Origin of the sequence: Serratia sp. Res13-Sevr-LER1-36-b, assembly GCF_015673035.1 — a bacterium.
Taxonomy (GTDB): domain Bacteria; phylum Pseudomonadota; class Gammaproteobacteria; order Enterobacterales; family Enterobacteriaceae; genus Chania; species Chania fonticola_C.
Genome location: NZ_JADACK010000031.1, coordinates 1 through 57671, shown reverse-complemented (window position 1 = coordinate 57671; position 57671 = coordinate 1). Strand labels below are relative to the sequence as shown.

General features: G+C 53.2%; 49 protein-coding genes (1 of these 49 running past the window's edge). 28 read left to right on the top strand and 21 right to left on the bottom strand.

Annotated elements, in window-relative coordinates; translation table 11 throughout:
* Both IMQ33_RS20075 and IMQ33_RS20070 read right to left on the bottom strand, forming a co-directional pair.
* Positions 1-148: the start of a tagatose bisphosphate family class II aldolase gene (locus IMQ33_RS20075; RefSeq protein WP_098929494.1), read on the bottom strand. It extends 707 nt beyond the left edge of the window; only the first 148 of its 855 coding nucleotides appear in the window; it begins with the start codon at positions 146-148; the stop codon falls past the left edge of the window.
* 193 nt (positions 149-341) lie between these two features.
* Complete coding sequence (locus IMQ33_RS20070; protein ID WP_021181782.1) at positions 342-1184, bottom strand: 23S rRNA (adenine(2030)-N(6))-methyltransferase RlmJ; 843 nt, start codon at positions 1182-1184, stop codon at positions 342-344.
* Positions 1185-1486: 302 nt separating this feature from the next.
* On the opposite strand from IMQ33_RS20070, the gene IMQ33_RS20065 reads away from it, so the two are divergent.
* The 3 genes from IMQ33_RS20065 to IMQ33_RS20055 are packed head-to-tail and all read left to right on the top strand — an operon-like array spanning position 1487 to position 3378.
* On the top strand, positions 1487-2362 hold the full coding sequence (locus IMQ33_RS20065) for a hypothetical protein (RefSeq protein WP_196061852.1): 876 nt from the start codon (positions 1487-1489) through the stop codon (positions 2360-2362).
* The gene (locus tag IMQ33_RS20060; RefSeq protein WP_196061851.1) at positions 2359-2853 is read left to right on the top strand and encodes a DUF1240 domain-containing protein; all 495 of its coding nucleotides are present in this window, start codon (positions 2359-2361) and stop codon (positions 2851-2853) included. The genes IMQ33_RS20065 and IMQ33_RS20060 overlap by 4 nt, the downstream gene beginning before the upstream one ends.
* An 18-nt stretch (positions 2854-2871) precedes the next feature.
* Positions 2872-3378 (top strand): hypothetical protein, encoded by a 507-nt coding sequence (locus IMQ33_RS20055; RefSeq protein WP_196061850.1) that lies wholly within the window; start codon positions 2872-2874, stop codon positions 3376-3378.
* Between the two features lie 31 nt (positions 3379-3409).
* Here the strand turns inward: IMQ33_RS20055 and IMQ33_RS20050 are convergent, their stop codons facing one another.
* Positions 3410-3889, bottom strand: coding sequence for an Hcp family type VI secretion system effector (locus IMQ33_RS20050; protein ID WP_065684042.1), 480 nt, complete (start codon positions 3887-3889; stop codon positions 3410-3412).
* A gap of 422 nt (positions 3890-4311) precedes the next feature.
* On the opposite strand from IMQ33_RS20050, the gene prlC reads away from it, so the two are divergent.
* The 3 genes from prlC to IMQ33_RS20035 all read left to right on the top strand — a co-directional run bounded on the left by prlC (position 4312) and on the right by IMQ33_RS20035 (position 9402).
* Positions 4312-6354, top strand: coding sequence for an oligopeptidase A (prlC, locus tag IMQ33_RS20045; RefSeq protein ID WP_196061849.1), 2043 nt, complete (start codon positions 4312-4314; stop codon positions 6352-6354).
* A gap of 8 nt (positions 6355-6362) precedes the next feature.
* A complete protein-coding gene (gene rsmJ / locus IMQ33_RS20040; protein ID WP_196061848.1) occupies positions 6363-7109 on the top strand; it encodes a 16S rRNA (guanine(1516)-N(2))-methyltransferase RsmJ in 747 nt (248 codons plus the stop codon).
* A 400-nt stretch (positions 7110-7509) separates the two neighbouring features.
* Positions 7510-9402: a bifunctional UDP-sugar hydrolase/5'-nucleotidase gene (locus IMQ33_RS20035; protein WP_196061863.1), complete on the top strand. Its 1893-nt coding sequence runs from the start codon at positions 7510-7512 to the stop codon at positions 9400-9402.
* Positions 9403-9471: 69 nt separating this feature from the next.
* On the opposite strand, the gene gdhA is transcribed toward IMQ33_RS20035, so the two are convergent.
* Positions 9472-10815, bottom strand: a complete 1344-nt coding sequence (gene gdhA / locus IMQ33_RS20030; RefSeq protein WP_021807409.1) for an NADP-specific glutamate dehydrogenase — start codon at positions 10813-10815, stop codon at positions 9472-9474.
* Between the two features lie 182 nt (positions 10816-10997).
* A complete protein-coding gene (gene uspA / locus IMQ33_RS20025) occupies positions 10998-11432 on the bottom strand; it encodes a universal stress protein UspA (RefSeq protein WP_021181773.1) in 435 nt (144 codons plus the stop codon).
* Between the two features lie 553 nt (positions 11433-11985).
* On the opposite strand from uspA, the gene uspB reads away from it, so the two are divergent.
* Positions 11986-12321: a universal stress protein UspB gene (gene uspB / locus IMQ33_RS20020; protein WP_021181771.1), complete on the top strand. Its 336-nt coding sequence runs from the start codon at positions 11986-11988 to the stop codon at positions 12319-12321.
* Positions 12322-12385: 64 nt separating this feature from the next.
* On the opposite strand, the gene pitA is transcribed toward uspB, so the two are convergent.
* A complete protein-coding gene (gene pitA / locus IMQ33_RS20015; protein ID WP_065683978.1) occupies positions 12386-13891 on the bottom strand; it encodes an inorganic phosphate transporter PitA in 1506 nt (501 codons plus the stop codon).
* Between the two features lie 304 nt (positions 13892-14195).
* Between pitA and IMQ33_RS20010 the strand changes: the two genes are divergently transcribed.
* From IMQ33_RS20010 to fetB, 5 genes are all read left to right on the top strand, one after another.
* Entirely contained in the window at positions 14196-15395 is a 1200-nt protein-coding gene (locus IMQ33_RS20010) for an NAD(P)/FAD-dependent oxidoreductase (RefSeq protein ID WP_196061847.1), read from the top strand.
* A 192-nt stretch (positions 15396-15587) separates the two neighbouring features.
* Positions 15588-16328: a hypothetical protein gene (locus IMQ33_RS20005; RefSeq protein ID WP_098929506.1), complete on the top strand. Its 741-nt coding sequence runs from the start codon at positions 15588-15590 to the stop codon at positions 16326-16328.
* A 619-nt stretch (positions 16329-16947) separates the two neighbouring features.
* Positions 16948-17250 carry a hypothetical protein gene (locus tag IMQ33_RS20000; protein WP_021181767.1) on the top strand — a complete coding sequence of 101 codons (303 nt, stop codon included), beginning with the start codon at positions 16948-16950 and terminating at the stop codon, positions 17248-17250.
* Between the two features lie 493 nt (positions 17251-17743).
* Entirely contained in the window at positions 17744-18421 is a 678-nt protein-coding gene (gene fetA, locus IMQ33_RS19995; protein ID WP_196061846.1) for an iron ABC transporter ATP-binding protein FetA, read from the top strand.
* Complete coding sequence (gene fetB / locus IMQ33_RS19990) at positions 18408-19181, top strand: iron export ABC transporter permease subunit FetB (protein WP_098929508.1); 774 nt, start codon at positions 18408-18410, stop codon at positions 19179-19181. Before fetA ends, fetB begins: the two co-directional genes overlap by 14 nt.
* A gap of 65 nt (positions 19182-19246) precedes the next feature.
* Here fetB and IMQ33_RS19985 read toward each other — a convergent pair whose 3' ends face one another.
* The gene (locus tag IMQ33_RS19985; protein ID WP_196061845.1) at positions 19247-20083 is read right to left on the bottom strand and encodes a TIM barrel protein; all 837 of its coding nucleotides are present in this window, start codon (positions 20081-20083) and stop codon (positions 19247-19249) included.
* Positions 20084-20110: 27 nt separating this feature from the next.
* The gene (locus IMQ33_RS19980) at positions 20111-21547 is read right to left on the bottom strand and encodes a sugar porter family MFS transporter (protein WP_161712921.1); all 1437 of its coding nucleotides are present in this window, start codon (positions 21545-21547) and stop codon (positions 20111-20113) included.
* A 560-nt stretch (positions 21548-22107) separates the two neighbouring features.
* On the opposite strand from IMQ33_RS19980, the gene IMQ33_RS19975 reads away from it, so the two are divergent.
* Both IMQ33_RS19975 and iolB read left to right on the top strand, forming a co-directional pair.
* Positions 22108-23613, top strand: a complete 1506-nt coding sequence (locus tag IMQ33_RS19975) for a CoA-acylating methylmalonate-semialdehyde dehydrogenase (protein WP_024482786.1) — start codon at positions 22108-22110, stop codon at positions 23611-23613.
* Positions 23614-23723: 110 nt separating this feature from the next.
* A complete protein-coding gene (iolB, locus tag IMQ33_RS19970) occupies positions 23724-24533 on the top strand; it encodes a 5-deoxy-glucuronate isomerase (RefSeq protein ID WP_196061844.1) in 810 nt (269 codons plus the stop codon).
* A 60-nt stretch (positions 24534-24593) separates the two neighbouring features.
* Here the strand turns inward: iolB and IMQ33_RS19965 are convergent, their stop codons facing one another.
* Both IMQ33_RS19965 and iolC read right to left on the bottom strand, forming a co-directional pair.
* Positions 24594-25430 (bottom strand): MurR/RpiR family transcriptional regulator, encoded by an 837-nt coding sequence (locus tag IMQ33_RS19965; protein ID WP_021181760.1) that lies wholly within the window; start codon positions 25428-25430, stop codon positions 24594-24596.
* 208 nt (positions 25431-25638) lie between these two features.
* Complete coding sequence (iolC, locus tag IMQ33_RS19960) at positions 25639-27579, bottom strand: 5-dehydro-2-deoxygluconokinase (protein ID WP_196061843.1); 1941 nt, start codon at positions 27577-27579, stop codon at positions 25639-25641.
* Between the two features lie 594 nt (positions 27580-28173).
* Between iolC and iolD the strand changes: the two genes are divergently transcribed.
* The 3 genes from iolD to iolE all read left to right on the top strand — a co-directional run bounded on the left by iolD (position 28174) and on the right by iolE (position 32199).
* A complete protein-coding gene (iolD, locus tag IMQ33_RS19955) occupies positions 28174-30114 on the top strand; it encodes a 3D-(3,5/4)-trihydroxycyclohexane-1,2-dione acylhydrolase (decyclizing) (protein ID WP_196061842.1) in 1941 nt (646 codons plus the stop codon).
* 113 nt (positions 30115-30227) lie between these two features.
* Positions 30228-31241 carry a Gfo/Idh/MocA family protein gene (locus IMQ33_RS19950; protein ID WP_065683989.1) on the top strand — a complete coding sequence of 338 codons (1014 nt, stop codon included), beginning with the start codon at positions 30228-30230 and terminating at the stop codon, positions 31239-31241.
* Positions 31242-31302: 61 nt separating this feature from the next.
* Positions 31303-32199 carry a myo-inosose-2 dehydratase gene (gene iolE / locus IMQ33_RS19945; protein WP_196061841.1) on the top strand — a complete coding sequence of 299 codons (897 nt, stop codon included), beginning with the start codon at positions 31303-31305 and terminating at the stop codon, positions 32197-32199.
* Positions 32200-32271: 72 nt separating this feature from the next.
* On the opposite strand, the gene IMQ33_RS19940 is transcribed toward iolE, so the two are convergent.
* Entirely contained in the window at positions 32272-32769 is a 498-nt protein-coding gene (locus tag IMQ33_RS19940; RefSeq protein ID WP_161712915.1) for a GNAT family N-acetyltransferase, read from the bottom strand.
* Between the two features lie 387 nt (positions 32770-33156).
* Here IMQ33_RS19940 and IMQ33_RS19935 point away from each other — a divergent pair, with 387 nt between their 5' ends.
* Together IMQ33_RS19935 and gntR are read left to right on the top strand one after the other, a co-directional pair.
* Positions 33157-33852, top strand: a complete 696-nt coding sequence (locus IMQ33_RS19935; RefSeq protein WP_021807425.1) for a pirin family protein — start codon at positions 33157-33159, stop codon at positions 33850-33852.
* A gap of 134 nt (positions 33853-33986) precedes the next feature.
* A complete protein-coding gene (gene gntR, locus IMQ33_RS19930) occupies positions 33987-34982 on the top strand; it encodes a gluconate operon transcriptional repressor GntR (RefSeq protein ID WP_065684044.1) in 996 nt (331 codons plus the stop codon).
* 36 nt (positions 34983-35018) lie between these two features.
* Here the strand turns inward: gntR and IMQ33_RS19925 are convergent, their stop codons facing one another.
* Positions 35019-35525 (bottom strand): gluconokinase, encoded by a 507-nt coding sequence (locus IMQ33_RS19925; protein WP_196061840.1) that lies wholly within the window; start codon positions 35523-35525, stop codon positions 35019-35021.
* A gap of 307 nt (positions 35526-35832) precedes the next feature.
* Here IMQ33_RS19925 and gntT point away from each other — a divergent pair, with 307 nt between their 5' ends.
* On the top strand, positions 35833-37149 hold the full coding sequence (gene gntT / locus IMQ33_RS19920) for a gluconate transporter (protein WP_024482775.1): 1317 nt from the start codon (positions 35833-35835) through the stop codon (positions 37147-37149).
* A gap of 43 nt (positions 37150-37192) precedes the next feature.
* Here gntT and IMQ33_RS19915 read toward each other — a convergent pair whose 3' ends face one another.
* Complete coding sequence (locus IMQ33_RS19915) at positions 37193-37786, bottom strand: YhgN family NAAT transporter (RefSeq protein ID WP_021181749.1); 594 nt, start codon at positions 37784-37786, stop codon at positions 37193-37195.
* A gap of 328 nt (positions 37787-38114) precedes the next feature.
* On the opposite strand from IMQ33_RS19915, the gene asd reads away from it, so the two are divergent.
* A complete protein-coding gene (gene asd / locus IMQ33_RS19910) occupies positions 38115-39221 on the top strand; it encodes an aspartate-semialdehyde dehydrogenase (protein ID WP_065683993.1) in 1107 nt (368 codons plus the stop codon).
* 226 nt (positions 39222-39447) lie between these two features.
* Here the strand turns inward: asd and IMQ33_RS19905 are convergent, their stop codons facing one another.
* Positions 39448-39933, bottom strand: coding sequence for a heme-binding protein (locus tag IMQ33_RS19905; protein WP_065683994.1), 486 nt, complete (start codon positions 39931-39933; stop codon positions 39448-39450).
* Positions 39934-40534: 601 nt separating this feature from the next.
* On the opposite strand from IMQ33_RS19905, the gene glgB reads away from it, so the two are divergent.
* The 5 genes from glgB to glgP all read left to right on the top strand — a co-directional run bounded on the left by glgB (position 40535) and on the right by glgP (position 49981).
* Positions 40535-42718 carry a 1,4-alpha-glucan branching protein GlgB gene (glgB, locus tag IMQ33_RS19900; RefSeq protein ID WP_161712913.1) on the top strand — a complete coding sequence of 728 codons (2184 nt, stop codon included), beginning with the start codon at positions 40535-40537 and terminating at the stop codon, positions 42716-42718.
* Positions 42718-44703, top strand: coding sequence for a glycogen debranching protein GlgX (glgX, locus tag IMQ33_RS19895; protein ID WP_098929520.1), 1986 nt, complete (start codon positions 42718-42720; stop codon positions 44701-44703). Before glgB ends, glgX begins: the two co-directional genes overlap by 1 nt.
* Positions 44704-44715: 12 nt before the next feature.
* The gene (gene glgC / locus IMQ33_RS19890; RefSeq protein WP_094982402.1) at positions 44716-45993 is read left to right on the top strand and encodes a glucose-1-phosphate adenylyltransferase; all 1278 of its coding nucleotides are present in this window, start codon (positions 44716-44718) and stop codon (positions 45991-45993) included.
* Between the two features lie 82 nt (positions 45994-46075).
* A complete protein-coding gene (glgA, locus tag IMQ33_RS19885) occupies positions 46076-47509 on the top strand; it encodes a glycogen synthase GlgA (protein WP_196061839.1) in 1434 nt (477 codons plus the stop codon).
* 24 nt (positions 47510-47533) lie between these two features.
* Positions 47534-49981 carry a glycogen phosphorylase gene (glgP, locus tag IMQ33_RS19880; protein ID WP_173408558.1) on the top strand — a complete coding sequence of 816 codons (2448 nt, stop codon included), beginning with the start codon at positions 47534-47536 and terminating at the stop codon, positions 49979-49981.
* Between the two features lie 96 nt (positions 49982-50077).
* Here glgP and glpD read toward each other — a convergent pair whose 3' ends face one another.
* Positions 50078-51586 carry a glycerol-3-phosphate dehydrogenase gene (gene glpD, locus IMQ33_RS19875; protein WP_065684000.1) on the bottom strand — a complete coding sequence of 503 codons (1509 nt, stop codon included), beginning with the start codon at positions 51584-51586 and terminating at the stop codon, positions 50078-50080.
* Between the two features lie 291 nt (positions 51587-51877).
* Entirely contained in the window at positions 51878-52774 is an 897-nt protein-coding gene (locus IMQ33_RS19870; protein ID WP_196061862.1) for a LysR substrate-binding domain-containing protein, read from the bottom strand.
* A gap of 88 nt (positions 52775-52862) precedes the next feature.
* On the opposite strand from IMQ33_RS19870, the gene IMQ33_RS19865 reads away from it, so the two are divergent.
* Both IMQ33_RS19865 and IMQ33_RS19860 read left to right on the top strand, forming a co-directional pair.
* Positions 52863-53171 carry a carboxymuconolactone decarboxylase family protein gene (locus IMQ33_RS19865; protein ID WP_021807438.1) on the top strand — a complete coding sequence of 103 codons (309 nt, stop codon included), beginning with the start codon at positions 52863-52865 and terminating at the stop codon, positions 53169-53171.
* Positions 53171-53554 carry a tautomerase family protein gene (locus IMQ33_RS19860; protein ID WP_196061838.1) on the top strand — a complete coding sequence of 128 codons (384 nt, stop codon included), beginning with the start codon at positions 53171-53173 and terminating at the stop codon, positions 53552-53554. Before IMQ33_RS19865 ends, IMQ33_RS19860 begins: the two co-directional genes overlap by 1 nt.
* A 56-nt stretch (positions 53555-53610) precedes the next feature.
* Here IMQ33_RS19860 and IMQ33_RS19855 read toward each other — a convergent pair whose 3' ends face one another.
* The 5 genes from IMQ33_RS19855 to IMQ33_RS19835 form a co-directional block, all read right to left on the bottom strand.
* On the bottom strand, positions 53611-54369 hold the full coding sequence (locus tag IMQ33_RS19855; RefSeq protein WP_021181740.1) for a DeoR/GlpR family transcriptional regulator: 759 nt from the start codon (positions 54367-54369) through the stop codon (positions 53611-53613).
* 33 nt (positions 54370-54402) lie between these two features.
* Positions 54403-55239, bottom strand: coding sequence for a rhomboid family intramembrane serine protease GlpG (glpG, locus tag IMQ33_RS19850; RefSeq protein WP_024527602.1), 837 nt, complete (start codon positions 55237-55239; stop codon positions 54403-54405).
* A gap of 158 nt (positions 55240-55397) precedes the next feature.
* Positions 55398-55724, bottom strand: a complete 327-nt coding sequence (gene glpE / locus IMQ33_RS19845) for a thiosulfate sulfurtransferase GlpE (protein ID WP_196061837.1) — start codon at positions 55722-55724, stop codon at positions 55398-55400.
* 114 nt (positions 55725-55838) lie between these two features.
* On the bottom strand, positions 55839-56828 hold the full coding sequence (locus IMQ33_RS19840) for an autotransporter outer membrane beta-barrel domain-containing protein (protein ID WP_161738640.1): 990 nt from the start codon (positions 56826-56828) through the stop codon (positions 55839-55841).
* 360 nt (positions 56829-57188) lie between these two features.
* Positions 57189-57671: transposase (locus IMQ33_RS19835; RefSeq protein WP_230327533.1), on the bottom strand; the 483-nt coding region annotated here is incomplete at its 5' end.

The window sequence follows — 57671 nt, the reverse complement described above, 5'->3', positions numbered from 1 at the left end:
TACCGGCCAGGATCACCGGTGAGCGCATGTGCGCGGCGGTTTCAGCCACCACCTGCATGGTTTCCAGGTTATGAATGTTGAAGGCTGGTACGGCATAGCCCTGTTGTTGTGCCTTCTGCAGCATATTGTTGGTCGAAATGATGTACACCGCCTGCCTCCTGTTTTCTTTAATTACGTTAACTTTCGATTATCATCATCTAATCGAAAGTTAAAATAAGCAAACAGTTATTTTGCGGTTGTGATGAGGATCGGCAAAAGATCGAGGCAAAATAAGGAGCAAGCAGGGTGGGATAGCGAAGGGAAAAGCGGATGGCCGCTCAGGCAGGCGACCATCATCGATCTTATTCTGGTACGACCCAGTTCACCAGGTGGTGACCGATACCGGACGGCACCAGTACCTTGTGTAGCCACGGCAGCACGTTGTTCATCTGCTGTTCCAGCTTCCAAGGTGGGTTAATCACGATCATGCCTGAAGCCGTCATCCCGCGTTGATCGCTGTCGGGCTTCACCGCCAGCTCGATTTGCAGGATACGGCGGATGCCGGTCGCTTCCAGCTCTTTGAGCATGCGTTTGATCTGCTGGCGCATCACTACGGGATACCACAGGGCATAGGTGCCGGTGGCAAAACGCTTGTAGCCTTCCTGAATGCCTTTCACCACGTCTTGATAATCGGTTTTCATCTCATACGGCGGGTCCATCAGGATCAGGCCACGGCGTGACGGAGGCGGTAACTGGGATTTTAACTGCTGGTAACCATCGGCACGTTGCACTTTGGCGCGCTCGTCTTTCTGGAATTCGTTACGCAGCAGCGGGAAATCGCTTGGGTGCAGCTCTGTCAGATGGATTTTATCCTGCGGGCGCAGTAACTGACGGGCGATCAACGGAGAGCCAGGGTAGTAACGCAGGGTGCCAGAACGGTTGAAGTTGTGCACCACGCTCATGTAGGCCGCCAGCTCTTCTGGCAGATCGTCACGTTGCCACAGTAGGCCGATGCCTTCCAGGTATTCCCCGGTGCGCTCGGCATGCTCACCGCTCAGCTGATAGCGCCCGGCACCGGAGTGGGTATCCAGGTACAGCAGCGGCTTATCTTTTTCTTTCAGCGCCTCAATGATCAGGCTCTGAACGGTGTGCTTGAGCACGTCGGCGTGGTTGCCGGCGTGAAAACTGTGGCGGTAACTTAACATGGCGTTTTGTGTTTCCTGATTTTCGAGTTATTTTCAATAAAATCAACTCATTAAATGTAAAAGAGTTCTGCGTGTTTACTGCAAACTCGTAGATCAACGAATTTAAGCTACCAAGTATAAACCGCCTTGCTGGTAAAAAGCGAAAAGCGTTGCAGCCTGGAGGGATCTACGCCGGTATAGGCAAAAATGGGCGATAGCTATAAGGGAATTATTTTGATTGTTCTTTATACAATGCTGAATTTCAATTATATTAGTGGATGAGTAAATGGAGATACTTTCTTATAAGGCAACCGGAGGCCGCGATGAAAGATAGAATATACCCCAACTATCTCACGGGAAATAATTCCACTCTTTTCCCCACACCACCCGATCATGGTGCCTATGCCCGACGAATTGCGGAAGAAAAATTCCAGGCTTGCATGAATGCCGAACAGCGTCACATCATGCTGCTTACCAAAGAAGAAGCCTATGATGTTCTGGAGTGCTTTGGAGAGTTTGGCCGAGGCGATCGGCAGCTTGATGAGGGCTTTCTCAATATCAACCGTGATGAAGGCCTGGACTATCTGGGATATGCTGCCACCTATAGCGGTAACGCGAAGGATTTTTATTCTGCGGCGGATCTGGTCAGGAAGTTGGGGGGCTTTGGGATAGCCGCTATCATTTATGTCGGAAGAAACGGTGAGAAGCTAATCAAGATCACCGGCTACCCAGGTATTAGACGGATCTTAAATGGAACGCGTTATTCGTTAAATAATATGCAAATTGTGCAGATTGGGGTCGGGACTAAAGGCATAAATCATACTATCATTCAGGGTGTGAAATGGAGCGTATATGTCTCTTTGGCCTACCGTAGTTTGGAGTTTATACTGAGCGATGAACGCTCTTCGGCAAGATTTTTGGGGAGTGTAACTAGTGATATCGCTAAAGCTATAGCTACTGCAGCTATTATGAGAATGGCTACACCAATATTACTTGGGCTCGTTGTTGGAAGTATTGGAGGAGCTTTTTTTGTTGTTGCAATTGCAGGGGCAATACTTGTCGGTGGAATAGAATACATAGACGAAAAGTTTGGTTTGACTGATAAAATAATAATGAAGATAAGAGAGATGGAGGCAAGTACGCCTCGTGTATCAGGTCTGCTAGGAACCAATAATCAATTGATTTATAATAAAATATGAAAAAACCAAAAAGGAAAGATACGATAAATGCCACAATGCAAGAAAGACTAAGTGCATTATTAGTTTTGTTCATCGGTGTTATGGGTGTTCTATTGGTTTTTCCTCTGGTAGATAACTACATGGTTAGCTTTAGTTTTCCCTCAGTCGTGTCGTTCAATAGACTCGGCACTTATATTATCTCTGCGTGGCCAGTCAGTGTCTTGCTTATCATTATAGGAGGATATTCTTTTTTTACTGGTGATAAGAATTTCATTAGGTTTAAAATGATAACGATATGGTCTTGTAGAATCACCATGCTTGGTATGATTGTTGCGACTCTATTTAATTGGCATTTTACTACCGCATTGGATCAACATGGTTATGGTATCTGTTGGAAAAAAAGTATATATGGGGAGACGCTCTATATCAAAGATGGCAGCGAATGTAAAAAAAGAGGGTTGTCTTTAATGAGAAAACCAAGGTCTGCTATAGAATCAATAGAGTCACCTTGAGAAGAACGACAAGAAAACATGGAAAAAAAACCGCAAAGCAGAACTAAAGTAATTTATGCAATGATCGAATATAGGTTAAGTGCTTTGCTGGTTATTCTTCTTGGTGTTGTCGCTTTTTGGTTTGTTCCAGAGATCGTTAGAGAATATGAAGTAAAGTTTACTTTCCCGGACGTGGTGCCATTCCAGAGGTTAGAAGCTTATATTATTGCTGGGGTACCAATGTATTCATTATTCATGATCCTAGGCTTATATATTCTTATTACTGGAAAGACTGAGCTCTACGGACATAAACATTATACCAAGATTAAAACCTGTACAGTGTGGTTTTGCCGTATAACTATGTTTAATTTCTTAATCGCAATTATTTTTAATTGGCACTTCACCACTGTGTTAGATGTACACGGCTACGGTTACTGCTGGAAATCAGGCCCGAATAGTGAAGTCCTATACATTAAAGATGCCAGCGAATGTACGAAAAGAGGAACCCAAGTGCTTAAAAGACCCAGAGCAGTTTATAGACGTTAGGGCCTCTTGGTAAAAGAGACCCAGCTAGTCGTTAATAAACTCTGTCGTCCCATACGCTATAACCTGATGTGCCAGCGATATGGTGCTGGCAAATAATATCTTTATAACGTACAGAGATAATTTCTTCGGGTTGTGCACTAGAATGCGTTAAGCAGTGGGGATAGTTTATGTTGAAATCTACGATGGTCGCCTCTCTGAGTTCGATCGTGTAGTACAACTCTTGAGCACCATTTTGCGATGTGCGGTAAAAATCAAACTTAAGGTTAAGCAACTCGTTATTAGAAATAGCCAGCAAAAACAAAGGGGATGATTTATCCTGAGGCTTAACAAAAATCACTGGGTTATGCATCACATTTTCGCCCCGGCTGATGTTATGCGCGAGCTTAAGAACCAGTATCTGGTTTTCGTGGCCTAACTGGTGCTTGTTGCCGATTGAATCCGCTGTAGAACACCCTGCCGATATCAACCCTTGCTGTTTTCCGTTAATCGCCACGTAAATATTATTTGCCATCATAAACTCCTTGTAATGTAATTGACTGAGATCGGTTAAAAAGAACGCCAAACCATTCTGTATCAAATTAAGCTTAATTAACATGGTTTTTAGCGCATAGACTTGATTTTTTAACTCAGAATATAAGCTTTATCAATAAATAAAAATGATTTATCAAGTGCATTGTATGCATATGCACGTGTCTCGAAATGGGTATTAATGAAAATGAGAGTGTTTTATATGTCCTTAGCGGGGTCGCCTTCCTACTTAATGCAATCGTGGCTTATCTTCTTCACTAAACGATCCGCGTTAGTGAAGAAACGGATGCAATCACACGCTTGACCATTGATTTTCCCGTCAGTTGGCACCATGTTAGATAGAAGTTTATCTTTGTCTGGCCTGATGTGCGCATCGGGTCCACCACCCTAATCAGGACTTCCTCTATGACCAATGCGTTGCTGACACCGTTTGCCTTACCGCCGTTTTCTGCCATTCGCCCTGAAGATATCGTCCCCGCGGTGACATCCGCACTGGCCGACTGCCGTGCTGCGGTTGAGCGCGTCGTGGCACAACCGGGGCCGTTTACCTGGGAAAATCTATGTCAGCCGCTGGCCGAATCTGACGATCGCCTGTCACGCATCTGGTCACCTATTGGTCACCTAAACTCGGTAAAAAACAGCCCGGAACTGCGCGAAGCTTACGAACAGGCGCTGCCGCTGCTTTCCGAATACGGTACTTGGGTGGGTCAGCATGAAGGGCTGTACCAGGCGTATCGTAATCTGAAAGAGGGCGAAGGTTTTGCCAAACTGACTGCGCCACAGCGCAAGTCGGTAGAAAACGCGCTGCGTGATTTTGAGCTGTCGGGCATTGGCCTGCCAAAGGAAAAACAAAAGCGTTACGGCGAGATCGTGGCGCGTCTGTCCGAACTGGGTTCGACCTACAGCAACAATGTGCTCGATGCCACCATGGGTTGGAGCAAATTGATCACCGATGTGAATGAGCTGAGCGGCCTGCCGGAAAGCGCACAGGCCCAAGCCCAGGCGATGGCACAGGCTAAGGAGCAGGAAGGCTGGTTGCTGACGCTGGACATGCCGAGCTATTTGCCGGTGATGACCTATGCCGATAACCAGGCGCTGCGTGAAGAGATGTATCGTGCCTTCACCACCCGCGCCTCCGATCAGGGGCCAAATGCCGGTAAGTGGGATAACAGCGAAGTGATGGCGGAAACGCTAGCTCTGCGCCACGAACTGGCACAGCTGCTGGGTTTTGCCAGCTATGCGGATAAATCACTGGCGACCAAGATGGCAGAAAGCCCGGAGCAGGTGCTCGGTTTCCTGAGCGATCTGGCCAAGCGCGCTCGCCCTCAGGCAGAACAGGAACTGGCACAGCTACGTGCCTTTGCCAAGCAGCACTATGGTGTGGATGAGCTAGAGGCTTGGGATATCAGTTATTACGGAGAAAAACAGAAGCAACATCTGTTCTCCATCAGTGATGAGCAACTGCGCCCATACTTCCCGGAACAGCGCGTGCTGGAAGGGCTGTTCGAAGTGGTTAACCGTATTTACGGCATCACCGCCAAAGAGCGTCAGGGTGTCGATACCTGGCATCCGGAGGTGCGTTTCTTCGATCTGTTCGATGCCAAAGGTGAACTGCGTGGCAGCTTCTATCTGGACTTGTATGCCCGCGAGAACAAGCGCGGTGGTGCATGGATGGATGATTGCGTCGGCAGCCTGCGCAAAGCCAATGGCGAATTGCAAAAGCCGGTGGCTTATCTGACCTGTAACTTTAACCGCCCGCTGGGCGACCAGCCGGCGCTGTTTACTCATAACGAAGTCACCACGCTGTTCCATGAGTTTGGCCACGGTCTGCACCATATGCTGACGCAGATCGATACCGCCGGGGTTTCTGGTATCAACGGTGTGCCTTGGGATGCGGTAGAGCTGCCAAGCCAGTTTATGGAAAACTGGTGCTGGGAGCCGGAGGCGTTGGCATTTATCTCTGGTCACTTCCAGACTGGCGAACCACTGCCGAAAGCCCTGCTGGACAAAATGCTGGAAGCGAAAAACTATCAGGCAGCGCTGTTTATCCTGCGTCAGCTGGAGTTTGGCCTGTTCGATTTCCGTATGCACGCCGAATACAGCCCGGAAAAAGGGGCGCAGATCCTGCCAACCCTGGCCGAAGTGAAGAAAATGGTGGCGGTGGTGCCTTCACCAAGCTGGGGCCGTTTCCCACACGCATTCAGCCATATCTTTGCTGGTGGCTATGCGGCGGGTTACTACAGCTACCTGTGGGCGGAAGTGTTGTCGGCAGATGCCTACTCGCGCTTTGAAGACGAAGGGATTTTCAACGCTGAAACCGGTCAATCCTTCCTCGATAATATCCTGTCACGCGGGGGTTCCGAAGAACCGATGGAATTGTTCAAACGCTTCCGTGGCCGTGAACCGAAGCTGGATGCTATGCTGCGCCATTACGGTATTAAAGGGTAACCCGCCAAGTGAGCGTGTTTTTATTGTGTGAAGCAGGCGCCGATCCCGGCGCCTTGTCTATTTTGGCCGATCGTTGGCAGCTAACCAGCGACGAAGATGCGACGATGGCGCTGGTGCTGACGCCAGAACGGTTGGAGCTGCGCAAGCGCGACGAGCCAAAGCTAGGCGCTATCTACGTCGATTTTATCACTGGCCCGATGGCCCATCGGCGGCGTTTCGGCGGCGGCCGTGGCGAAGCTGTGGCCAAAGCGGTAGGCATTAAAGGCAGCTATGTGCCTAGCGTGGTGGATGCCACTGCCGGGTTAGGGCGTGACGCGTTTGTTTTGGCATCGCTGGGTTGCCAGGTTCGCATGTTGGAGCGTGATCCAGTCGTTGCTGCGTTGCTGGAAGACGGCCTGCAACGGGGCTATCAGGACGCGGAGATCGGCCCTTGGCTACGTGAACGCATGACGTTGCTTCATGCCTCCAGCCTGACGGCGCTGAGCGATCTCGATCCACGCCCGGAAGTGGTGTATCTCGACCCAATGTATCCGCATAAGCAGAAGAGCGCGTTGGTGAAAAAAGAGATGCGGGTATTTCAGTCGCTGGTGGGCAGTGATGATGATGCCGACGGCTTGCTGGAGCCAGCCCGCAGGCTGGCCACCAAAAGGGTCGTGGTGAAACGACCGGATTATGCCCCTCCGCTGGCCGACGTTCCTGCTCATGCAGCCACGAACACCAAGAATCACCGTTTTGATATTTATATGCCTTTGTAAGATAAGCGTTTTTCCCCTCACCCTAACCCTCTCCCAAAAGGAGAGGGGACCGAATGTGCCACAGCTTGGCTTGTTCGTTCGACCTTTGCAACTGTCATTGCTTAACTCATTCCCATCACTGTTGCAGCTCTCTCTCCCTGTTGGGAACCGATAGAGTGTGTCTGAAAATCCGGTGACGCACTTTGGATATTGGGACGATCGAGTTTGATGAGATGACCTCTTTACTTCAAAAAAAGCAGGGGCTAACAGCTCCCTCTCCCTGTGGGAGAGGGTTGGGGTGAGGGGGAATTCATCGACCCTCCTCACATTTCCTATGCTCATTCTGCAATGTCACTGGTAACGCTGAGATGTGCGTCGCATAATCCTGTTTAATTACAATCAACTATAATGAAACGACATGATGAAAAAGACGCTGCTTTCCCTGCTGCTTTGCTTGAGTACCTCTGCCATGGCCGCTGAACCGGTAAATATCACCATTCTGGGCACCTCCGATCTGCATGGCACCTTCGTGCCTTGGGATTACTCTACCGACACCGAGAACCTGGCGGGCAGCCTCAGCCAGATTGCCACCCAGGTGCATAAAGTCCGTGCCCAGCAGCCGAACGTGATCCTGGTAGACGCCGGGGATACCATTCAGGGCAACTTTGTTGAAACCTTCAAGAATGACAAAACCAGCCCAATGATCCTCGGCTTTAACGCGTTGGACTACGACGTATGGGTGATGGGTAACCACGAGTTCGATTTTGGCCTGAAGGCGCTGGCAACCCCACTCAGCCAGTTCAAAGGCACCGCGCTGGCGGGGAATATCTTCTGGGACAGCGGCAAGCCTTACCTGCCTGCCTATAAGATCGTTGAGCGCCAGGGGGTGAAGATTGGCATTATCGGTATGGATACGCCGATGACTGCCGAATTTGCCAAGGGCACCGATCGCATCGACGGCCTGACGTTTACCGATCCGGTGCAGGCGGTGAAAGAGGTGATCCAGCAGATCCACGGCCAGGTGGACGCCATCGTGCTGGTGGCCCATATGGGGATCGATAATGAGAACCAGCGGCCGGGCACCGGCGTGGGCGATATCGCGCGGGCCAACCCAGAGCTGGCGGCGATCGTTGCCGGGCATATGCACGTCAAGGTGGATAAAGAGGTGATCAACGGCGTGATCGTCACCGAGCCGGACAAATACGGCCGTGCGCTGTCGCGTATCGATCTGCAATTTGAGCAGCAAAACGGCAAATACGTGCTGATCAATAAAGACAGCTACACCTACCCGATCAAAGGCGTCAGCTCCGACAAAAAGCTCGAAGAGATCTACCAGCCGTTCCATACCATCCTGCGAGCCAACGCCAACCGGCCGATTGCGCAGCTGACCGGCCAGGATCTGGTGCCGCCGGATGCGGTGAAAGGTATTCCACAGGTACATATTCAGGATACCGGCATCAGCGCCCTGTATCAGGAGGCTGCCCGTCACTATGCGCCTAAGGCCCAGGTGATCGCGTTGCAGATTGATAACGACAGGCCGAAACTGAACGTAGGCACTATCACCGCCAAGGATATCGCCTTCAACTATCAATATGCCGGTGGCGAAATTACCGTCTACAAGTTGACCGGTAAAGAGCTGAAAAAGTACATGGAGTGGTCAGCGGACTACTTCAACCAGCAGCATGATGGCGATGTCACCTACAGCTTTAACCCACAGCGCCGATCGTCCAAATACTCAACCAATGACTTCTTTGACGGCGTGACCTATACCATCGATCTGCGTAAACCCGTTGGGCAGCGCATTACCGAGTTGAAATTGAACGATGGCACCCCGGTGACCGACAGCACGCCGATCCAGTTGGGGATGAACAGCTATCGCATGGGTCACCTGACGCAGAAAGGTGGCGTACTGGAGGGTATGCAGTTTCCGGTGCTGTCAGATACCAAAGCGGAGTTCGGCGAGGAGGCAGGGACTATCCGTAATCTCACTATTCGCTATCTGACCGAGGTGAAGAAGGGCGAATACCAGGGCAAAGCGATGCACCGCTGGAAGCTGGTGGGGCTGGAAGGGTATGAACGTGAGCGCAAGATTGTGGACAAGTTGCTCAATGACGGCAAAATCAGCGTGCCAACCACCGATGATGGGCGCTATACCAACGTGGCCTCCATCAACGTCAAAGAACTGCTATTTAGCGATCCGCAAATGATGAAGCAACAGGTTGCGGCGCTGCAAAAACAGGCGCAAGCGGCGACCGATCCGGTCATCAAACAGCGGCTGAACGATCGGTTGGTGATTATCGAAGCCATTAATTGAGGCTAAGCCACTGCCAACCTGATAAAAAATGCCGGCATATTCGCCGGCATTTCTCATTCAAGGGTAAGGTTAGAGCACGCCTTGAGCCAGCATCGCATCGGCAATCTTGACGAACCCGGCAATGTTGGCGCCGTGAACGTAATGCGTTTGCTTGCCTTCACCGCCGTACTCGACGCAGGACTGATGGATATCCGCCATGATGTGACGTAAACGGATATCGACCTTCTCTGCCCGCCAGTTAAGGCGCGCGGCGTTTTGCGCCATCTCCAGCCCGGAAGTGGCAACACCACCTGCGTTGGCGGCTTTGCCCGGTGCGAACAGCACGCCCGCTTCCAGGAAGGCATCGGTAGCCTGGATGGTGGTTGGCATATTAGCGCCTTCTGCCACGGCTTTGACCCCGTTGCGGATCAGCACCTGTGCGGCCTCCAGATCCAGCTCGTTCTGGGTGGCACAAGGCAGGGCGATATCCACCGGCACGTTCCACGGGCTTTCACCGGCCAGATAGGTCAGGCCACGCTCGCGGGCGTAATCGGCAACCCGGCCATAGCGCTGGTTTTTGATTTCGGCCAGATGTGCCAGTTTTTCAGTGGTGAAGCCAGCTTCATCCACTACGGTACCGCCGGAATCGGAAACGGTGATCACTCGCGCGTCCAGCTCCAACGCTTTCTCAATGGTGTATTGCGCCACGTTACCGGAGCCGGAAACCGCGACACGCATCCCTTCAAAGCCCAGGCCATGACGCTGCAGCATTGAATCGGTGAAGTACACCAGGCCGTAACCGGTAGCTTCCGGGCGGATCAGGCTGCCGCCGAACGACAGGCCTTTGCCGGTGAATACGCAACTGGTGTTGTTGGACAGTTTTTTCATCATGCCGGCCATAAAGCCCACTTCGCGGCCACCTACGCCGATATCCCCGGCTGGCACGTCGGTATCTGGGCCCAGGTGACGATAAAGCTCGGTCATCAGCGATTGGCAGAAGCGCATGATTTCGCCCTGGCTTTTGCCTTTGGGATCAAAGTCTGACCCCCCCTTACCGCCGCCCATAGGCAGCGTGGTCAGGGCATTCTTGAAGGTCTGTTCAAAACCGAGGAACTTCAGAATGGAGGTGTTAACCGAAGGGTGGAAACGCATCCCCCCTTTGTACGGCCCAATGGCGGAGTTGAACTGGATACGGTAGGCGCGGTTTACCCGTACTTTGCCCTGATCGTCGACCCAACTGACGCGAAACTGAATGATACGCTCAGGTTCTACCAGGCGCTCTAACAGGGCGTGGTCACGATAATGGGGGTTACGCTCGATGAATGGCCACAGAGAGGTAAAGACTTCACGCACTGCCTGCAGATATTCCGGTTGATGCGAGTTATGACGTTGTAAGGATTTTAGAAAGGATTCTAGCGATACAGCCTGTTCCATGGATAGCTCCTGTTTAGCATATTGGTTCCCCTGTTTTTATGATGTGTCTCACAGTTGGGGAGGATGTTGTGTCTCCCTCGACTATATCACTGTGGGGTGGCTGATTAACAAGCAATAAATAACAGGAAACCATGAAAAACGCCCGCGCAGGGCGGGCGTTGGCCAAACAGGTTAGCGAATACTTACTTTTCTTCGTCGCGCAGCGGCACAATCAGCATATCAATGTGTACCGTATTGATTAACTGGCGCGCAGAGGACATCAATTTGCTCCAGAAATCCTGGTGGTGTCCACACAATACCAGGTCCATATCGTATTTTTTAATCGCATCAACCAGCACCTGCGCCAGATCGCCGCTGCCGCTCAGGGTTTCGGTGATGGGATAGCCTGCATTTTGCGACAGCTCGGTTAACGCATGGTGGGTTTCTTCGGAAATACGCTTTTGCATATCGCCAAGATTGACGTCGATCAGGCCGGTATACAGATCGGAATAGTTTACATCAACGTGGATCAGAGAGACTTTGGCATTGTACGGCCGCGCCATTGATACCGCTTTCTCGACCAGGATTTTACTTTCCGGTGATAGGTCAACCGCAATCAGTATGTGTTTGTAAGCCATGAGAATACTCCTTCCATATAATGCCGATTAAAGGGGGCAGGCATTCAGTGTTCCAGCTTGGCGCTTTCGCCTTACCTGCATAGTACCATCCAGATAACATAATGATATGTTGGGGCGATCACACTGCACCGCATCAATCACCCTTGTTTATACGTTTACCCCATCCGTTTTACACCGCCGGGGCAAAAAATCCTATGGCTTATACGGCTATCCGCCGTTTGACCGATTGAATTATAAGCATTGTTGCTCAAAGTATAGCTTATGACGGTTATCCGAGCGGAGAGCGGGTAGATGAAGAATTTGGCCCTGACTGTAAATTTTATACGCCACCGGGATCTGTTTGCGTTTCATTATTCTACACTAGTGAATGTGGACCCCACTTATTTCCTCTGATCGCTGTAAGGCCTGTTCATCAAGCGGTCAGAGGTTGTGGGTAGATTCGGGTCCGTAAGGTGCTAGGGGGATGGGAGCCAAGGCTCCGGCAGCATAAGGTATGAAGTAGGGCCGTTGGCCCGGCGGGTGTCCGGGATAACAACGCCTTGAGGGGGCTATCATGATTAGTACCGTCGCGCTGTTTTGGGCATTGTGTGTGGTCTGTGTGATTAACATGGCCCGGTATTTTTCTTCTCTGCGTGCGCTGCTATTTGTTTTACGCGGCTGCGACCCGTTACTTTACCAATACGTCGATGGCGGAGGGTTCTTTACTTCGCACGGCCAGCCGAGCAAGCAGATACGGCTGGTGCGCTATATCTTTACGCAACGCTATATGGAGCACCACGACCCGGAATTCATTCGCCGCTGTCAGCGTGTCCGCAGCCAGTTTGTGCTGACTTCATCGCTGTGTGGGCTAGTGGTGATCAGCCTGGTGGCGTTGGCGATCTGGTATTAGCCCGGCGATAGCAAGGCAAAAAAATGGCGGCCACTTTGGCCGCCATTGTTGTATCGGGCAATCGTCAAATCACCTTCAGCGCCAGCCAATATAGGCCACCGGAAAGCAAAATCGAGACTGGCAGGGTCAGAACCCAGGCCAGCAAGATGTTCTTGATGGTTTTGCTCTGCACGCCACCGCCATCCACGAGCATCGTTCCGGCAACCGCCGAAGACAGTACTTGGGTAGTGGAAACCGGCATACCGGTATAGCTGGCCACGCCAATCGACAGGGCGGCCGTCATCTGTGCCGACACCCCCTGAGCGTAGGTCATGCCTTTCTTACCGATTTTCTCACCGATAGTGGTAGCAACGCGTCGCCAGCCCACCATGGTACCGAGAGACAGCGCCAGGGCTACCGCGACGATAATCCAGGTTGGTGCATATTCAACGGTTTCCAACAGGTCTGAACGCAGATTCTTCAGGAAGCGTTGATCGTCCACTGAGGTTTCCGGCAGCTTGGCCACCTTGTCTGCAGTCTCGGTCACGCACATCAGCAGGCGGCGCAGATGGCTGCGCTGTTCTACCGTCAGCTGATCGTAGCTTTGCAGATTGTTCAGCAGGTCCAGAGAGCGCTCAACGGCGATCAGGGCACGTGAACTGTCGCAGTGGAACTCAACCGGTTGATCAGGCGTTGGAGCCGTATTCTGAGGCGCAGGAACCAGCGGCGTCTGTGTGGCCACATGTGCCAGAGAGTCGCCATGCTGTTGGTAAAACTGCTGCAGGTGGCTCACGGCATCACGGGTACGGGTGATGTCATAACCGGTCGCGCTCATGTTGAGGACGAAGCCTGCAGGGGCAACACCGATCAGTACCAGCATAATCAGGCCGATACCTTTCTGACCGTCATTGGCACCGTGTGAGAAGCTCACACCGATAGCCGACAGGATCAGAGCGATACGAGTCCAGAATGGTGGCTTGCGTTTGCCATCGACCTTTTCACGTTCCGCCGGTGTCATATGAATACGCTGACGTTTTTTGGTATTGCTCCAATAGCGTCGCAGCATAAACACCATCAGCCCGGCAATTATCATCCCGATCAACGGGGAGAAGATTAACGACAGGAAGATGCTGATCATTTTTGGCACGTTCAGCGCGTCGACCACGGAAGTGTTGGTCACCAACGCATTGGTCAAGCCGACACCGATAATGGCGCCAATCAGGGTGTGGGAACTGGAGGCCGGTAGCCCAAGATACCAGGTACCGAGGTTCCAGATAATTGCCGCCAACAACATGGAGAAGACCATGGCTAACCCGTGTGCTGAACTGACGTTCAACAACAGATCGGTTGGTAGCAGGTGCACAATGGCGTAGGCAACACTCAAACCGCCGAGCATCACGCCAAGAAAGTTGAACAGGCCCGCCATAACGACCGCAAGTTGCGAGCGCATAGCACGGGTGTAAATTACAGTAGCGACCGCATTGGCCGTATCATGGAAGCCGTTAATGGCCTCATAAAACAGCACGAACAACAATGCGAGAATTAACATCAGGCCGGTATGGAAATCCAGGCCAGTGAACAAATGCAGCATAAGCGTTACGCCAGGTTTGTGGACATGAACGCCGCGCATTATCGGCGACAACCGGTGTCCGGGAAAAGGAAAATATGACGTTTTTTGAATTTACCTGTTGCCGAGAGAGTTGCGTCACGGCTGAATCGATGCAATTTCAGCATGTTACTGCCGTTTATGCCCGTTACATTTTCTTACGTTGGCGTTGTCCTGCCGATGCCTTTACAATCCCTCACCGCGGATTTAGCGGTATACAGGCAGGTAAAAGGCGTAAAATACGCTCTTGTTGCCGCGATTGTTGTGGTTATTGCAAAGAGAGGTTTGGGTGGAACAGTTTGATGTTGTCGTCATTGGCGCGGGTGCCGCAGGGATGTTTTGTGCTGCGCAGGCAGGGCAACTGGGTTGCCGGGTGCTATTACTCGACAACGGCAAAAAACCGGGCCGCAAGATCCTGATGTCTGGCGGCGGGCGCTGTAACTTCACCAACATGTCCGTTGAACCGGCGGCCTACCTCTCGCATAACCCCCATTTCTGCAAATCGGCATTGGCACGCTATACCCAATGGGATTTTATCGATCTGATTAACCGCTACGGCATCGCCTATCACGAAAAAACCTTGGGGCAGCTGTTTTGTGATGATTCTGCGCAGCAGGTCGTCGATCTGTTGGTGCAAGAGTGCGAACTGGGTCAGGTGGTAACGCGCCTGCGCAGCGAGGTCCTGAGCGTCGAAAAAACCGACCAAGGCTTTGAATTGGCACTTAACGGCGAGTGTGTGAGTGCTCGCTCACTTGTGGTGGCGAGCGGTGGGCTTTCCATGCCGGGCCTGGGGGCCACTCCCTTTGGTTATAAGCTGGCGGAACAGTTTGGCCTGAAAGTGTTACCGACCCGGGCCGGTTTGGTGCCCTTTACGCTGCATAAGCCGCTGTTGGAGCAATCCCAGGCGTTGTCTGGCGTTTCGGTTCCCGCAGTGGTCACGGCGGAAGATGGCACCAGCTTTCGTGAAAGCATCCTGTTTACGCATCGGGGGCTTTCTGGTCCGGCTATCTTGCAGATCTCCAGCTACTGGCAGCCTGGTGAGTTTGTGAGCATTAACTTACTTCCGACGCTAGACCTGGTGGGCTTCCTTAACGAACAGCGCCAGGCACATCCTAACCAGAGCCTGAAAAACACCCTGGCTTTGCACTTGCCGAAGCGCCTGGTGGAATTGCTGCAAGAGTTGGGGCAACTGCCGGAGGCCACGTTGAAGCAACTCACTCCAACGCAGCAGGCAGCGTTGGTTGATAGTTTGCAAGACTGGCGCGTACAACCCAATGGCACCGAGGGTTACCGTACTGCGGAAGTGACCCTTGGCGGTGTGGACACCAAAGAGCTTTCTTCCAAAACCATGGAGGCGAGTAAGGTACCGGGCCTGTACTTTATCGGTGAGGTGGTGGACGTGACAGGCTGGTTGGGGGGTTATAACTTCCAGTGGGCCTGGAGTTCGGCGTGGGCTTGTGCACAGGCTTTGGCTGCGCAGAAATCTTAAAGAGATGGCAGGAATTTCTGAAATTGGCTCGCCATGGAGAGGCGCGGTATGCTGCGCCCATTCAGATAATCAATCGTCTAATTTAAGAACTTTAGAGATAGGAACATCGGACGTAATTCAGAATAATGGGCTCGGCTCGTGCGTTGAGACAAGCGCACTCTTATTCAAATAATAACAAGGAAAGTTCTGCTGATGAAAATCAAATGCGGTTTAGCATTACTGGCTTCTCTGGTGCTGGTTTCCGGCTGTAGCCAAAAGATTTCCTCTTCACGCGCGGTGGCTGAATCCGCCTCTGCTCCGGCTCCTGTAGCTCAGGAAAATAAACTGGGAACGGCATGGGGTGAGGATGTTTACTCTAAAGTGACCACCGTTGACGCGAAGCGTATGCATTCCTCTCCAGACAGTGTCGCCAAAGTGTTTTACAGCGCGGCAGCGTCCAGTAATGGGCAGTACACCAATGAGATCGTGTTGTCTTCCGTCAGAATGCGGGTGCAGACCGAAAATAATCGGGATTTCGCGCTCAATCGCTATAAAAATGGCGAGTTTTCATTCTCTGCCAATGATGGCGAGCGCTACCAACTGTTCTTCTATAACACCAGCCCAAACAAAACCTATGAGGTGGTAACCGCTGTTGACGGCCTGGACGTGATTTCTGGCCGCAGTGGCTCGCTGCGCAATTCCGGCTATCTTGTTTCACCAAAAGGAACTCTGGTGATTGAGGGCTTCCGTAAAAGTGACTCGTCCGTTGCCGCATTCCGTTTTGCAAAACCGGATGACTCCTACGCTGCGAGTTCACTGGCGGGCGAAAAAGAGAATACCGGCGTGATTGGCGTGGCGGTTTATGAAATGGCGCTGCCGGGCCTGCCTGATTGCCAACCGCAGGCGTTTCCTGGGGATGCTAAATACGCCCCTGCGCCCTGCAAGAAACCGTAATTGCGTGAACATGGCCTCAAAATCTGAGGCCATGTTCAGGCTTCGGGCCTGTTTCCAGCATCCTCAGACATCCTAAACACACCGGCATCTCCTGACCCCCGTAGCTGCTATCGCCTCATCGCAGGGTGAACGCTTACCTTTCGGCCAGGAAAACTTTGCTATTGGCAGTTTTCGAGATAATAAATGGTGTACAGGAATAATCTGGTTGGTAATAACTTTACGTTTACAACTATCGTGCTTTTTCAGATTATGCTTCTATATCTTGCGAACGCCTTTTTTATTGTTTTTAACGGGTAATTTACCGGAAAATCTGGTTTTTTTTACCCAATTTAGCTTAGGGATAGATACAATTCGCAGTAGGAATTTTATCTTTTTTTAAGTAAAAAATGTTGCACCATAGAAATTGTGCGAATTATCCTAGTCATTGGTGGGATATAAAAATTTGGCGATCTTTACGCAATGTGACCTATATCAATAAACCATGGCTGGAAAAACCTATCTTGTATAGGGCCAGCTTGGTTAGGGGCGCTTGTGGTTTGTTGTGAGTCGTTAATACATGTTAACGTGCTGATTATTAATCATATCTAGGCAAGGCAATCAGTCTTAGAGGAAAGTGGTTATGCCATGGAGTCATGAAATTCAACAGGCAATTACCTTGTTACAGGCATGCCAACATCGCCATTCGGACAGCCTGCCCTGTCCTGCCAGGGGGGATGAACCTGGCGCAGTAGGTACTTGCGCAGAAAAAATCATGCCATCGATTATCCTGCTTAATGCGTTTGCGGATGTACTTCCGCAGCATCAGGAATTACATCGTCTTGGTATGGTGCTGGAGGCCCAAGGCCTGATCAAGAAATTGACTCAAGGGGAGAGCTACAGTCAAAGTGCACTGGCGTATTTACGTGCGCAAATCGAACCCTGACAGTTCCATCAGTACCCCTCTATTTTAGCGAGGGGTTGCTTTTTGGTGCATACGGTACCGGCTCATTATTAACGAGCTATTTATTTCACCGTATTTTGAACTTATGCAGTCATTGACGTGTTGGATAAGGGGGACCAATATAGGGTGCAACGCCCGGGTATTTTATCGATATAATTCTATTTTCGCCGGAAGTTTTATTAATTGCTTCAACACGTATACCTATTGTCGTGCTGTTGGGGCGGGGTAAACTAATACTACATTATTAATAATGTGCCAACAGTGACCTCGACTCCTTTCGGCTCAGCAACATTTTGTTCAGCTTGGCTCTACACTGCATCAACCGCTCTCCCCATGCGCTGAGCTCGCCGGTTCGCAGACCGATTAACAACTTGCCTGAATGTTTTTACTGGCAGAAAATACCTTCATGGATTTCAGCTGGCTGCCAGCAGTTCGCCGCTGAAAGAGGAGAGTCGCGCAACAGGTCGGAGTGAGCATGAAGGGCAGTAATGAATTACTGGTATTGGAAGGCATCCATTATCAAATTGACGAGCAGGTTATTCTGGATGCCGTTTCTTTCACCCTGAAGTCGGGCGAATTTAAGTTGATCACCGGGCCTTCGGGGTGTGGCAAGAGTACTTTGTTGAAGATCGTTTCCTCATTGCTTAGCCCAACTCGTGGCAACATCACCTTCAACGGTAAAAATATTGATGACGTTGCCCCAGAAGAATACCGCAAGCTGGTTTCTTACTGCTTCCAAACGCCAGCCCTGTTTGGTGACACCGTCTACGATAACCTCGCGTTACCCTATCAAATTCGCAAACTGAAACCCGATGAGAAGAAAATACGCCAGGATCTGGCGCTGTTGGCCTTGCCGGATAGCATGTTGAGAAAAGGTATCAATGAGCTCTCCGGCGGTGAGAAACAGCGTATTTCCTTGATCCGGAATCTGCAATTTATGCCAAAGGTACTGCTGCTTGATGAGATCACCAGTGCTCTGGATGAAGACAACAAACGTAACGTCAACGAGTTGATCTGCCGTCTGGTAGCCGAGCAAGGTCTGGGAGTGCTATGGGTTACACACGATAAGGATGAAATTGCGCATGCGGACGAGGTGATCACCCTGCCGCTGAGCCGCGTCAATAGCCAGGAGAAAGTCCATGAACCAGCATAATATCACCAACGAGTCATTAGGCCTGTCGATGCTCCTGGTGATTGTCGCCATTCTGATCAGCCACAAAGAGAAACTGGCGCTGGAAAAAGACATTATCTGGAGCATTTGCCGTGCAGTGGTGCAGTTGGTTATCGTCGGCTACGTTTTAAAATATATCTTTGATTTGGATAATGGAATATTAACGGTGTTGATGGTGCTGTTTATCTGCTTCAATGCAGCATATAACGCGAAAAAACGCAGTAAGTATATCGATAACGCGTTTACCATTTCGTTTATTGCCATTACTGCAGGGGCGACGTTGACGTTGGTAGTGCTGGTACTGAGCGGTTCGATTGCCTTTACGCCAATGCAGGTGATCCCCATTTCCGGCATGATTGCTGGCAACGCGATGGTGGCGGTGGGTCTGTGCTACAACAACCTTGGGCAACGTTTTAAAGACCAACAGCAGAAGATCCAGGAGATGCTCAGCCTGGGAGCTTCCCCCAAATTCGCTTCTGCGGCTCTGATCCGTGACAGTATTCGTGCCTCGCTGATCCCGACGATAGACTCCGCTAAAACGGTTGGGTTGGTAAGCCTGCCAGGAATGATGTCAGGTTTGATCTTTGCCGGTATCGATCCGGTAAAAGCCATCAAGTATCAGATCATGGTGACATTTATGCTGCTTTCTACCGCCAGCCTGTCAACCATCATCGCCTGCTATCTGGCTTATCGGAAGTTTTACAACCAGCGTGAGCAACTGGTGGTTCATACGCTCAAATAGGCACTTTTCGCCCTACGCAGTAAGTGTAAAGCGAGACTCCCTGTGCCTACGGGCAGCTTATGCGTTTATCCTTGCAGTAATGCAATACTGTGGCGGATCTCGCGTTCGATATCGCCTTCTGTCCAGGAGTTTAGCTGTGAAGAGAACGGCTCGAAGGCATAGATCCCCCGGTAGCCCAAGCGTTCCAGGTTCTGTACCTGGGCTACGCTTGCCAACCGATCTTTATCGCTCAGCATAATACGCTCTTCATCGCTCAATGCGGCTTTGATGAGCGGATCCTCAACACCAGAGAGATGCACCAAACCAATCTGCTCAACCCGGATCTGAGCATCAAACTCTGGTTGTACTACGTCGCTCAGATAGTGGTGGAACGTATCTAGCACTATCTTATAGGGTGCGCCAGAATCACGAATGATTGCCTGTGCCAACAAGGAAGAGCGCAGTGAGCTCATGCCAAACCCTAATGGTTCCACGTAGCCCTCAACGCCGTACTGTTTGAACAGCGGAGCGAGTAGTCGTAGTGCAGCCAGCGTATCTTCCCTCTTTTGCGACTCACTACGCCGGTCACTTGCGTTGCAATGTGGGCACATCACCACCGCCTTGCTATGGATGGCTTTCGCCTGAATCAGCAACGCTTCAGCGTTTTTCAGCAGTGCTGCTTGATTTTCCAGCAGGTTGAACATTCCCAGCGCGTTGATGGTGACGATCTCAATGCCGAACTCTTCGGCTAGCGCGTTTAACTGCTCATTGCTCAGGTTGTCGGTTACTTTGCCACCCGACATATCGTTGCGCAGTTCGACCTTGCTTAACCCACATCTTTTCACCAGGCGGAAGAAGTTCTCCAGCGTGAGATTGGGGGCGATCTTACGGTTGATACAAAAACGTTCCAATGAAATGGCCATGATGCATCACTCCTGGGTTTGCCGGCTTTAGGCTTTGCCATCTTCTACCGTGACGATTTCAGATAGCGGTTGGCGATAGCGTTTTGCCATCACGACGTCTTCCATTCTTTCCAGTGAAACGCCCTTGGTTTCTGGAATAAAGCGGGCGATAAACCAATAGCTGAACAGGCAGCAGGCGGCAAAGACCCACATTGGGAACGCCCCGTGGAAGGTGGAGAACAGATAAGGTTGGTCATTGATCATCGGGAAGCTCTGGGCCACGACGAAGTTGGCTAGCCACATACAGCCAACGGCAATGCTCATTCCTTGCGAACGCATACGGTTGGGGAAGATTTCGGAGACCAGCACCCATGCACCTACGCCCCATGACATGGCGTAGAACACCATAAAGAACAGCATGCCAAACAGCGCAAAGTAGCCGGTTGCCTGGGTATACAAGGCGTAAGAGGTGATCAGCAGGCCAACAATGGTGCCCAGGGTGCCCCAGCGCATCAGTGGGATACGGCCTAAGCGATCCATCAGCATGGCGCCGATCACCGAACCGACCAGCTGTAACACGCCGATCCAGATGGTCTGGAATAGGGCTTCTTGCGCATTTTCGGTCACGGTTTTCAGCACCACCGGGGCGTAATACATCATGACGTTAACCCCCGTCACCTGTTGCAGCATGGCGATCATACAGCCGACAAACAGGATGAAGCGCACGCGCACGTCGCCATAATTCAGCTTTTGCTTACGGTGCTGCTCGTCCTGGCGAAGCGACTCCTTGATTTCTCTTAAAACGCTTTTAGCATGTTCAGCATTTGAAACGCGGGTCAGCATGGCTAAAGCCTGATCGTCGCGGCCTACCATCACGCTCCAGCGTGGTGATTCGGGGATGACAAAGACCAAGGCGGTGAACAACAGGCAGGGAATAACCTCTGAGCCAATCATCCAGCGCCAGCCCATTTCAATCAGCCAGGCTTCGCTGGCATAGCTGGCAATCTTGAAGTTAACGTAAAAAATCACGATCTGACCGAACACGATGGCGAACTGCTGCATGCTGAGCGCCCGGCCCCGCATATCCTTCGGTGAGACTTCTGACATGTACATGGGGGATACCGTTGCGGCCAGCCCGACGGCCAACCCCCCAATGATGCGATAGATAACAAACCAGGTGAAGGTGCTGGCCAGAGCGGCACCGACTGCAGAGACGGTAAACAGGAAGGCAGCTACCACCAGGGCCTTTTTACGCCCATAGCGCCCGGCCAGCGGCCCAGCGCCGAAGGCACCGACCACGCAGCCGATCACCACGTTGGACACTGCCCAGCCGGTTTCTGCCGGACTGAGGTCAAAGTAGGCTTTAAGGGCTTCGATCGCACCAGAAATCACGGCGGTGTCATAACCAAACAGAATGCCGCCGAGTGCTGCAATTCCGCAGATACGCAGAATATACCCAGTATTGTGTTTACGCTGATGTGACATATGTTGCTCCGATTTTTATCCTGGCTTCTGCCTACTTAAGTGACTTGTAGGGGGTAGGGAGGCAGAAGGGTGAACCGTGCCTGTCATCAAGGCGGTGTTTTTCAGTGGGCCTTTGGCAGACAAGAACATTTATTTCATATTTAGTGAATAATGAAATATTGATTTTTAGATCCAGTTCAAAAAATTGAGCATAAATAGGGCAAATGTTCTCCCCGATTTGCATAGCAGATTGGAAAATTGACTCGTCCAGGCGGGAAAGCGTATCTGTATAAAAAATAGGGATTACTGCGTAAGGCCGCGCAGCTAGCGGATCGCAGATAGCGTCGTTTGCCACCACCCGCTCTGCCTACGGGCATGGCAAATTTGCGATCGGCGGCACTAAAAATAAATTTTCTAAAAACTTTTATTTGAAACTTTTTTTTCAATAGAATAGAGTTTGATTCATCTGGTCAGGATTTAATCTGCCTGTGGGCCGTACTCTTGCAGGCGGCACGATGAACGTCACGGTATGCGGCAATGCTTCAATCCGTGGCGATAGCGGACTTAAGAGAGGGTGAAACATGAAAACCGTGGGTAACTTTATTGGTGGGCAGGTTTGCCTGAGCAGCAGTAACCAAACCGTCGACGTGCACAATCCGGCCAGCGGTCAGGTTGAACGCCGTGTGACGCAGAGCACCGCCGCCGAGGTGAAACAGGCTATTGATGTCGCCCATCAGGCATTTACCGACTGGGCGCGTACCACGCCGCTGCGCCGGGCGCGTATCATGTTCAATTTCAAAGCATTGCTAGAGCAGCACCGCGAAGAGTTGGCGCAACTGATCGTCAGTGAACATGGCAAAGTCTATTCCGATGCGCTGGGTGAATTGACCCGAGGCATGGAGGTGGTGGAGTTTGCCTGCGGTATTCCGCACCTGATCAAAGGGGAATACTCACCGGACGTAGGCACCGGCGTGGACAGTTTCTCGCTGATGCAGCCGCTGGGCGTAGTGGCCGGGATCACGCCGTTTAACTTCCCGGCCATGGTGCCGATGTGGATGTTCCCTATCGCGCTGGCCTGCGGCAATACCTTCGTCCTGAAGCCTCCGGCCTTGGTGCCTTCGGCCTCCGTGCGCCTGGCAGAACTGCTGAAAGAGGCGGGCCTGCCAGATGGGGTATTCAACGTCGTGCATTGCGGCAATGAAGAAGCCTCGCAGCTGTGCACCGATCCACGCATTCAGGCGGTGAGCTTCGTTGGCTCCTCCACCGTTGCAGAGCATATTTACACCACCGCCAGCGCACATGGCAAACGTGTACAGGCCTTTGGGGCCGCCAAAAATCAGGCTATCGTTATGCCGGATGCGGATCTGGATGCCACGGTCAATGCGCTGATGGGAGGGGCATTTGGCTCGGCCGGTGAACGTTGCATGGCTCTGCCGGTGGCCGTCGTGGTTGGTGATAGCACCGCAGATAAACTGATTGCCAAACTCAAACCGCTGATCGCCCAGCTGCGGGTTGGCCCCGGTATGCAGCAAGGTGGTGAGGAAAATGAAATGGGGCCGTTGGTCTCATCCGCCCATCAGAAAAAAGTATTGGGGTACATTGATATTGGCGTTAAAGAGGGCGCAACGCTGGTGGTCGATGGTCGTGATTATCAGGTGCCGGGTTATCCGGAGGGTTACTACGTGGGTGGCACCCTGTTCGATAACGTACAACCTGATATGCGTATCTACCGCGAGGAGATCTTCGGGCCGGTATTGGGCATTGTGCGTGTGGCCGATTACCAAACGGCCATCGATACGGTGAACAGCCACGAGTTTGGTAACGGCAGCGCCATTTTTACCAATAATGGTCACTATGCTCGCCAGTTTGTGCATGAGGTTCAGGCAGGGATGGTGGGGGTTAACGTGCCGGTACCGGTGCCGATGGCTTTCCACAGCTTTGGCGGCTGGAAACGTTCAGTATTCGGTGCACTTAACGTACATGGTACGGACGGCGTGCGATTCTACACCCGCATGAAGACGGCCACCGCACGTTGGCCAACCGGCCAGCAAACGGTATCCGAATACAGTATGCCAACGCTGGGCTAAACCGCAGCCAGGCATGCCGAGGCCGTTATTCCACCGGGATAGCGGCCGCTGTCGCTGGTATCAATGCATTGCAGCCACACTCATAAGCACGGGATTTAAGGAGCATTGTCATGTCATCATTACTTGCGAAATGTCAGCAACCGGATGCGCAGGGGCGTATTCAGTCCGTCACCCCGGAAAATGCCGGTTGGCGTTTTGTCGGGTTTGAGGTCTATCGGTTAGCGGCCGGGCAGTCGTTGCGGTTGGAGAGTGGCGACAAGGAGCTTTGCCTGGTGCTGGTGGCAGGTATTGCCTCTGTGGCAACGCAACGAGCGGAGTATCCACATATTGGTAAGCGGATGAGCCCGTTTGAGCGCACGCCACCTTATTCCGTTTATGTACCCCATCACGACCATGTTGAAGTCCGGGCAGAGACCGATCTGGAACTGGCGGTATGCAGCGCGCCGGGTAACGGGCATCTGCCTTCACGCTTGCTCACCCCGGCAGACGTCGGCGTGGAGCGGCGGGGTAAAGGCCGTAACCAACGGCTGGTACACAATATTCTGCCGGATAGCCAACCGGCCGATAGCCTGCTGGTGGTTGAGGTCTATACCGACGAAGGCAATACCAGTTCCTACCCAAGCCATAAGCACGACCAGGAAAACTCGCCGGACGAAACCTACCTGGAAGAAACCTATTACCACCGTCTTAACCCTGAACAGGGGTTCTGCCTGCAACGTGTCTATACCGACGATCGTTCGCTGGATGAGTGTATGCCGGTCTATAACCGCGATGTGGTAAAAGTGCCGCGCGGTTACCATCCGGTGGCTACTCTGGCCGGGTACGACAATTACTATCTCAATGTGATGGCGGGGCCAGTACGCCTGTGGAAGTTCACTTGGGAAAAAGATCACGCCTGGATCAACAGCGAAAGCTATTGATACTGACAAGGTGGGGGCGCTCCGCAAACCTGCGCCCCTTTAACCGTACCTTGTCGAAAGTTACAGCTCTTTGGCGTTATTCAGTGCCAATGATACCGCCAGCGTTTGCGCCAAACACATGGAGGCCACCTGCGAGCGGAACCCATCTACCTGTGCTTCGCGCACTACAAAACAGACATCGCTGAAGGCGGCCAGCGGGCTGACCTGGCTGTCGGTAATGGCGATGAGCTGTGCGCCCTGCTTGGCGCCCAACTCCACCAGTTCTACCGCTTCTTTGGCATAAGGCGAATAGCTGATGGCGATCACCACGTCCTTAGGCTTCACCATGCTGAGCTGTTCGGTAAACATCCCGCCTAGCCCGTCGATCAGGAAGGCGCGCCTTTCCAGGTGGCGCAGGGCATAGGTGAGATAGGAAGCCACGCTGAATGAGCGGCGCAGGCCAATCACGTAGATATTTTCCGCATTATTCAACAGCTCTACCGCCCGATCCAACTGCTCGGCGCTGGTTTGCATCGCCAACTGTTGCAGCGCCTGCGAGTTGACCATCGTAAACACGTTAAGGATTTCTGCCGGCTTTTCCGGGGCAACGCTGTCGTCGGTAGAGGTTTGGCGGAACAGGCGTGCGCGCTCGGTATAGTTCACCGTTTCTTCCATCAGATGCTGGCGGAAGACCTGCTTCATTTCGTTGAAGCCGCTGAAGCCAAAGGCGTTGGCGAAACGGATCAGGGTAGAAGGTGGCACGCTGGCCTGTGCGGCGATGGAGGCAACGGTATCGAAAGCAATGCTGTTACTGTTATCCAGGATGTAGCGTGCCACCTGTTTCAAGCGCTTGCTCAGCGTTTCATAACGGCGGCGGATCTCGTCCTGTAACAGCGAAAGTTGAGTTGGGTTAGTCATCCATTCGGCTCGCAGTATTGGCTGAGGCGTATTGGTTTATACGCTGAAAATATTGTCCGGTTATTCTAACAGATGGAGTGGACATTTCATTTCTACAAAAAGCGATTTATTTCGTCGCCAGTTGCGTTACTTCACAGAAAATGGGCAAAAAAATCCCCTTAAAGCAGCGAAAATCACTTTAAGGGGTAGGTTCGTTAACCACGCCAGCTTAACTACGGCTGGTTTTACTCGCAGGCTGCGGGCGATATTGCCGCCAGAAACCGATCAGCGTCAGGTATTTCTGTTTCACCTGTTCGATCAGCCCGGCGTCATCGATCTCACCTTGTAGCCAAAGGCGTGAAGAAGTGCCAAAAATGGTGCGGCCAACCGCGAAGCCTTTTACCCAGTGGGCATCTGCGGCTGCGGCGAACCCGGCTTTCAGCGTTTCCTGTGGAGAGTCTAGCCCGAGGATTAGCACCCCGCGGCAGAATGGGTCGTGAGTTTCAATCAATTCACCCACTTTTTGCCAGTTGGCGGCACTAAGCGGCGGCAATTTCCACCAGTCTGGCAGAACGCCCAACCGGTAGAAATGTTCCATCACCTGTAGATAGTTGCTCTCGTCTTTGTCGGCATGACCTTCTGGCAAAATGACTTCCAGCAACAGCTCATGGCCCGATTTGCAGCAGCCACGATACACGTCAACGATCAGCTCATCCTGCTCATGGCGCAGCGCTTCGGCATCCTGTGGATGATAAAACACCAGGCATTTGACCACGTGCTCTTGGGGCCAGTCGATCAGCTGCGAGCCAATATTACCGTGCTCCAACCGCAAAGGGCGGGAGCTTGGCAGCTCTACCGGGCGGCCAATCCACCAGCCCTGGCCAGTAATGGCATTCAATGCCGCCTGGCCGTAGGTCGTATCTGCCAGAATGCCGCTGTTGCCGTGTAACCCCGCTTCGGCAGCGGCAGCCTGTGCGGCGGCCAACAACAACGTTTTTAACTGTGGGATCCGCTCTGTACTCACTCCCGCCTCTCGCGCCATCTCTGCCAACTGCTTGCGGTGATCAAAAGCGAATACGCACAGTTCAGGCCATTGCTGTTTTCGTGTGGTAACGCGGTGCAGGTGGTTCAGCCGGGCATCCAGATCCGGGCGTTTCACCTCTTGTTCGCGTTGCAGGTAATCGTCCAGCTCCAGCTTGGTCGGCATTGCCGGGGCGCAGCCGTGGCGTGACACCACAAGTGCACCGCAGGCATTGGCGTAACGGCAAGCCTGCTCCCAACCCTCATCGTTCAGATAGCCACGTAGCAGGCCAGACATAAAGGCATCACCTGCGCCGAGCACGTTCAAAACGTCAACGCGAACGCCAGAATGCAGTTTGACTTGCTGCCAATCGGTGGGGATATCTCCTTCAAATACCGAGCACCCCTGCGCCCCTCGCTTGCACACCAACGTTGCCTGGGTGACCTTACGGACGTTTTGCAACGCGATCAGCGTATCGGTGCTGCCGCCAGCGATATGGAACTCTTCTTCAGTCCCCACGATGAGATTGAAATGGTGCAGGACTTCCTGCAACTCGCGGGTCACCTTTTCCGATTCGATAAAGCGGGTCTCGCCATCGCCTAACGAGGTCAATCCCCACAGCACTGGCCGATAATCGATATCCAATGCGGTACGCAGCTCGTGGCGGTGGGCGTATTCCAACGCTTTAAGCACCGCTGCGCGCGTTTTGGGGTGGGAAAGGTGGGTACCGGTGATCGCCAAAGCCCGTGATGATGCGATGTAGTTTTCATCGATATCCTCAGGTGTCAGCGCCATGTCGGCACAGTTTTCACGGTAGAAAATCAGCGGGAAGGTTTCCTGATCCTTGATGCCCAGGATCACCAGGCCGGTGAGACGCTGTTTATCGGTGATCAGGCTCTGCGTATCCGCGCCGACGCGCTGGAGTTCTTCACGCAGAAAGCGGCCCATGTGTTCATCCCCTACGCGAGCCAGCATGCCGGATTTTAACCCTTGGATCGCGGTGCCATAGGCCACGTTGCCAGAGGAGCCGCCGAGGTATTTGGCGAATGAGCTGGCATCTTCCAGGCGTGCGCCGATTTGTTGAGCATAGAAATCGACAGCGATGCGCCCGAGGCAAATGACATCAAGCTGTTTTTGTTGTGTGGCCATACCCGTTTCCTTCTGTCATTAAGCAAAACCGATTGCGACCCGGTAAAGGAGCTATGTAGGAAGCATAGTTCGAAGTATGAGGAATAAAAATTTCAATTTCAATATGAAATGAAATTTACACCCCGTAAATGTGATGCATTTAAGAGCGGCCTACAACGGATGGTCTGCCGACCTAGTGTATTATTATTTATATAACAGTGACTTGATGAAATTTCTGCACAAGCGAGCGCCATCTTGATGGCTGCAGGCTCGATCGTCGAGTGAGCGCATCGTTCGAAAGAGAGTTATGACGACTTATTACTTAATTAATTGAATTATATAAATAACTGTAACCTGGGTGGTTTGGTAATATGCGATCTTTATCGCAAAATGAAATGTTTTTTCTGTATTGATATTTTATGAAAAATATATTTGTTTATAATCAATGCACGTTTCAAACCGCTTATTGCATGAGCAGTGTGTAACAACCCAGACAAGATTATCACTGCTTTTGTGTAACGAAAGTCAGCGCTACGCCACTCGGATACACCTGCCTGCTTGCAAATCACCATCTGCAGCAGGCTCGGGATAACGCCAAATGAAAGGGTGAGTAAAATGGGTAAGATCAAGTTGACCATGGCACAGGCATTGGTCAGATTTCTCGACAATCAGTACCTGCTGGTAGACGGTGTCGAAACCAAATTCGTAAAGGGTATCTTCGCCATTTTCGGCCACGGTAACGTCCTCGGCCTGGGGCAGGCTCTGGAGCAAGACTGTGGCGATCTGGTGGTGCATCAGGGGCGCAACGAACAGGGGATGGCGCATGCTGCTACCGGGTTTGCCAAGCAGAAGCTGCGCCAGCAGATCTACGCCTGTACTTCTTCCATCGGCCCCGGTGCGGCCAATATGATCACCGCTGCGGCCACTGCCACGGCTAACCGCATTCCTCTACTGCTGCTGCCGGGCGATGTGTACGCCTCTCGCCAGCCCGATCCGGTATTGCAACAGATCGAACAACCCTACGATTTAAGCATCAGCACCAACGACGCATTTCGCGCCGTCAGTAAATATTGGGATCGCATTGTGCGCCCGGAACAGCTGATGAGCGCCTGCATTAATGCCATGCGCGTGCTGACCGATCCGGCAGAAACCGGTGCTGTCACGCTATGCCTCCCGCAGGACGTTCAGGGCGAAGCCTACGATTACCCAGACTATTTCTTCCATAAACGGCTGCATCGCCTTGAACGTCGTCCGGCCAGCCAAGGATCGCTGGCAGATGCTTTGGCGTTGCTGGTGGGTAAACGCAAGCCGTTGATAATCTGTGGTGGTGGGGTGAAATATTCGCAGGCTGGGCAGGCGTTGCAGCAGTTTGCTGAACGCTTCCATATTCCGTTTGCAGAAACTCAGGCAGGTAAAGGTACGGTGCTTTCTGCCCATCCTTATAACGTGGGTGGCATCGGTGAAACCGGCTGTCTGGCGGCCAACACGCTGGCGAAGCAGGCAGACCTGGTGATCGGCATCGGCACCCGTTACAGCGATTTCACCACCTCGTCCAAATGGTTATTCCAAAATCCGGATGTGGAATTCCTTAATATCAACGTCAGCACGTTTGATGCTGGCAAGCTGGACGGTCTGCAAGTCTTGGCGGATGCCCGTACGGCGCTGGCCTCTCTCAGCCCATTGTTGGCTCAGGCGGATTATCGTGCCGATTGGCAAGACGCGATCAGCAAGGCGCTGGGTGAACAGCAAAAAGAGACCGAGCGTGTCTATCAAGTGACCTATAGCGGCGAAGGCTTTGTGCCGGAAATCGACGATAGCCTCGATCGTGAACAGGTGTTTGCCGAGTTTATCGAAAAAACCGACTCCGTATTAACCCAAAGCCGAGTGCTGGGGGTGCTGAATGAGCATTTACCGCAGGATAGCGTCATCGTTGCCGCTGCTGGCAGTTTGCCAGGCGATCTGCAGCGTGTCTGGCAAAACCGGGGTGAGCACGGCTATCACGTCGAATACGGCTACTCCTGTATGGGCTATGAGGTTAACGCCGCGTTAGGCGTCAAGCTTGCGGAGCCACAACGCGAAGTTTACGCCATGGTAGGGGATGGGGCGTTCATGATGCTGCATTCTGAGCTGGTCACCTCGATCCAGGAAGGTTGCAAGATCAACGTGGTGCTGTTCGATAACATGACCAACGGCTGCATCAACAACCTGCAGATAGAGCACGGCATGGGGAGCTATACCACCGAGTTCCGCTTCCGTAATCCGCAAGGCGGCAAATTGGATGGCAAGCTCGTTCCGGTCAACTTTGCGATGTTGGCAGCGGCCTATGGTTGCAAAACCTACAGCATAACTACCGAACAACAGCTGATCGAAGCGCTGGCAGATGCCCGCAAGCAACAGGTTTCTACCCTGCTGGATATCAAAGTGCTGCCAAAAACCATGGTGCACAAATATCTCAGTTGGTGGCGCGTGGGCGGTGCCCAGGTGGCCGAAAGTGAAAAAATTATCGCCGTCGCCCGCAAGCTGCAAGAGAACATCGATAAAGCCCGCGACTACTGATAACGCAATGCCTTGGCAATCGTAGGTGCGGCTGAGAACGCCGCGCTCACATAAACAATCGGATCTACCTCAGACCTTGCGTCTGCCGTTTACAGTCCATGAGGATAACGAAAATGACATTGAACATTGGGGTTATTGGTACCGGCGCTATCGGTAGGGATCATATTCGCCGCTGTAGCCAGGTGTTGCAGGGTAGCCGCGTGGTTGCGGTGAATGACATCAATCGAGACAGTGCGGCCAAGGTGGTCAGTGAACTGAAACTGGACGCCAAGGTTTATGACAATGCCCACGATCTGATCAACTCTTCAGACGTACAGGCGGTGCTGGTCACGTCATGGGGGCCGAGCCATGAAGAGTTTGTGCTGGCCGCCATTGCCGCAGGTAAACCGGTATTTTGCGAGAAACCGCTAGCGGTTACGGCACAGGGCTGCAAGAACATCGTGGATGCCGAAGCCAAGCATGGCAAACGCCTGGTACAGGTGGGCTTTATGCGTCCTTACGATCAGGGCTACCGGGCGCTGAAACAGGTGCTGACCAGCGGTCAGATCGGAGAGCCGCTGATGCTGCACTGTGCCCACCGCAACCCAAGGGTCGGTGAAGCCTACACCACGGATATGGCCATAACCGATACGCTCATTCACGAGTTAGACGTCCTGCGTTGGCTGCTGGACGATGATTACGTTTCGGTACAGGTGGTTTTCCCACGTAAGAGCAGCAAAGCCTTGCCACATTTGAGAGACCCGCAAATTGTGCTGATGGAAACGGCCAAGGGCACCCGTATTGACGTCGAAATTTTTGTTAACTGCCAATACGGCTACGACATTCAGTGTGAGGTGGTGGGGGAAACCGGCATCGCCAAGCTGCCAGAACCTTCCGCGGTGCAAATGCGTAGCGGTGCCAAACTGTCCACCGAGATCCTGGTTGACTGGAAAGACCGCTTTATCGGTGCTTATGACGTTGAGCTGCAAGCCTTTATCAATGACGTCCAGGCCGGCAAGCTCACCGGGCCTTCTGCTTGGGATGGCTTTGCGGCTGCGGTGGCGGCAGATGCCTGTATCGCCGCGCAGAACAGCGGTGAAGTGGTGCCAGTGACCTTGCCCGCTCGCCCTGGCTTCTATGGCAAATAACTTTCCAGGCCACGCCGGTGGGAAAGATAGCCGGTAAGTGCCTACATGACTGAGGCTGAAAATGAACAAAGACCACGTAAAGCTGGCAATCGCCCCGATTGGTTGGACGAATGACGATATGCCTGAGTTAGGGGACGAGAACACGTTCCAGCAGTGCGTCAGCGAAATGGCGCTGGCCGGGTTCACCGGCAGCGAAGTGGGCAGCAAATACCCGCGCGATCCCGAGGTGCTGAAACCGATGCTGGACATCCGCGGGATCCAGATCTGTAATGCCTGGTTCAGCACGTTCTTTGCCGATGGGCTGAAGGAAAAGACCATCGATGAGTTTGTTAACCACATGAATTTCCTGCATGCGATGGGGGCCAAAGTGATTGGCTGCTCCGAGCAGAGTAAGAGCATTCAGGGCACCACCAAGGCGGTATTTGAAGAGAAACCCTATTTTAGCGATGAAGAGTGGCAGCGGGTGGCGCAGGGATATAACGAGCTGGCGAAAATTGCCGCCGGAAAGGGGATGCAGGTCTGCCTGCACCATCATATGGGCACGGGCATCCAGACTGCCGAAGAGATAGATCGCTATATGAGCATGGTGAACGACGATGTTTACCTGCTGTTTGATACCGGGCATGCCTATTACTCCGAAGGCAGCCAACAGGCAATGTTGGCAATCCTGGAGAAATACCTGCCGCGCATCAACCATGTGCACCTGAAAGACGTGCGTGATGAGGTGGTGGCAGAGGTTAAGGCCAAGCACCTGAGCTTTCTGGACGGGGTGAAAAAAGGCACCTTCACCGTGCCGGGGGATGGCGTGATCGATTTCCGGCCGGTATTCAAGCTGCTGGATGCGCGTGGCTATAAGGGATGGATGGTGGTGGAAGCTGAGCAGGATCCGGCGTTGGCCAACCCTTTTGAATACGCAGTGAAAGCGCGCCGTTATATTCGCGAAACGGCCGGGCTTTAAGTCAGTTATTGGTTTGCTGAGTCTAACGGGTGGGGCGTTGGTATGAGCGCCCCACCGACAAAGCAGTTCTGATTACGGGGTTTTAAACCGGGCCATATGGTAGGCATCCACTAACTCGCCATCGCGCATGGCAAAGCGGCGGCTGGTGCCTTCAATTTCAAAACCGAACTTACGATACAGCGCTATGGCACCCTGATTGTCGGTGTACACCGTGAGCTCAATGCGCTCAATACCGGCCCAGTTGTCGCAAATATCGATCATCGTCTTCATCAGTGCGCTGCCAACGCCCTTACCGTGATAACCGGCATCCACGCTAATGCCAATAGTGGCCACATGGCGGCGGCGTACCCGCTGGTTGAGTTCCACGAACAGCTGCCCCACCACGCGATCGTCAATGCAGGCCACCATGTTGTAGGTTCCGGGTTGCACGTTAGCAATACGCTGTTGCCACATGGCTTTTGACGGTAGCGGTAGTTGTAGCGTGTCACGGTAAACGGTCGGGTGGGAATATAGCTGGTGCAAGGCTTCAGCATCGTTACTTTCCACGTGACGAACTACAATCTCGCTCATTTTTTCCTCTCTTTCGCGTTTACCGTTTGAATAACCTCCCAAATTATCCGTTTACTCCCCTGAGTCAATATAATTTCCCATTGGTCAAAAAAACGCTTTACAGGTGCGAATGATAATGATTATTATTGTCATGCGTTCAGAGAGAGTATCAACCTTTGATACTGTTTGCTGAAGGCACGACATTGCTCACATTGCTTCCAGTGTTTACTTAGCCAGCTCGGGTGCTGGCTTTTTTTTTGCCCAAATTCAGCGGCTAACCCATCCCACAAACCCTTTGCGACTGGCTGCCAAACTCCACCTAATTTTTTGAACAGAGGGGTGAGATTTTTGCGCTTTCATATTCCTCCGTCAGGTCTAGACTGTAGAAAACGTTGAGGAGAGTTGAATATGATTTATTTACGTAAGGCACAAGATCGCGGTCATGCCAATCATGGTTGGCTCGACAGCTGGCACACTTTCTCATTTGCCGACTATTACGATCCCGACTTTATGGGATTCTCGGCGCTGCGGGTGATCAACGAAGACGTGATTGATGCAGGCCAGGGATTCGGTACTCATCCCCATAAAGACATGGAAATCCTGACCTACGTGCTGAGCGGCACGGTGGAGCATCAGGACAGCATGGGCAACAAAGAACAGATCAATGCCGGTGAGTTCCAGATCATGAGTGCAGGGACCGGTGTGCGTCACTCCGAGTACAATGCCAATAGCGATCGGCCATTGCATCTCTACCAGATCTGGATTATTCCGGATCAGGTTGGGCTGGAGCCACGTTATGAGCAACGGATGTTTGATGCGCCTCAGGGCCGCCAGTTGGTGCTGTCGCCAGACGCTCGCGAAGGTTCGCTGAAGGTGTTCCAGGATATGACTTTGTCTCGCTGGGCGCTGAAGAAAGACGAGCAATCCGTTTATCCAATCCAGGCAGAACGCCGCGTTTGGATCCAGGTGGTGCATGGCAATGTCTCTATCAATGGCCACAAAGCGGGTATTAGCGATGCTTTTGCCATCTGGGATGAGACAGCGCTGTCTATCCATGCCGATGAAGACAGCGAGATTCTACTGTTCGATCTGCCACCGGTGTGATGACAGAGTAATGGCGAGGGCTCGGTGCAATACCGGGCCTTTTTTGTGTCTGCTGGCCGGATAACCAACAATATCGGAAAGGCGTTTTATTTGCTAAAATGGCCGCCCATTCACGGTTAGCCAGTTCAGTGATAATGAAGAAAAAACGGCCGGTGCTTCAAGATGTTGCAGATCAGGTTGGCGTCACCAAAATGACGGTGAGCCGCTATTTGCGCAATCCCGATCAGGTTTCTGCCGCTTTACAGCAAAAAATTGCGGTAGCGCTGGACGAACTTGGCTACATTCCCAATCGCGCCCCGGATATCCTTTCCAATGCGACCAGCCGGGCGATCGGCGTATTGCTGCCGTCGCTGACCAACCAGGTATTTGCCGAAGTGTTGCGGGGTATCGAAAGCGTTACCGATGCACACAATTATCAAACCATGCTGGCGCACTACGGCTATTTGCCGGAGCGTGAGGAAGAGCGTCTGACATCGCTGTTTTCTTATAATATCGATGGGCTGATCCTGTCCGAACGCCACCATACCGCACGTACCCTGAAGATGATTGAAGTTGCAGGCATCCCGGTGGTGGAGTTGATGGACTGTGTCTCACCCTGTATCGATCTGGCGGTCGGGTTCAACAACTTTGAAGCGGCCCGCCAAATGACCCAGCAGATCATCGCTCGCGGCCATCGTCATGTGGTGTACTTTGGCGCGCGCCAGGATGAACGCACCATTATCAAACAGCAGGGCTACGAACAGGCCATGCGTGAGTCTGGTCTTGAAGCCTACAGCATCATGACCGCACGTTCTTCTTCCTATTCGGCTGGTGGTGAGATGTTGCGCGAGGCACAGCGCGATTATCCGCAGGTTGACAGTATCTTTTGTACCAACGATGACCTGGCGATCGGTGCGGCATTCGAGTGCCAGCGCCAGGGGTTATCTATCCCGCAGGATATGGCGATTGCCGGTTTCCACGGCCACGATATCGGCCAGGTGATGGTGCCAAAACTGGCGAGCGTATTGACACCGCGTGAGCATATGGGCCAGCTCGCCGCTGAGCGCCTGTTGGCACGGCTGCGTGGAGAAGTTGTTTCCCCACGTATGGTAGACGTGGGTTTCACCGTGGCACCCGGTGGCAGCATCTGAACCTGGGCGCAATAGCCAGCGCCCAGCACGGCTGGTTTATTGCTTCAGCGCTGCGACACAGCGGCCAACTACGCCTTCAACGTTTGTATCGATATCCACGCAAATCACATCTTTTTCGTCGGCCCCTGGCTCTTCTAATGCTTCAAACTGACTTTTTAGCAGTTCGGTGGGCATAAAATGCCCGGAGCGGGCTTGCAGACGGCCCAGGATCACCTCGAAGCTACCTTTCAGATAGATAAACACCATATTGTCATTGTCTTTGCGTAGCAGATCGCGGTAGCGGCGCTTTAACGCCGAGCAGACAATAATCCCACTTTCGTTCTTGTGATTAAGGCTGTACGCCGCGTCATTGAGGCGTTGCAGCCAAGGCGCTCGGTCCTCGTCATTCAACGGCTGGCCGCTGGCCATCTTCTGGATATTGGCGCGTGGATGCAGATCGTCGCCATCAATAAATTTTGCCTTGATTTCCCGTGCTACCGCCGCGCCAATCGTGGATTTGCCGCTGCCGGAGACGCCCATCAGGATGATGCTTTTTCCCGCCATAAGTTTGATCTCTATCTCAGAATGCGAATTTTGCTGGGTTACCTGGTTCCGGATCTTATCATGTTACCGGTATCATGATACGGGTAACAAATGGAGATGTGATTGTCATCACACAGCATAGAACAGGGAACATGTCCGGCGTTTTCATGTCGCCACGTGGCGGGCTGCAATCTGCATCCATTGGTTATACCACTGTACTCAGCTGCCTATTTAGACCACCAGGATCGGGTCGTACAATAAAATAAAGCACCTTCTTTCGCTGCCATTGCGTAAAGAGGCCAAGTGATAAAAGGGTTGGAGAAAAATTATGCCACTAGTGATTGTTGCCATCGGCGTAGCCATGCTGCTGCTGCTGATGATCCGCTTTAAGCTGAACGGGTTTATCTCGTTGATTCTGGTCGCTCTGGCGGTTGGTATCATGCAGGGAATGCCGGTAGACAAAGTGATTGGTTCCATCAAGGCAGGCGTGGGCGGAACGCTGGGTGGTCTGGCGCTGATCATGGGCTTTGGTGCCATGCTCGGTAAGCTGCTGGCGGACTGTGGCGGTGCACAGCGGATTGCTACCACGCTGATCGACAAGTTCGGCAAACAGCATATCCAATGGGCCATCGTGCTGACCGGTTTTACCGTCGGTTTTGCCCTGTTCTACGAAGTGGGCTTCGTGCTGTTACTGCCTTTGGTGTTTACCATTGCTGCCTCTGCGCGTATCCCGCTGCTGTATGTCGGCGTGCCAATGGCTGCGGCGCTGTCCGTTACCCACGGTTTCTTGCCTCCGCACCCAGGCCCAACGGCCATTGCTACCATTTTCCATGCGGACATGGGTAAAACCCTGCTGTATGGCACCTTGCTGGCGATCCCAACCGTGATCCTGGCAGGCCCGGTGTATGCCCGTTTCCTGAAAGGAATCGATAAGCCGGTTCCGGTCGGTTTATATAACCCAAAAACCTTTACCGAAGAAGAAATGCCTGGGTTTGGCGTCAGCGTAGCGACTGCACTGGTTCCGGTGATCCTGATGGCGTTGCGTGCCGTGGCGGAAATGGTGTTGCCTAAAGGCCATCCATTCCTGTCCTACGCCGAGTTCTTTGGTGACCCGGTAATGGCAACGTTGATCGCGGTGCTGATTGCCATCTTTACCTTCGGCCTGAACCGCGGCCGCACCATGGACGAAGTGATGGGCACCGTCAGCGACTCCATCAAAATCATCGCCATGATGCTGTTAATCATCGGCGGTGGCGGGGCGTTCAAACAGGTGCTGGTGGACAGCGGCATTGAGCAATACATTGCTGGCATCATGCATGGCAGCGACGTGTCACCAATCCTGATGGCCTGGTCGATTGCCGCAGTGCTGCGTATTGCACTGGGTTCCGCGACCGTAGCGGCGATCACCGCCGGGGGCATTGTGGCTCCGCTGATTGCTACCACCGGGGCTAGCCCGGAGCTGATGGTTATCGCCGTTGGTTCGGGCAGCGTGATTTTCTCTCACGTTAACGATCCAGGCTTCTGGCTGTTCAAGGAGTATTTCAACCTGACCATTATGGAAACCATTAGGTCCTGGTCCGTGTTGGAAACCATCATTTCAGTCTGCGGCCTGATTGGCTGCCTGCTGTTGGCGATGGTGGTTTAAGTTTTAACGGTGGGGCGCAGCAGTCTCTGCTGCGCCCTGGCTGCTAAAGGTTCAGATAGGCCCGAACGCCGTCCAGGAACATTTGGGTGGACAGCATCACCAGAATCAACCCCATCAGTCGTTCCAGTGCACTCACCCCTTTGCTCCCCAGTAACCGCAGGAACACGTTCGACATCAGCAGGATCGCCGCCGACAATCCCCAGGCAATCAGCAAGGCCACGACCAGATGCGAAATCTGGTTGGGGTACTGGTGTGAAAGCAACATCAAGGTTGCCAGAATCGACGGCCCGGCGACTAACGGAATGGCGAGCGGCACCAGGAAAGGCTCCTCTCCGGCGGAAAGATCGCTACCGCTGCCCTCCTGAGAAGGGAAAATCATCTTGATGGCGATCAGGAACAGGATAATCCCGCCGGAGATCGACACGGTTTCGGTGCGCAGGTTAAGGAACGCCAAAATGTGTTCGCCCGCGAACAGGAAGATCAGCATCAATACCAAAGCTATCAGTAACTCGCGGATCACCACCGCCCGGCGACGGCGCGGTTCCAGGTGTTTCAGCACTGACATGAAAATCGGCAGGTTACCCAGCGGATCCATAATTAAAAACAGCAACACCGTTGCCGCAATCATTTCTGTCATTTAAGGCCTCAAAATCAGAAAAAACGACCGATATTTACCCTATGGATTTCAAGCTGCAGCTAGGCGACAAGCTTACTCATCCCCAGGAGCTTACGTTTAGTAAGTGGCTGGGGTGAGCAAGTGCAGGTAACAACGCTGCAGCTTGAAAGACGACGGGTATAAGCGGCATTGCTGAGAATTGTTTGTTCATCGAATAAATTCACTTTGCGCTCGCGCCGACTTTTTGTAAGGTGGGTAGATATTGCACACAACATATAACTTAACTCTATCTCATATCCTTCCTGAAAGGGTATAGAGCATAGTCATCCTCCAAGGCAGGACAGTAAATATGAAAAACGTTGGTTTCATTGGTTGGCGTGGTATGGTCGGCTCGGTTCTCATGCAACGCATGACTGAAGAGCGCGATTTTGACGCCATTCGCCCGGTATTCTTCTCCACTTCGCAGCTCGGTGCTGCCGCCCCGGCTTTCGGTGGTCAGCAGCAAGGCACGCTGCAAGATGCGTATGATGTCGAAGCATTAAGCGCTCTCGATATTATTATTACCTGCCAGGGCGGCGATTACACCAATGAAATCTATCCAAAGCTGCGGGCTACCGGCTGGCAGGGCTATTGGATCGATGCGGCCTCTTCTCTGCGTATGAAAGACGATGCGATTATCATCCTCGACCCGGTCAACCATGCGGTGATCCAGGAAGGGCTGAACAAAGGCATCAAGACCTTTGTTGGCGGTAACTGCACCGTCAGCCTGATGCTGATGTCGCTGGGCGGTCTGTTTGCCAACGACTTGGTGGAGTGGGCCTCTGTTGCCACCTATCAGGCTGCCTCTGGCGGCGGTGCGCGCCATATGCGTGAGCTGTTGACTCAGATGGGCATGCTGCATGCGGATGTGGCGAAGGAGTTGCAGGACCCGGCCTCGGCGATCCTGGACATCGAACGTAAAGTCACGGAGGCCACCCGTTCCGGTAAGCTGCCAACCGATAACTTTGGCGTTCCTCTGGCGGGCAGCCTGATCCCTTGGATCGACAAGCAACTGGATAACGGCCAAAGCCGCGAAGAGTGGAAAGGCCAGGCGGAAACCAACAAGATCCTCAGCACGTCAAGCATCATCCCGGTTGATGGTTTGTGTGTGCGCGTCGGAGCTCTGCGCTGCCACAGCCAGGCATTTACCCTGAAGCTGAAGAAAGACATCCCGCTGCCGGAAATCGAGCAACTGTTGGCCACGCACAACGATTGGGTACGGGTGATCCCTAACGACCGCGAACTGACCATGCGTGAGCTGACGCCTGCTGCCGTAACCGGTACTTTGAACACGCCAGTTGGTCGTCTGCGCAAGCTGAATATGGGGCCGGAATACCTCTCCGCCTTCACCGTTGGCGATCAGCTGTTGTGGGGCGCGGCCGAACCGCTACGTCGCATGTTGCGTATCTTGCTGTAGGATATTTAGTTGCGTGGCATGAAGAATCACTAAGCTGCAAAAATCCCGATAGCCCGCTGAAAAGCGGGCTTTTTTATGTGGATAGCATTATCAAAACGCACATGTTGGTTATCCCCAAGGCCGTACTTTGGGGACAGGTCGATAGGGGGCAACGTAATGCGGGGGCTGTGTGGCACCTGCCTGGCGGTATGTCATTGAAACAGGGTACCGATTCAAGTCCGCCGTGTTATTTCGTCAGCACCTTTTCTAATGCGGTAAGTGCGCATTGCTGATCAAGGTGTCCACCTGGTGCGCCGCCGACACCAATAGCGCCAACGACTTCTTCACCGCTTTTCACTGGTACTCCACCGGCCAGTAATAAAAATCCAGGGATATCACGTAGATTTGCTGCTCCAGCATTTGCCTGGGCATTTTTCATTACATTTTCGGTAGGGTTTTTGGTGGTCAGTGCGGTAAATGCTTTCATCTGGCTGGCTTCCACGGTATGAGGACCAGCGTTATCCATTCTCTTGATAACCAGAGGAATTCCGGCACGGTCTACAACGGTAACGGCAACATTGTAGTTATTGGCGCTACAGGCCTGGATAGCACTTTGCGCCAACTTATCAGCCAATTCTAGGGAGAGATTCTTTTCGGTCAGAATGCCACTGGCTGTACTGGTGAATGACAGCATACTGCTAAATAAAATGGCGCATGAGATTATACGTTTCATCTTGGCTTGCTCCTGAATAGACCCTTGGTGTAACAAAGAGAATAGAGGGTGTCATTGACGTAATCTATTGTCTTGATTACCTACTTGGCTAGGTGTTTTTACTGAGTAGGGGGAGGGTCACATTATGAAGGTGAGTGCATCCCCATGAACTGCATGTGGCAGCTATAACCTTGAACTTCCCGAGGGCTGATCTCTTTCAGCCCACCAATGCCCTGTTTTTCACGTTTCTGGTCTCGATTGCAGAAGTAGTCAAGGTGATGCAGGCAAGGTGACGTCATGCCTGTCGTATATCAGACGCAGCCAGCTAAGGTTGCCCACTCTGCCGGTTTTCCGGCTAAAAATTTTCCTTGGTAATGTCACCGTGTTTTTAGCAGACATGACTATGCTTATTAGGTGGATGAAAAGTTTTCCATCAATGGTGAAAATTCGCCTAAAAATTAAGCATAAAGAGCGAAACTGCGAGCATGAAGGCGATCGATTAATCAATAACCGACTGAAATCACGCTTTAGGTAGCAAATGAATTGCATGATAGGTGCAACGGCTGCTTTTTGTTCAGCGTAGCCTTTTAAAAGTCATGCTCTTAATCAAAGGAAGAATGCTATGCCTGTACTTCCCGAACGTGACGTGATCAATCAGCTCATCTCCGGTCACTATGCCGATCCCTTTTCCTTGCTCGGCATGCATGTAACCGAAAACGGCCTACAGATTTGTGCGCTGTTGCCGGATGCGGGCACCGTGTGGCTGGTAGAGAGTAAAACCGGTAACCGTCTGGTTCAGCTCAATTGCGATGACGCTCGTGGTTTTTTCAGCGCTCTCGTACCGCGTCGTAAAACCCCTTTCCGCTATCAGCTTGAAGTCAGCTGGCGCGACCATCAACAACTGCTTGAAGACCCATATCGTTTTGGCACCCTGCTGCAGGATATTGACAGCTGGCTGCTGGCCGAGGGCACCCATCTGCGGCCTTATGAGCGGCTGGGGGCGCATCCTGGCTCGTTGGATAATGTGGATGGGGTCAGCTTTGCCGTTTGGGCACCGAATGCCCAGCGCGTGTCGGTAGTGGGGGAGTTCAACTTTTGGGATGGACGGCGTCATCCCATGCGCCTGCGAAGAGAGAATGGGATTTGGGAGCTGTTTTTACCGGGCGTGAAGGCCGGGCAGCTGTATAAATACGAGATTATCGATTGTTACGGCAACGTGCAGCTGAAAGCCGATCCTTATGCTTTCGAAGCGCAGATGCGGCCGGAAACGGCCTCGTTGATCACACCGTTGCCTGCGGTGGTGGAAAACACGCCGGAAAGGCAGCGGGCCAATGACTTTGACCGTCCGATTTCCATCTATGAAGTGCACCTGGGCTCCTGGCGTCGCCATACAGACAATAATTTCTGGCTCAGCTATCAAGAACTGGCCGAGCAACTGATCCCCTACGTTAAATATATGGGCTTCACCCATATTGAACTGTTGCCGATCAACGAGCATCCGTTCGACGGCAGCTGGGGCTATCAGCCGTTGGGAATGTATGCGCCAACCCGGCGTTTTGGCACGCCAGCGGAGTTCAAGGCTTTTGTCGCCGCGGCTCATGATGCCGGGATCAACGTGATCCTGGATTGGGTGCCGGGGCATTTCCCCAGCGATGCCCATGGCCTGGCCAACTTCGACGGCACCGCGCTGTATGAATATGCCGATCCTCGTGAAGGATTCCACCAGGATTGGAACACGCTGATCTACAACTATGGCCGCCACGAGGTGCGTAACTATCTGGCGGGCAATGCGTTTTACTGGCTGGAGCGCTTTGGTATCGACGCCCTGCGCGTCGATGCGGTGGCGTCGATGATTTACCGTGATTACAGCCGTGCCGACGGTGAGTGGGTGCCAAACTACTATGGCGGCAATGAGAACCTGGAAGCGATTTCCTTCCTGCGTTACACCAACCAGACGCTGGGCAAAGAGCGGCCAGGGGCGGTGACGCTGGCGGAAGAATCCACCGACTATCCGGGGGTTACGCTGCCGCCGGATGCCAACGGCTTAGGTTTCCACTACAAGTGGGATCTCGGCTGGATGCACGACACGCTGGATTATATGAAGTGCGATCCGGTGCACCGTAAATACCACCACAACCTGATGACCTTCGGCATGCTCTACGCCTATACAGAAAACTTCGTGCTGCCGATCTCGCACGACGAAGTGGTGCATGGCAAAGGCTCCGTGCTGGATCGGATGCCGGGGGATGCCTGGCAGAAATTCGCCAACCTGCGGGCCTATTACGGCTTTATGTGGGCTCACCCGGGCAAAAAACTGCTGTTTATGGGCAGCGAATTTGCTCAAGGGCGCGAGTGGAATTTCGATAACAGCCTGGACTGGCATCTGCTGGAAGGATTGGACGGTTGGCACCACGGCGTACAACGGTTGGTACGCGATCTCAACCACTGCTACCAGGAGAATGCGCCGCTGTATGAGCGCGATTATCGTCCAGACGGCTTTGAATGGCTGGTGGTCGACGATCACGACAATTCGGTATTTGCATTCGCACGCTACGACTCGCAGGGCAATGAGCTGATAGCCATCAGCAACTTTACCCCGGTGCCGCGCCCTCATTACCGCATCGGCATTGCGCGCGCTGGCGAATATCAGGAAATCCTCAATACCGATTCACACCATTATCACGGCAGTAACGCGGGTAATCAGGGGCGGGTGATTTCGCAGCCGATCGGCAGCCACGGTCGTGAACATTCGATCAGCGTGATGGTGCCACCGCTGGCCACCGTTTATCTACGGCGGGAGGCTTGATGGTAGAGCTGACGCCGGGTCTTGCCGCGCCTTTAGGGGCTTATTACGACGGTAATGGCATCAACTTTACCCTGTTTTCTGCGCATGCCACGCGGGTTGAGCTGTGCCTGTTCGATGCGCAATATCGTGAAACACGCCTGCCGTTGCCTGCCCGCAGCGGTGATATCTGGCATGGATATCTGCCAGGGGGCGAGTTGGGGCAGCGTTATGGTTTTCGGGTGCATGGCCCGTTTGAGCCGCATCTTGGGTTGCGTTTTAACGCCAACAAGCTGTTGCTCGATCCGGCGGCGCGGGCAGTCGAAGGGCCGGTTGCCGACCATGTGAATTTGCATGGGGGGTACGAACAACCGGACCAGCAAGACAGCGCCCCGTTGATGCCCAAATGTGTAGTGATCGATGAAAGCTACGATTGGCAAGACGATCGCCCGCCAGCCACCCCTTGGGGTAAAACGGTGATCTACGAAGCCCACGTCCGGGGGCTGACGTTAACGCACCCGGAGATCCCGGCCGTATTGCGTGGCAGCTTTGCTGCTCTTGGCCACCCGGCGATGATTGCCTACTTCAAGCGGTTGGGGATCACTGCGCTCGAGCTTTTGCCGGTGCAGCAGCACACCACGGAGCCGCGTTTGCAGCGCCTGGGGCTGATCAATTACTGGGGATACAACGTGCTGGCTCCTTTCGCGCCAGACAACCGTTACAGCAGTTTGAGCACCGGGACGACGCCGCTCCGTGAGCTCCGCGATGCGGTGAAAGCACTGCACCGGGCGGGGATCGAAGTGATCCTGGACGTGGTGTTCAACCACAGTGCAGAGCTGGATGTGGATGGGCCAACGTTGTCGCTGCGTGGTATCGATAACCCCAGTTACTACTGGCTAACCCCTGACGGTGGCTACGATAACCTCACCGGCTGTGGCAATACGCTGCGCTTGGATCAGCCAGCGGGCGTGGCGTGGGTGATGGATTGCCTGCGTTTTTGGGTTCGGGAGTGCCATGTCGACGGTTTCCGCTTCGATCTTGGCACCGTGTTAGGCCGTACACCAGCGTTTGACCGCGATGCACCGCTGTTTCAGGCGATGCTGGCGGACGATACGCTGGGGCGCTGCAAACTGATCGCCGAGCCCTGGGACATTGGCCCAGGGGGCTATCAGGTTGGCGCGTTTCCAGGCCGTTTTGCTGAGTGGAATGACCATTTTCGTGACGATATCCGCCGTTTCTGGCTGTGGGGAGATCTGTCACTGGGTCAGTTTGCCCAGCGTTTTGCTGCCTCCAGCGAGGTATTCAACCAACGTGGGCGTGCGCCTTATGTCAGCATCAATATGCTGACGGCCCACGACGGCTTTACCTTGCAGGACGTAGTGAGTTTCAAGGAGAAACATAACCAGCCTAACGGAGAGGGAAACCGTGATGGCAGCGACCAAAACTTTAGCTGTAACCACGGAGTTGAAGGCCTGATTGCCGACGAAACCGTTTTGCAACGCCGCCAGGCCAGCCAGCGAGCACTGCTTGCCACGCTGCTTCTGGCACAGGGGACACCGATGCTGCTGGCCGGTGATGAGCACGGAAATAGCCAGCAAGGCAACAACAATGCTTACTGTCAGGATAACGCAACCACCTGGCTCGATTGGGCCAATGCGGATGAGTCACTGACCGCATACACCGCCGCGCTGATCCGCTTGCGCCAGCAAATTCCTGCTTTGCAGGCAGACCGCTGGTGGCAGGAGGGAGACGGCAGCGTGCAGTGGTTAAACGCGCAGGGGCAGCCGCTCAGTGCGCAACAGTGGGAACAGGGCGATCGCTGCTTGCAGATCCGCCTGTCGCAACGCTGGCTGATGGTGATCAACGCCACCCAGCAGACCGTTGAGATGACGTTACCCGAGGGTGATTGGCAGGTTGTCGCCCCCTTTACTCAGGAAGATTCGCGGGCGGTTTTACCCGCCTGGTGCCAGGTTGCGCATTCGCTTTGCGTGCTGGTAGAGAAAAATTAAAAGGAGTCAGTTATGGTTAAGCACGAAAATAAAGACCCTCTGATGTTGGCGCGCCAACTGCCGAATAAATCCGTTGCCCTGATATTGGCAGGCGGCCGTGGCTCGCGTTTGAAAGATTTAACCTCTACCCGCGCCAAGCCAGCCGTTCACTTCGGTGGCAAGTACCGCATCATCGATTTTGCCATGTCCAACTGCCTGAACTCAGGGATCCGCCGTATGGGGGTGATCACTCAGTATCATTCCCATACGTTGGTGCAGCATATTCAGCGGGGCTGGTCGTTCCTCAACGAAGAGATGAATGAGTTTGTCGATCTGCTGCCTGCCCAGCAGCGCCTCAGCACCGAACATTGGTACAAAGGCACCGCGGATGCGGTTTACCAGAACCTCGACATCATTCGCCGCTATGAAGCGGAATACGTGGTGATCCTGGCGGGCGACCATATTTATAAAATGGACTACTCGCGCATGCTGATCGATCACGTCGAGAAAGGGGCGCAGTGCACGGTGGCCTGTATTCCGGTACCGCGCAAGGAAGCCAGCGAGTTTGGCGTGATGAAGGTGGACGATAACGACCTGATCCTCGAATTCCTGGAGAAGCCAGCCAATCCGCCGGCCATGCCTGGCAACCCGGATATGTCACTGGCCAGCATGGGCATCTATATTTTCAACGCCAGCTATCTCTTCCAACTGCTGGAAGAGGATATGTCGACCCCTGACTCCACCCACGATTTCGGTAAGGATCTGATCCCAAAAATTACCGCGCAGGGCGCTGCCTGGGCGCATCCGTTTACTCTTTCCTGTGTGGGATGTGGTCCCGATCTGCCGCCGTATTGGCGTGATGTCGGGACCTTGGAAGCCTACTGGCGCGCCAACCTCGATCTGGCTTCGGTAACGCCTGAGCTGGATATGTACGACCGTTCCTGGCCGATCCGCACCTATATGGAGCCACTGCCACCGGCCAAATTTGTGCAAGACCGTTCCGGCAGCCATGGCATGACCATGAACTCGCTGGTGGCCGGTGGGTGCATTGTCTCCGGTTCGGTGGTGGTGCATTCAGTGCTGTTCTCGAGGGTGCGGGTGAACTCCTTCTGCACTATCGACTCTTCTGTATTACTGCCCGATGTCAACGTTGGCCGCTCCTGCCGCCTGCGCCGCTGCATTATCGATCGCGCCTGCCATATTCCCGAAGGCATGGTGATTGGTGAAAACGCCGAGGAAGACAGCAAGCGTTTTTACCGTTCGGAAGAGGGCATCGTGCTGGTGACGCGCGAAATGTTGGCAAAACTGTAGCCATTCCGGCCGGAACCTTGGGCGTGGCAAGCCGCGCCCCTTATCTCCGTAAAGACGTTTTTACCGAATTTCAGGAGTGATAATGCAGGTTTTACACGTATGTTCCGAGATGTTCCCTCTGCTTAAAACCGGCGGGCTTGCAGACGTGGTTGGCGCATTACCGACGGCGCAGATTGCCGCAGGAGCTGATGTTCGGGTGCTATTACCGGCTTTTCCTGACGTGCGCAACGGTATCCCGGACACGGTACTGGTTGCCGAGATCGACTCTTTTGCCGGGCGCGTAGGCCTACGTTATGGTACCTATCATGGCGTAGGTGTTTACCTGATCGATGCCCCCTGGTTGTATGACCGGCCGGGCAGCCCGTACCACGATCAGTCGATGTATGCCTACCCGGACAACCACCGCCGTTTTGCCTTGCTGGGCTGGATGGCCTGTGAGCTGGCGAAGGGGCTGGATCATTACTGGCGGCCAAAACTGGTCCATGCTCATGACTGGCATGCTGGCTTGGCCTGCGCTTATCTGGCGGCGAATGGCCACCCGGCACGCTCGATCTTTACCGTACACAATCTGGCCTATCAGGGGCTATTCTCCGCCCACCATATGGCGGAGCTGTGGTTGCCATCGTCATTCTTGAATATCTATGGCCTGGAGTTTTACGGCCAGATGTCTTTCCTGAAAGCAGGCCTGTACTACGCCGACCATATCACCGCCGTCAGCCCGACCTATGCGCGTGAAATTACCCAGCCGGAGTTTGGCTACGGGATGGAAGGGTTACTCCAGGAGCGGCAGCGGCAGGGGAGATTGAGCGGTATTCTCAACGGTGTTGATGACAAGATTTGGGACCCGTCACACGATGCGCGCCTGGCGGCACGCTATGACGCCAACAGCTTGAAAAAAAAGGCCAAGAATAAGGTTCATCTGCAAAAAGCCATGGGGCTACAGGTGGATGAATCGTTGCCACTGTTTGCGGTGGTCAGCCGTTTGACCAACCAGAAAGGGTTGGATTTGGTGCTGGAAGCCCTGCCAGCGTTGCTGGAACAAGGGGGGCAGTTGGTCGTGCTGGGGGCCGGTGACGCAGTATTACAGCAGGCTTTCCTGGCGGCTGCGGCCGATTATCCGGAACAGGTCGGTGTGCAGATTGGCTACCACGATGCCTTCTCGCACCGCATTATCGGCGGAGCGGACGTGATCCTGGTACCCAGCCGCTTTGAGCCTTGCGGATTAACACAGCTTTATGGCCTGAAATATGGCACGTTGCCGCTGGTGCGCCGCACCGGTGGGTTGGCTGATACGGTGGTGGACTGTGCGCTGGAGAACCTGGCCGACGGTACTGCCAGCGGGTTTATGTTTGATGATTGTAATGCTGTTGCCCTAGGCAATGCCATTCGGCGTGCTCTGGTGCTGTGGAGCAGGCCGAGACATTGGCATCACGTACAACGCCATGCCATGAGTCTGGATTTTGGCTGGCAAGTCGCGGCAAAGGAATATCTGTCGCTTTATCAACGCTTGTTGTAATCACGTACTTGGGATTGAATTACTATGACTTCACCGTTTAGTTACACCTCACCCACGGTCAGTGTCGAAGCGCTGAAACATTCCATCGCCTATAAACTGATGTTTATTGTCGGTAAGGATCCGGCTATCGCCACCCAGCACGACTGGCTTAATGCCGTGTTGTTTGCGGTGCGCGACAGGATGGTGGAACGTTGGTTGCGATCCAATCGCGCCCAGCTTTCACAAGATGTCCGGCAGGTGTATTACCTGTCGATGGAGTTTCTGCTTGGCCGTACGCTGTCGAATGCGCTGTTATCGATGGGGATTTACCAGGATATTGAGGACGCACTCGATGAGATGGGTCTGAACCTGAGTGAGCTGCTTGAGGAAGAGAACGATCCTGGCTTGGGCAATGGCGGCCTGGGGCGTTTGGCTGCCTGCTTCCTGGACTCGTTGGCCACGCTGGCGCTGCCTGGCCGGGGCTACGGTATTCGCTATGAATATGGCATGTTCAAGCAGAACATCGTCGATGGCCAACAGATGGAGTCGCCGGATTATTGGCTGGAATACGGCAACCCGTGGGAGTTCCCGCGCCATAATACCCGCTATAAAGTGCGTTTTGGTGGCCGCGTTCAGCAGGAAGGGGCGAAGGCCCGCTGGGTGGAAACCGAAGAGATTATCGCCATCGCCTACGATCAGGTGATCCCGGGCTTTGATACCGATGCCACCAACACGCTGCGTTTGTGGAGCGCTCAGGCCAGTAATGAAATCAACCTGGGTAAGTTCAACCAGGGGGATTATTTTGCCGCAGTGGAAGATAAAAACCACTCCGAGAACGTTTCGCGCGTGCTCTATCCCGATGACTCCACCTATTCCGGGCGTGAACTGCGCCTGCGGCAGGAGTATTTCCTGGTTTCAGCCACTACCCAGGACATCCTCAACCGCCATTGGACGATGCACAAAACCTTCGACAATCTGGCCGACAAGATTGCCATCCACCTCAATGATACCCACCCGGTGTTGTCGATCCCTGAGCTGATGCACCTGCTGATTGATGAGCACAAATTCAGCTGGCTGGATGCCTGGGAAGTGGTGGAAAAGGTGTTCTCCTATACCAACCACACCTTGATGAGCGAAGCGCTGGAAACCTGGCCGGTTGATATGCTGGGCAAGATCCTGCCGCGCCACCTGCAACTGATCTTCGAAATCAACGACCATTTCCTCAAGCAGGTACAGCAAGTGGTGCCGGGCGATAATCAATTGCTGGCACGGGTCTCCATCATTGATGAAACCAACGGGCGTAGAGTGCGTATGGCGTGGTTGGCTGTGGTCGCCAGCCATAAGGTGAATGGCGTCTCGGCACTGCACTCCGAACTGATGGTACAGTCCCTGTTTGCCGATTTTGCTCGCGTATTCCCCGATCGCTTCTGCAATAAAACCAACGGGGTCACGCCGCGCCGCTGGCTGGGATTGGCTAACCGGCCATTATCCAAAGTGCTGGATGACAGTATTGGTCACAACTGGCGTACCGATCTCAGCCAGCTTGGCGAAATCAAAGCGAATGCGGATTACCCGAGCTTCTTGCAGGCCGTACAGGCTGCCAAACGGCAGAATAAAGAGCGGCTGGCGGGGTATATCGCGAAAAAGCTCAACGTGGTGGTGAACCCTGACGCGTTGTTCGACGTACAAATCAAACGGATCCATGAATATAAGCGGCAATTGCTGAACGTATTGCATGTGATCACGCGTTATAACCGTCTGTTGCAGGATCCTGATGCCAAACGCGTACCGCGCGTGGTGATCTTCGCGGGTAAAGCGGCTTCGGCCTACTATGCCGCCAAACAGATCATCCGTTTGATCAATGACGTAGCGAAGGTGATCAACAACGATCCGCGAGTGCATGATGATTTGAAGGTGGTGTTTATTCCTAACTACGGGGTAAGCCTGGCCCAGATGATCATTCCGGCGGCCGATCTCTCCGAGCAGATCTCGCTGGCAGGGACAGAGGCTTCGGGCACCAGTAATATGAAGTTTGCTCTCAACGGTGCCTTGACCATCGGCACGCTGGACGGGGCCAACGTCGAAATGCTGGAACACGTGGGCGAAGAGAACATCTTTATCTTTGGCAATACCGCCGATCAGGTGGAAGCGCTGCGCCGCGATGGGTATAACCCACGTCAGTATTACGAGCAGGATGAAGAGTTGCATCTGGCTTTGACGCAGATCGCTACCGGTGTGTTCAGCCCTGAAGAGCCCAAGCGCTACAGCAGCCTGTTCGATTCACTGGTCAATCTCGGCGACCACTATCAGCTGTTGGCCGATTACCGCAGCTATGTGGATACGCAGGATAAGGTGGATGAGGTGTATCTCAATCAGGACGACTGGACCAGGCGCGCGATACTCAATATCGCCAACATGGGCTACTTCTCTTCCGACCGCACGATCCAGGAGTACGCGGACGAGATCTGGAATATCAAACCGATAAAGCTGTAATAGCCAAGGGCCGGATCACCGGCCCTTGAATTTAACTTGTTGCGTCCCGTATGCCGTAGGGGCGCTGCATGCTGCGCCCGCCTACTCACACCTCAATCAAGACGCCAATGACAACGCTTTTGGTTTGGCATTTTCTGCCAGCCAGGTTTTCACCCGCGCCTGCTGTTCTTCGCTGAGCCACATCCCCAGTTTGGTGCGGCGCCACAGGGCATCATCCAGCTCGACAACCCACTCTTTCTCAACCAGATAGCGCAGTTCAGCTTCGTACAGGTCATGGCCGAAGTCTTCACCCAAATCGCTCAGGCTATTGGCATTAGCCAGGATTATTTCGCTGTGGCTACCATAAGTACGGGCGTAACGACGAGCCAATGACTCCGTCATCCAGCCGTGCTGACGGCGCAGTTTAGCGGCATAGCTATCGCGATCGCCGTCAATATTGCCCCCTGGCAGGGAACCGTTTTTGGTCCATGCCGGGCCACAGCCAGGATAGTAGTGAGCCAATTTCTCCATCGCATGCTCGGCCAGCTTGCGGTAGGTGGTGAGTTTGCCACCGAATACGGAAAGCAGTGGGGCTTTGCCCTGCTCGTCATGCACATCCAGCGTATAGTCGCGAGTTACGGCCTGCGGTGAGTCAGATTCATCATCACACAGCGGGCGTACGCCAGAGTAGGTCCAGACGATATCGTCACGGCCCAGCTGTTTTTTGAAGTGATCGTTATACACCTTCAACAGATAGTTGATTTCGTTATCGTCGATCTTCACGTCTTTCGGATCGCCGTGGTATTCCACGTCGGTGGTGCCGATGATGGAGAATTCGTCCAGCCACGGAATGACAAACACGATACGGTGGTCTTCGTTCTGCAAGATATAAGACTGTGGCTGGTTATGCGCCCGAGGTACTACGATATGGCTGCCTTTGATCAGGCGGATACCGTAAGGAGACTTGAGCTTCAGGCCATCGTCGAAGAAATGTTTTACCCATGGGCCGGTAGCGTTCACCAAGCCTTTGGCGCGCCAGGTAAAGGTTTTGCCGCTGTCGACGTCGATGGCTTCCACCATCCACAGCCCATTTTCGCGCCAGGCGCGGGTCACTTTGGTGCGGGTGCGCACTTCGCCACCGCGTTCGGCCACGGCTTGGGCGTTCAGTACGACCAGGCGCGCATCGTCTACCCAACAATCAGAATATTCGAAACCGCGCTTTAAGTCTGGCTTCAGGACGGACTCTGGTCCAAAGCGCAAACCTTTACTGCCTGGCAGGCTGGTGCGTTTGCCCAAATGATCGTACAGGAACAGGCCGATACGGATCATCCAGGCCGGGCGCAGATGAGGCTGGTGCGGCAGGCGGAAACGCATTGGGAAGGCGATATGCGGTGCCAGTTTCAGCAGCACTTCACGTTCGGCCAGCGCTTCGCTGACCAGACGAAACTCGTAGTGTTCCAGGTAGCGCAGGCCACCGTGGATCAGTTTTGAACTGGCGGAAGACGTAGCACAGGCCAAGTCTTGCGCTTCCAGTAGCAGTACGGACAGCCCACGCCCGGCTGCATCGGCTGCGATGCCGGCTCCGTTGATACCACCACCGATAACGATCAAGTCTTTGGTTTCCACGTTAACTTCCTCCTGGTGTTCGAAATAGCTCTTTTATGTTCGTTTTCGCTCATTATTGTAATCGGAAACCAACAAGCAAGCCAAGAGTTAACCAAACAAAAACATTCTTGCGTGATAGAGGTAACAGTTTGGTGATAGTAGGTATACAAATTGAAGGGGTATTTGACGCAGCTTTTGCTTAGCCGCATCCACCGCAAACCCATGCCTATTGCGGGCGTGGATATAAGGAGGTTTTTGAGTTTGGTGACGAAGCGACTGGGGGGGATAAGAGGATGAACATAAGTATAGGTATCATTTCAATCCTGACAACGCCTCCTCCATTAACTGGCCAAGCATTGCCCGCGCAGTGAGATTCTCACCGTCGGCCTTGGTCTGCTCAAGTGTGATCCCCAGATTTCCGAGTGTTGGCAGAAGGTTGCCCGCTATGCGCAGATCTCCTGGCATGCCAAGGCGTGTGCGTACGGTCAGGCCAAATCCGGCCTTAACCGCAGCCCAGATACCGCTCAGGCTGTGGCTGACAAACATTACCCGCCAGGGGACCCCTGCATGATCCAGGCTGGTAGTAGCACGCGAGCGCATCAGGCACGGGTTTTCAAACATCACCAGTGGTAGCGGCTCACCCTTTGCCAGCAGAGCAGGAAGATCCAGGTCCGGATGGTAAATCCACTCTAGCTGGCGTTCGCCTAACCGTCGGCCTTCGCGTATCTGTGCATCTGGCTGCCACATGAGTGCCATATCGACCGTTTTATCGTCTAATGCGGTTTGCAGCGCATGTTGACGGTCTACCCTGGCGATGATCTTCAGCTCTGGATGATGGCGTCTGAACTGGCCGAGGATCCCAGGCATCAGTGATTCACCAAAATCCTCCTGCATACCAATGCTGATCTCTCCCTTTAACAATTCTCCTTTCAGAGCACGCTGTGTTTCATCGTTTAACTCCAGCATGCGCCGCGCATAACCCATCAGCATTTCACCCTGAGGGGTCAGTTCCAGATGGCGCCCTTTTTTCATCACCAATGTCGCGTTGCACTGCATTTCCAGCTTTTTTAACTGGGCGCTGACGGCAGAAGTGGAGCGGGACAGGCGTGTTGCCGCCAGTGCAAAGCTGCCACATTCAATGCCGGTAACAAAGCTGCGTAGTGCATCCAGATCCAGCGCGGGTAAAAGCTTCTTCATTATCATCCTTATATTCAGGATGGTTGGTCCTGATTAATTCGATTTTCAGGATTTGACTATCACGCCAGAATGGGTTGACTGTCAATACGGAGAGAATGCCATGACCCAATCCACCGACCGAGACATGCTTGCCCGACTGGCCCCCAAACTGGCTGAATTGAGTAAGGAGGTTCTTTTTGATGATATATGGCAGCGCGGTGAGCTCTCCCCGCGTGATCGCAGCCTGATAACATTGTCTGCTCTGGCTGCGCTGGGGCGGGTGCAACAGCTACCGTGGCACCTCGATTTTGCTCGGAAAAATGGTCTGAGCCACCAGGAGATTATTGAAGCGTTCACCCATTTGGCTTTTTATGCAGGCTGGCCGGCCGCAGTATCTGCAATCGGCTGTATTGATGAGGAGAGTATCTGATGCCCTTCAGCCGAATTACACTTCGCCAAGGCTACAGTGAGACACAACTCCAGAAAATCTCTGACATTCTGCACCAGAGCCTGACGGAGGAGTTTGACGTTCCGCCAGACGACCGTTTTCAGGTCATTGAAACGCTACCTGCCAGCCAGCGCATTTTTGACCGGAGTTATCAGAGTGGTGAACGCAGCGACAACTTTATCCTGTTTCAGATCATCGCGGGAAAGCCACGTTCCGCCGGGCAGAAACAGAGTTTTTACCATGTGCTGAGTGAGCGCCTGAACAGGGGGCTGAATATTCATCCCGATGATGTCATGGTGATTATTCAGTTCAACAACGCCGCTGACTGGAGCTTCAGCAATGGCTGCATGTATTGCCCTGGGTGATGGGCTAATGCGTGGCACGTTTGGCCCCCTCTCCATTTGGTGAGGGGGCAGGGAGATCAGCAGAGTTCCAGCTGTACGTCGTACTGCTCGATAATCTTCATCACGCTGGGTGGCGGAGCCTGATCGGTAAACAGATAGTCGATCAGGTTCATGTTCCCCAGGTTCACCATCGCGTTACGGCCAAACTTGGAATGGTCGGTAACCAACATCACGCAGCGGGAGTTTTCGATAATCGCGCGTTTGGTTCGCACTTCGTGATAGTCGAATTCGAGCAGCGAGCCATCCATATCGATGCCGCTGATGCCGAGAATGCCGAAATCCAGGCGGAACTGGGAGATAAAGTCCAGCGTGGCTTCGCCCATAATGCCGCCATCGCGGGTACGGACTTCGCCACCGGCCAGGATCAGACGGAAATCCTCCTTGGCGGTGAGCAGGGTGGCTACGTTCAGGTTGTTGGTCACGACCCGCAGATTTTTATGGCCCATCAAGGCGTGGGCTACCGCTTCCGGCGTGGTGCCAATATCGATAAACAGCGTGGCGCCGTCCGGTATCTGGCTGGCTACGCGCTGGGCGATGCGGGCTTTCTCTTCCGACCACATCACCTTGCGATCGTGATAAGCGGTGTTTACCGAACTGGAAGGTAACGCAGCTCCACCGTGATGACGCTGTATTTTGTTCTGATCGGCCAGGTCATTCAAATCACGGCGAATGGTTTGCGGGCTGACGGCAAAGTGCTCCACCAGCTCTTCCGTACTGACATATCCCTGTAGGCGCACTAATTCGATAATTGCGTCATGACGCTGTGTTTGCTTCACGATATTCCCCTAATACACCGATGTGCCTGGTTGTTATTGTTCGTTGTGCGCGCGATGCCGCGTATCCCAGAATGCCATTAATAACCCTATCACTAAACCGGCAACGTGTGCCGCATTGGCGATCGACATTCCTAAAATATCGAAATAACCGGCCACCAGCCAGAGCGCGGAAAAGACCATCAAGCCCCGGGGCAGGTTCAAACCGCGTTCCGGTGCGCGTTCACCGCTCAGCCAGACATAGCCCATCAGCGCGTAAACGACCCCGGAAAGCCCGCCGAACAGCGCACCGCTGAATAACGACTGCGCCCAGCCGCTGAAAAAGGCCGACACTACGGCGATCACAAACAGCTTGCCGGTGCCGAGGAGTTTTTCCAGCGGACCACCAAGATACCACCACCACATCAGGTTAAAGGTAATGTGCAGCAGCGAGAAGTGCAGAAACGCATGGCTGACCCAGCGCCACAGCTGGCCATATTGCGAGCTGTTTTGCGGCCAGGAGAGCCAGAACATGACGGTATCATCACCCAGCACCTGCATCAGGATATAGACCAGAATACACAGGCTCATCACCGTTAGCGTCAGCGGCCCGGCCTTGCTGCGGATGATTTGCAGGTAAGAAAACTGTTGATACTGTAGACCGGCATCGGTGCTGCCTGCCTGCCAACTGGCGGCCTGATAGCGGCGGTTGAACGGATCGAGCAGGAACTGTTGCAGTTCGTGTTGTACCTGCTCCAGATGGGCCTCGTCCGCCAGCCAGATTTCGGCTGCATCGCCTGTTGCGCGGACTTCAAGTACAACCCCTTGCGTTGCCATGTAATCGACAAAGGCCTGCGCCAGGCGAGGGTTGGATACGGCGATCACTCGAACCATAGATTTTCCGTCTAAGTAGATGACTTTGGCCACGGGCAAAACCGCCGATGGCATTGGCGGCTGATTATACCGTTGAAATCCTGAGCGCAGGGAAGGGATCTGACAAAAACAGTGCAGAATTCAGCAATTGGCCGCCCAGAAAGGCGGCCCAATGGGGATTAGGCGGAGGTCTCAACGTCCTGTGGGAACTGGCGGGCCCAGGCCTCAAAGCCGCCGTCGATACTGTAAACCGCGTCAAACCCCTGATGCAGCAGATACTGCGCGGCGCTGCGGCTGCTGTTGCCGTGATAGCACATGACCATCACCGGGCGATCGAACTCGTTCTGCTGCATAAAGGCGGACAAGGTGGCGTTGGTCAGATGAAAAGCGCCTGGCGTATGTCCAGCTTCAAAGCTTTGTGGATCGCGGATATCAACCAGTGCGGCGCTACCGTTTTTCAGGCGTTGGTGTGCTTGCACAACGTCGATCGTTTCAAACTGTTCCATAACTGCAAAATACCGGGTAATGGGATAATGTCTTTATTGTATCCAATTTTTGCAGGCATTAGACCAGAGCAACAGCAGGGACTTTATCCCCGCCGTCTTGCAACTGTAGCGTTGTTACCAGCGATAGCTCACACCCAAGGTGCCACCGTAATCCTGGTAGCTGTTGGCTCCCATGGTGATCCCGCCTTCGAACCACAGCTGCATGTTGTAAGTACTAGGCGAATGCAGGCCTAACTTGACCTCAAAAAGATCATCCAGGGCGTTGGTCTCTACCCGTGTATCATTAAAATTGACCGCGTTCTTGCCACTATTATGCCACCAGTTGGTGGCGAGATAGGCGGTAGTATAATCGTCTTGATCGCTGTACCAGCGAATACCGACGCGTGAAGTAAAGTTTGGCGCATCGGCCTGATGAATATAGACGCCTGCCGGATCCTGATAATTATCGGCATCGAAGCGATTATAAATAATCTGCAGCTGTGGCTCGATAATCAACTCGAGTGCCGAAAAAGGCTGCAAGGCATAGCCGGTTTCCAGCGAGGCGCTAAAGCCAGTGCTGTCATAATTCTGCTTGCCTTGGGCAGAGGTCACGCTGTTGTTAAACCAGGCATATTGTAGCCAGGAATCCACATACGCCCCAGAATGCTTTTTCTTATCCTGATACCAGGTGCTGTAAGCGCCGATAGAATAGCCGTCGACTTTTCCTTCGGATGAGAGGGTAGCGTTGTTAGCGCTGCTCTTGGCGTGGCCGTAGCCGGTCATCAGGCCTGCCGTCCACTCTTCTTTGTTGTTATCCAAGGCCAGCAAATCCCCGCCCAGCATAAAGACCTGACGATCCATATCGACGGGCAAGCCATTATCGCCCGCGCTCAGATCCTTGCTGTGATAACCCGAAACGCGCATCCAGAATTGACTGTCCCCTGGCGCGGTTTTTCTTTGGTGTAGGGTATGAGAAAATAACGTTGATGCGGCAACCTGATTACCCAGATAAACCCCGGCGTCGGGCCGGGAACTATAATCGATGAGGGTTTCCGTGCTCGCCATGGCCGGAGAGGTGGTCAGATAAATCCCGACCACAATAAGTGTTTTCTTGTTTATTGCCACAATCCCAACTCCCTATGGAAATTTGCCGCAATAGTACCCAGATGAAACGATAATGTCATGAGAAAACCGGCGGGCTTTAGATTGACCGCCAGTGATATCGCTCGACCTATTTATTTGGTGGATGTATCAGGCCCTATATATTTTCTAAACTATAGGTTTATTAATAAAAGGAGCATGAATGCCCCTCTTGGGAAATCACCCAGGATGACAAAATAGATAGCCAGGCAGCGGCGTAGAAGGTTAAACCAGCTGTAGAGACATCCCTTGCGGATTTATGGTCGAACGCAGTTGTTAAATGTGGCTCGTTCGGTCCCCTCTCACTGTGGGAGAGCAGCTGTGTTTAAAGTCAACGGGTGATGATTAATTTGTCACCCATTTTTTATTATCCCGCAGCATCGCATTCAGGATAGTTAGCAGCTTTCTCACACAAGCCGTCACCGCCACCTTGAACGCTTTCCCACGCCCTATCAGGCGTTCGTAGAACGCCCGGATTGTCGGGTTGTACCGCACTGCTGACAAGGTCGCCATGTACAACGCTGAACGCACTGCGCTTCGCCCTCCCCAGATACTTCGCTTCCCTTTCATTTTTCCACTGTCGTGGGCGTAAGGACACACACCAACCAGCGCACTTATCTTGTGCCGATTCAGTGTCCCCAGCTCCGGCAACATCGCCAGAAGCACCGCCATCGTTGTCGGCCCGATACCTTTGACTTCCTCCAACAGCGTCGCCTTTTCCCGCCACAGCGGCATCACTTTTATTTGCCTGTCGATGTCGTCATCTGCATCCCGGATTTCAGCCGTCAACCAGTCGATATGTCGCTTGATGCCCACTGAGACCACCAC

Excerpts from the sequence above, each read along its gene's own strand:
- IMQ33_RS20070 (WP_021181782.1), bottom strand. The coding sequence starts at position 1,184 with ATGTTAAGTTACCGCCACAGTTTTCACGCCGGCAACCACGCCGACGTG.
- IMQ33_RS20065 (WP_196061852.1), top strand. The coding sequence starts at position 1,487 with ATGAAAGATAGAATATACCCCAACTATCTCACGGGAAATAATTCCACT.
- IMQ33_RS20060 (WP_196061851.1), top strand. The coding sequence starts at position 2,359 with ATGAAAAAACCAAAAAGGAAAGATACGATAAATGCCACAATGCAAGAA.
- IMQ33_RS20055 (WP_196061850.1), top strand. The coding sequence starts at position 2,872 with ATGGAAAAAAAACCGCAAAGCAGAACTAAAGTAATTTATGCAATGATC.
- IMQ33_RS20050 (WP_065684042.1), bottom strand. The coding sequence starts at position 3,889 with ATGGCAAATAATATTTACGTGGCGATTAACGGAAAACAGCAAGGGTTG.
- prlC (WP_196061849.1), top strand. The coding sequence starts at position 4,312 with ATGACCAATGCGTTGCTGACACCGTTTGCCTTACCGCCGTTTTCTGCC.
- IMQ33_RS20035 (WP_196061863.1), top strand. The coding sequence starts at position 7,510 with ATGAAAAAGACGCTGCTTTCCCTGCTGCTTTGCTTGAGTACCTCTGCC.
- gdhA (WP_021807409.1), bottom strand. The coding sequence starts at position 10,815 with ATGGAACAGGCTGTATCGCTAGAATCCTTTCTAAAATCCTTACAACGT.
- uspA (WP_021181773.1), bottom strand. The coding sequence starts at position 11,432 with ATGGCTTACAAACACATACTGATTGCGGTTGACCTATCACCGGAAAGT.
- uspB (WP_021181771.1), top strand. The coding sequence starts at position 11,986 with ATGATTAGTACCGTCGCGCTGTTTTGGGCATTGTGTGTGGTCTGTGTG.
- pitA (WP_065683978.1), bottom strand. The coding sequence starts at position 13,891 with ATGCTGCATTTGTTCACTGGCCTGGATTTCCATACCGGCCTGATGTTA.
- IMQ33_RS20005 (WP_098929506.1), top strand. The coding sequence starts at position 15,588 with ATGAAAATCAAATGCGGTTTAGCATTACTGGCTTCTCTGGTGCTGGTT.
- IMQ33_RS20000 (WP_021181767.1), top strand. The coding sequence starts at position 16,948 with ATGCCATGGAGTCATGAAATTCAACAGGCAATTACCTTGTTACAGGCA.
- fetA (WP_196061846.1), top strand. The coding sequence starts at position 17,744 with ATGAAGGGCAGTAATGAATTACTGGTATTGGAAGGCATCCATTATCAA.
- fetB (WP_098929508.1), top strand. The coding sequence starts at position 18,408 with ATGAACCAGCATAATATCACCAACGAGTCATTAGGCCTGTCGATGCTC.
- IMQ33_RS19985 (WP_196061845.1), bottom strand. The coding sequence starts at position 20,083 with ATGGCCATTTCATTGGAACGTTTTTGTATCAACCGTAAGATCGCCCCC.
- IMQ33_RS19980 (WP_161712921.1), bottom strand. The coding sequence starts at position 21,547 with ATGTCACATCAGCGTAAACACAATACTGGGTATATTCTGCGTATCTGC.
- IMQ33_RS19975 (WP_024482786.1), top strand. The coding sequence starts at position 22,108 with ATGAAAACCGTGGGTAACTTTATTGGTGGGCAGGTTTGCCTGAGCAGC.
- iolB (WP_196061844.1), top strand. The coding sequence starts at position 23,724 with ATGTCATCATTACTTGCGAAATGTCAGCAACCGGATGCGCAGGGGCGT.
- IMQ33_RS19965 (WP_021181760.1), bottom strand. The coding sequence starts at position 25,430 with ATGACTAACCCAACTCAACTTTCGCTGTTACAGGACGAGATCCGCCGC.
- iolC (WP_196061843.1), bottom strand. The coding sequence starts at position 27,579 with ATGGCCACACAACAAAAACAGCTTGATGTCATTTGCCTCGGGCGCATC.
- iolD (WP_196061842.1), top strand. The coding sequence starts at position 28,174 with ATGGGTAAGATCAAGTTGACCATGGCACAGGCATTGGTCAGATTTCTC.
- IMQ33_RS19950 (WP_065683989.1), top strand. The coding sequence starts at position 30,228 with ATGACATTGAACATTGGGGTTATTGGTACCGGCGCTATCGGTAGGGAT.
- iolE (WP_196061841.1), top strand. The coding sequence starts at position 31,303 with ATGAACAAAGACCACGTAAAGCTGGCAATCGCCCCGATTGGTTGGACG.
- IMQ33_RS19940 (WP_161712915.1), bottom strand. The coding sequence starts at position 32,769 with ATGAGCGAGATTGTAGTTCGTCACGTGGAAAGTAACGATGCTGAAGCC.
- IMQ33_RS19935 (WP_021807425.1), top strand. The coding sequence starts at position 33,157 with ATGATTTATTTACGTAAGGCACAAGATCGCGGTCATGCCAATCATGGT.
- gntR (WP_065684044.1), top strand. The coding sequence starts at position 33,987 with ATGAAGAAAAAACGGCCGGTGCTTCAAGATGTTGCAGATCAGGTTGGC.
- IMQ33_RS19925 (WP_196061840.1), bottom strand. The coding sequence starts at position 35,525 with ATGGCGGGAAAAAGCATCATCCTGATGGGCGTCTCCGGCAGCGGCAAA.
- gntT (WP_024482775.1), top strand. The coding sequence starts at position 35,833 with ATGCCACTAGTGATTGTTGCCATCGGCGTAGCCATGCTGCTGCTGCTG.
- IMQ33_RS19915 (WP_021181749.1), bottom strand. The coding sequence starts at position 37,786 with ATGACAGAAATGATTGCGGCAACGGTGTTGCTGTTTTTAATTATGGAT.
- asd (WP_065683993.1), top strand. The coding sequence starts at position 38,115 with ATGAAAAACGTTGGTTTCATTGGTTGGCGTGGTATGGTCGGCTCGGTT.
- IMQ33_RS19905 (WP_065683994.1), bottom strand. The coding sequence starts at position 39,933 with ATGAAACGTATAATCTCATGCGCCATTTTATTTAGCAGTATGCTGTCA.
- glgB (WP_161712913.1), top strand. The coding sequence starts at position 40,535 with ATGCCTGTACTTCCCGAACGTGACGTGATCAATCAGCTCATCTCCGGT.
- glgX (WP_098929520.1), top strand. The coding sequence starts at position 42,718 with ATGGTAGAGCTGACGCCGGGTCTTGCCGCGCCTTTAGGGGCTTATTAC.
- glgC (WP_094982402.1), top strand. The coding sequence starts at position 44,716 with ATGGTTAAGCACGAAAATAAAGACCCTCTGATGTTGGCGCGCCAACTG.
- glgA (WP_196061839.1), top strand. The coding sequence starts at position 46,076 with ATGCAGGTTTTACACGTATGTTCCGAGATGTTCCCTCTGCTTAAAACC.
- glgP (WP_173408558.1), top strand. The coding sequence starts at position 47,534 with ATGACTTCACCGTTTAGTTACACCTCACCCACGGTCAGTGTCGAAGCG.
- IMQ33_RS19865 (WP_021807438.1), top strand. The coding sequence starts at position 52,863 with ATGACCCAATCCACCGACCGAGACATGCTTGCCCGACTGGCCCCCAAA.
- IMQ33_RS19860 (WP_196061838.1), top strand. The coding sequence starts at position 53,171 with ATGCCCTTCAGCCGAATTACACTTCGCCAAGGCTACAGTGAGACACAA.
- glpG (WP_024527602.1), bottom strand. The coding sequence starts at position 55,239 with ATGGTTCGAGTGATCGCCGTATCCAACCCTCGCCTGGCGCAGGCCTTT.
- glpE (WP_196061837.1), bottom strand. The coding sequence starts at position 55,724 with ATGGAACAGTTTGAAACGATCGACGTTGTGCAAGCACACCAACGCCTG.